The organism is Piscibacillus salipiscarius JCM 13188 (assembly GCF_001311865.1).
GTDB lineage: Bacteria > Bacillota > Bacilli > Bacillales > Alkalibacillaceae > Piscibacillus > Piscibacillus salipiscarius.
Genome location: NZ_BBCD01000007.1, coordinates 1 through 57671, shown reverse-complemented (window position 1 = coordinate 57671; position 57671 = coordinate 1). Strand labels below are relative to the sequence as shown.

The window sequence follows — 57671 nt, the reverse complement described above, 5'->3', positions numbered from 1 at the left end:
GCTGCATTCGAAGCAAGACCGAAAGATTTTAATAGTTCTTTAGCTACTTTAACTTCCTCAACTGGATCTGCACTCAATGAAATGCGTAAAGTGCTTCCAATTCCTTTACTTAAAATAGCACCTAAACCGGCAGCACTTTTAACGGTTCCTGCAAAAAGTGTACCAGACTCGGTTATACCAAGGTGTAAAGGATAAGGTATAACTTCAGCAGCTTTTTCATAAGCTTCAATGGCTAATTTAACATCGGATGCTTTTAATGAGACAACGATGTCATGAAAGTCAAGGTCTTCTAAAATTTTGATATGACCTAATGCACTTTCAACCATTGCATCAGCTGTAGGGTATCCATATTTTTCTATTAAATGACGTTCTAATGAACCAGCGTTAACACCGATTCTAATCGGAATTCCTCTTCCTTTAGCAGCTTTAACAACTTCTTCAACGCGTTCGCGTTTACCGATATTTCCTGGATTGATGCGGATTTTATCCGCACCACCTTCAATGGCTTTTAATGCATATCTATAGTTGAAGTGTATATCTACAACAAGCGGAATATTAATTCGCTTCTTAATTTCTGGAATAGCATCTGCAGCTCGATCATCCGGACAAGCAACACGAACGACCTGGCATCCAGCTTCTTCTAAGCGATGTATTTCATTTACTGTAGCTTTAACATCATGAGTTTTCGTTGTGGTCATTGATTGAATAACAACTTCGTCTTTTCCACCAATAATTAAATCCCCGACTTTTACGGGCCTTGTATCTTTGCGGTGAATAATCGTAGACATTGCTACAACTCCCCTTTTTGTCTTAAGAAAGTACTTAATATATTTCACTAACATTGATAATAACATAAAATTAATGGATTATGCTATTAGACCTAACTGTTATAATAATAAATATGTCATTAATTTTCCAAAAGAAGCTCACAAAAATGTTATGGAGGGGGAAGTACGGTGTTAGAAAGCTATTTAGGGGTTTTAATTATAACATTTTAGCCATGTTCTTTATGATAGGAGAACTATTGGTCAAGTTAAAAGGGCTTGGCATGGTTCTTGGGATCGGATTTATAACGTTTTATTTTTTAGGCCAATCACCAACCTACAACGTATGGATCATGGCGTTTGTCTTTGTAGTAGGTTTAACCTTAATTGTGTTTGATGGTAAATGGATTAATGATGGAACATTAGGAGTTATAGGCTTGGTACTTGTTTTACTATCGGTTGCCTTCGCCGCAACAAGTTTTACACATGCACTATATAGTGTAGCTGGTGTCTTATTAGGAAGCTTCTCGAGTTTATTTTTAATGAAAGCTTTACCAAGAAGAGATATGTGGTCAAAAGTCGCTTTGTTAGATCAATTAACAAGCGAGCAGGGTTATAATTCTTTGAATGAAAGCTATAAGGACTTGCTTCATAAAGAGGGAGTAGCAATTACCGTGTTAAGACCTTCTGGAACAATTAAAGTACATAACCAAGAGTATAGTGCTGTTACAAAATCAAAATGGGTTGAGAGAGGTAAGCGAGTTAAAATCACCTCAGTTGATGGTACTAAAATAGAAGTAGAAGAAGTAGAATAAAGCGTTTGTTATTTCTAATAATAAAGTCAGTGGGTTATTCTGATGAAAAACTTGTTGTCAAAATAATAGTATAACCAGTGATTAAAAATGAAATGTAAAGTTTATGTAAATTTTAGCTTAACTTTATTTACATTATCATTGGACGGGAATAGAATAGAACTCGGCTTACAAGTACTAGAACTAACGAGGTGACTTTATGAATGTACAAGAAATGATATTTTTATTTATCGGTGGATTAGGTATTTTCTTATTTGGTATTAAATATTTAGGCGAGGGTCTACAAAAATCAGCAGGCGATAAATTAAGAGACATTCTAGACAGGTTTACAACAAATCCGTTCATGGGTGTTCTAGCAGGTGCAGTCGTAACCGTATTAATTCAATCTAGTTCAAGTACACTGTGTTGACGATTGGTTTAGTTAACGCAGGTTTTATGACATTCAGACAAGCTATTGGAGTCATCATGGGTGCTAATATCGGTACTACAGTAACTGCATTCATAATAGGGATCGATATAAAAGCTTATGCATTACCAATTTTAGCACTAGGTACATTACTTATTTTCTTCTTTAAGAACAAACGAATTAATTATTTAGGTCAAACCATTTTTGGACTTGGTGCTCTCTTCTATGGATTAGAATTGATGGGTGATGGGATGAAACCTCTAAGGTCTCTAGAGACTTTCCAGGAACTAACCATTAATATGAGTGAAATTCCATTATTAGGGGTCGCCGTAGGAACAATTTTCACAGTTATTGTTCAAAGCTCTTCAGCTACAATCGGTATTTTACAGCAATTACACGCTGAGGGAGCGATCGAATCACTAAATGCGGTTTTACCAGTATTATTTGGTGATAACATTGGTACAACAGTAACAGCTTTAATTGCTGCGATTGGAGCGAGTGTTGCAGCGAAACGTGCAGCAGCTGTTCACGTGTTATTCAACTTAATTGGAGCAACGATTTTCTTAATATTATTAACACCATTTACACATTTAGTAGAATGGTTCAGAGATATGTTAATGTTGGAACCTAAAATGACAATTGCTTTTGCTCATGGGATTTTCAACTTATCTAATGTTATTATACAGTTTCCATTTATAGCATTAATAGCGGTTCTAGTGACAAAAATCATTCCTGGTAAAGATACTGTAATTGATTATAAACCTAAACATTTGGACCCTATTTTATTCAACAGTCTCCATCCGTAGCTGTTGCTCAAGCTAAAGAGGAAGCTATTCATATGGGGGGAAATTGCTGTACATGGATTAAAAGAGACTCAGCAATTTTTAAATAATAATCAGAATAAGCACGCTGAGGTTGCTTACCAATTAGAAGATGCGATTAATAACCTAGATAAGAAAATTACAAATTATTTAGTACAAGCATCAAGTTCTATTTCAGAATCTGATTCGGCAGCACACTCATCAGTTGTCGATATTGTAAGAGACATTGAACGTATAGGGGACCACTTCGAAAATATTGTAGAGTTAATTGAGTACCGTATTACAAACAAAGTGAATATGACAGAGCAGGCATATGAAGATATGAATGAGATGTTTAATCTAACCATTGAAACAGTTTCACAAGCCATAGAAGCATTTAGTGAAATGGACGAAGAAAAAGCGATGTCTGTTATTAAGCAAGAAGACCAGATCGATTCAATGGAACGTAAATTCCGTAAAAAACACATTTTACGTCTAAATGAAGGATTATGTTCAGGTTCAGCAGGGATCGTATTTGTAGATATAATTAGTAACTTAGAACGTATAGGGGACCACGCTCTTAACATTGCACAAGAAGTGGTAGGGAAGAAAGAAGATTAATAATCAATCAACCCGCACCTAATTAAAGGTGCGGGTTAATAAACATTTTAGTTAAAACTTATGATAAATAATATTGACAACATAACATTTACATGATAAATTATATCTCGTCGTCATTATTTATCGATGTACAAACTTAATATTCCAGCGTAGCTCAGTGGTAGAGCAATCGGCTGTTAACCGATCGGTCGCAGGTTCGAATCCTGCCGCTGGAGCCATGGCGGTGTAGCTCAGCTGGCGAGAGCGTACGGTTCATACCCGTGAGGTCGGGGGTTCGATCCCCTCCGCCGCCACCAAATACATATTTGACCGGAGCAAGCTTGACCGTTTGTCAATTACATATTTATTTTACGATCATGGCGGTCGTGGCGAAGTGGTTAACGCACCGGATTGTGGCTCCGGCATTCGTGGGTTCGATTCCCACCGATCGCCCCATTTAAACTGAATATCTGGACCCTTAGCTCAGCTGGTTAGAGCTATCGGCTCATAACCGATCGGTCGCAGGTTCGAGTCCTGCAGGGTCCACCATTGATTCGGAGGAGTACCCAAGTCCGGCTGAAGGGAGCGGTCTTGAAAACCGCCAGGGGCTTCACGGCCCGCGGGGGTTCGAATCCCTCCTCCTCCGCCATCATTATCCAACAGCTATAATGCTTGTTTTTTTAATGTTTAAAAACAAAAATAAGGTAATTGAACAAATAGAAACAATAAATGCTAGAAATGATGCAAAAATCTTGCATGGAATGGCTAGCATTGGTAATCTTTAATTAGTGGGGTATTTCCCCATATAAAGTTAAAGGAGGAATCTCATTATGGCTAAATTTGAACTACCAGAATTACCATACGCTTATGATGCATTAGAACCACACATTGACAAGGAAACAATGAACATTCACCACACGAAACACCACAACACTTATGTGACAAAATTAAACGCAGCACTAGAAGGCCATGCAGATCTTCAAGATAAGTCTCTAGAAGAACTTTTAGGAAACTTAGATTCACTTCCAAGCGACATTCAAACAGCAGTTCGCAATAACGGTGGTGGCCACGCTAACCACAGCTTATTCTGGACTGTTTTATCACCTAATGGTGGAGGTTCACCAACTGGTGAATTAGCAGACAAAATCAACCAAGCTTTCGGAAGCTTTGATGAATTCAAAGAGAAATTTGGTGCAGCAGCAACTGGACGTTTCGGTTCAGGCTGGGCATGGTTAGTTGTTAAAAATGGTGAATTAGAAATCACATCTACTCCTAACCAAGACACACCTATTATGGAAGGTGTAACACCTATCTTAGGACTTGATGTTTGGGAGCACGCTTATTACCTTAAATATCAAAATAAGCGCCCAGATTATGTAGCGGCATTCTGGAATGTAGTAAACTGGGATGAAGTTGCTAAACGTTATGAAGAAGCAAAATAAATAATTATAATATGTAGAAGAAGCTAGTCTTGAGGGCTAGCTTCTTCTTTTTTGTGTTTATGTAAACGTATAGACTAACTGCTTTTGTTAAAAATATAGGTTAGGAAATGAGGGATATTATGTTTTCTAACCGTTTATCTGATGTTAGTGACAATGAGAAGAAAAATCTTCGATTGTTATTAATAATTGGTTTATTATATACACTTGGAATTTACTTATCTAATATATTTGTAAACATCTTTCTTTGGAAACAAACAGAAGACTTATTACTATTAGCACTGTACAACCTTTGTATTTATTTAGCTCAAAACGCTAATATTTGTTTTAATTGGAAAGTGGGTAAAACGAATAGATCGTGTCATTATTTTGAGGGCTGGTATCTTTGTTATTTCAGTCTTTTTTATTTCTGTTTTATTATTAAGTACACAAGCTTCTGAATTATTTTATGTATTAGGAGTTCTTATTGGTACAGGATATGGGCTGTTTTGGTTAGCTTATAATATTTTAATTTTTGAAGTGACGGAGCCGTACACTAGGGATTTCTTTAATGGTATGTTCGGGGCTTTGCAATCTTTAAGTGGAATTGTGGGTCCAGTTTCTGCTGGTTGGATCATTACTTTTTTGACTGGTTATAAAGGATATCTAACCGTTTTCTTCATCTCATTTGTGTTATTTATATTAGCGATTATTTTTAGCATATTCCTGGAAAGAAGATCTGTTGAAGGAAAATATAATATTCGTTCGGTCATACGTGAAGGAAAGGAAAATAAACAATGGTTTTGGATGTTAACAGCACATTTATTTCAAGGAATGAGAGAAGGCGTATTTTTATTTCTGATCGGCTTGTGGGTTTATATGGGAACGCAAAGTGAAATGATTGTTGGAATCTATAATATGATTTATGCAATTGCTTCATTTGTGATGTACCAAGTTGTTGCAAAAATCGTCAAGCCAGACAATAGGAAAATCCTAATATTGATTGGGAGTATTTTTCTTTTCATTTCAGTGTTTTGGCTCCTTAAATCAGATGCTGCATTAGATTATTATATTTATGCAGGAATTTTAGGGGTATTTTTACCATTATTCTTCGCTCCGTATACGTCGGTTTCATATGATGTGATTGGACAAGCAAAAATGCTGGGGAGTATAGAGTAGAATACATTATATTTAGGGATATCGTATTAAATAGCGGACGAACCTTTTCACTCATATTGTTCATTTTAGGATTATATACAATTTCTGAAAGCGATTGGATGAGATATTCTGTTATTCTTTTGGAGTTGGGTATTTGATTTCTGGAATTATTGTTTTCAGAATTCATAACTTAAAGCATCACTCTTCATGAATATTTTTTGAAATGCCTTTAGCCATGTCAGGAAGGATGATATAATAATTAATAGAGATAAAATGGGGAGGAGAAGGCATTGGGAGAAAAGAAAAAGAGTAAATCACATTTACCTCTTCGTTTAAATGTGCTATTTTTCGTCATTTTTATTTTGTTTTCTGTACTAATTTTACAATTAGGGGTTGTGCAAATACTTCATGGAGAAGATGCACAAGCTGAAATAGATCGTACTGAAAATGTTACGTCTAAAACATCAGTACCAAGAGGAAAAATGTATGATCGTAACGGGGAAATTGTAGTAGATAATGAACTTAAATATGCCATTACTTACACTCCTCAGCGAAATGTTCAACCAGAAGACAATTTGAGAATTGCTGAAAAATTAATTAATTATATGTCAATGGACACAGATTCAGTAAGAGAACGAGACATGAAGGACTACTATATTCTGAAAAATAAAACTGAAGCTTATTCCAAATTATCTGATGAAGAAAAGGCACTCAGTGATAGTGAACAGTATCAATTGGTGTTAGACCGTATCACCAAGAAAGATTTAAATTCCATTAGCGATCAAGAGATGGAAGTCATCGCTATTAAGCGAGAGCTAGATCAGGCAACGCAACTTACGCCTCACGTCATAAAAAACGAAAATATCACTAAGAAAGAGTATGCTATTATTGCGGAGAACGCTCATAATATTCCAGGTATCAGTGTTTCTGTTGATTGGGAGCGGGTAAAAGTTCATCACCCCACACTTTCTAATATTATTGGTAATATTACAACTCGTGAGCAAGGATTACCACGTAGTGAAATAAATAAATATTTAGCTAACAATTATAAAATGACGACCGTGTAGGTGAAAGTGGATTGGAGCAAGAGTACGAAGCCCATTTGCAAGGTCAGAAAGAGATTCGCAGACACGTGACGAATTCAAGCGGAGAAGTAATCAAAAGTGAGTTAGTACGTGAAGGCGCACGTGGTAAAGATTTAATGCTTTCTATAGATTTGGACCTACAGAAAAAATTGGATAAAATTGTCAAGGAAGAATTAAATTATGCCATAAAGAAATTTCCTTATGAGAATAGACACTTAAATACTGCTACAGCTGTTGCACTTGATCCTAATACTGGTGAGATTCTTGCAATTTCAGGTCAGTTCTATGATCGAGAAAAGAAGGAATTTAGTAATCAACCATACAGAGTACTGTATAATCAATATTTGCCTGGTTCAACTGTTAAAGGGGCTACGGTGCTTGCTGGTTTGGATGCAGGAGTAATCAAACCAGGAACCACCTTTACTGACCAACCATTAAGGTTTGTAGGTTCAGAAGATTTTGTATCATATAAAAGTTTAGGCAATGTAAATGACATTGAAGCATTGAAGCGTTCATCTAATATCTATATGTATAGAACAGCCATGAGGCTCGGAGGGCATTGGAATTACACCCCTAACCAAAAGCTTGATTATAACGGTAAAGGTTATCAACTACTTTCCAATTATATGAAACAATTTGGTTTAGGAGCTAAAACTGGAGTAGATTATCCTTATGAAGCCATAGGTGTACGAGGCAGTGATAGTTATGACTATGTTAGAGGGTCCCAAGTAATGCATATGGCTATTGGACAATTTGAAGCTTATACAACAATGCAGTTAGGGCAATATATATCAACTATCGCTAATGACGGCTACCGTATTACACCTAGATTGGTGAAGCAACTACACAATCCTTCCGATACTGAAGAACTTGGCAGTGTTTATGAGGTTAATAAGCCAGAAGTGTTAAACAGAATAGAAATGAAAGATCAATATTTAAATCGAGTTCAAGAAGGTTTCAGGCAAGCATTTCAAGAAGTAGGGGGTACAGCTTGGCGGTTGTTCAATGACGCTCCTTATAATCCTGCGGGGAAAACTGGTACTGCAGAGGCAGTTGCAGGTAAAGAAGTGACTTATAATTTATCATTAATTGGCTATGCACCTTATGATAACCCAGAAGTAGCCTTTGCCACAATCATTCCAGATGTTGGTCAAGATTATAGTGATCATGAAGGAAATATAAATCTTAAAATTGGAAGAAGACTTTTAGACGCTTACTTTGACTTAAAGGAAAAACGACAATCAGGTGACCAAGAAGCGGACGAAAATGAAAAAGTTGAAGAAGAATAAATGACATCACTAAAAAACGAGGCTTACTAAGTGAACAGTAAGCCTCGTTTTTTAATTTAATATATCTTTTCTCAGTAATTACAGCGTCAACAGGTAAATCATATTCATCATGAGGGACGTGTTTAACAACTTGTTGTTCCATCGCGAGCGATATTTTGGATTGATGGTATTTGGATAAATACCGATCATAATAACCGCCACCATATCCAATACGATAGCCTTGATGATCAAAAAGTAAACCCGGCACAACCATTAAATCAATGTCAGAAGGTTTGACTAATTTATTGGGATCTTCTTTAGGCTCATATAGATCTAAATAAACATTTTCTAACTCATGTTGATTTGTAAAAATATAAAAATTCATTTCATGACTTTCTGGTTTGCACTTTGGCACAACTATTTGCTTACCTTGTTTCCATCCGTGTTCGATAATAGGGAGGGTGCTAAGTTCAATTTCTCTAGCAATCGTCATCGCTATTACCTCAGAATTCTTCCACCATTCTGACTCGTAAAGTTTGGTAGAGATTTGATCTAAGTAATGTTTTCGGTCTTCTTTTGAAATATGTTTTAATAAACGTTTACTAAGAACTCGAAATGTATCTTTATACATGTCATCCCTACTTTTTAGTTAATGATATAAAAAAACAGCAGGAGAAGCTCCCTACTGTTTATTTCGTTTCACGGTGAAGCGTATGTTGTTTTTCTCTTGGGCAATACTTTTTCATTTCAATACGTTCAGTGTTCGTACGTTTATTTTTAGTAGTGTAATAATTACGATCACCACATTCAGTACATGCTAAAGTTACTTGTACACGCATGTAAATCCCTCCATTTCTGCAATAACAATCATTTTCGACTACATCATCATACCAAATTGCGACAGATTATTCAAGAATGAATTGTCGTTTAAGTCTAATCATGCTTGATTCTAATTTTTGTTAAGAAATGTTAAACTAGTTAATAGGAATAGAGTAGTATAATAGAGGTGAACAACAATGATTACAGTATTCATAACACTAATCATCATTAGTCTTGTATTATTTGGTTTATCCTTTTCATGAATAATAGATTTGATGAATTAGATAAGCAAATCGAGGATCTTTCTATATCTTCCATGCAGGAAGGATACATATTAAAAAATAAAATTAAAGTTTTAGAGGAAGAGCTATTGATTGATCCGTATGCATCTTATCCCAACACAACTAATAAACAGATCAAGGGCGCTTCAAGTGTCCAAAAGGAACCAGCTGTTGTGTCTCAGGTTAGAAATTTAAGTGAACAAGGGTATTCTATAGAGAGTATAGTACAGAAAACAGGATTGCGAGAAGAAGATGTAAGAGTTATTGTTGAGCAAAATAAAAAGAATGAAGCATTTAAGTAAGGAGTCATAATCATGAAGCCACTAGTACAAGCATTTTCAATTGGCTTATTCACCGCAACAGTCATTATAGGTATTGTGTTTTTCAAATTGAAGATTCAAGTGGTCAGACAACATCTGATCAAAATGAATTGACGGAAAACCAAGCCAGACAACATCTTGAAGAAAATGGTTACGCAGTTATAGAACAAAGTGAGTATGAGAAGTTAGTGCGCGAAAGGCAGCATTTAAAAACAAAAATTGAAAATCAAAGTGACCAGACTGAATCAGGTGATAATCAGTCTAATTCTGAAAGTGTTAAAATTTATCAATTTAAAGTAAATAGCGGCATGTCGTTAAGTGAATTAGCATCACAACTTGAAGAGTTGAATATAATTGATGATGCGGAGTCATTTAGTCAATTCATGGAAAACAACAATTATAGTCGAAATGTCCAATTAGGAGAATTTGAATTACATAACCGCTTAACATATGAACAAATTGCCAATATATTAACAAAAATGATGATGAATAGACGTGCAGGTGAGGGTTTAGAGGGGTTGTTATTTTGTATGTAACTGAAAAATTCAAGTTAATGAAAATTTTAAGCCATCTGTTAGATGAAAACTATCGTCTCATTTACCAATCTAAAGATCGTGATGAATATATATTACAACGATATGATCGTAATCATAACCATATAGTAAGGTTACTTCATCGTACTTATGATTGGTCCAATCAATTAAAAAGAGACTTAGAACAGAGAATTTCCTCTATAATAAAGCAGAAAAGAATATTAAAAGGTAAGCATGTGCACCTTCACTTTATTTATATATCTGATTTAGTACCTGTTGACAATTGGGAAAGCATGAAAAGATCGATGCCAGTGCGTCACCATAAAGCGATGGATGTAACCGTCTATTATTTAGATGAACTCTCACGTGAAGAAGAGTGGTCAAGAATATCGGATCAGTTACCTGACGTTAATGACCAGTTAATGTTAAATATGCCCGATCTTGAGGAACAGGGACAGCAATCCATATATTTAGAGCAAAGCGTCCAAGCCAAACTTTTTAAAGAGAAAAAGCGTTTGAAAAAGTTTTTTTCTTATGGAAAGTCACGTTTAACGTTATTATTACTAGTAATAAATATAATCATTTTATGTTTGTTGAGAATAGCGGTGGGAGCACTAATGTAGAAAACCTGGTTAAATGGGGGGGCTAAAATTTAATCCATTCATAGCTCAAGGAGAGTATTGGCGAATCATCACATCGATGTTTCTCCATATTGGTCTGATTCATTTATTAATGAATATGATTGCGCTATATTATTTAGGTGAGGTAACAGAGAAAATTTATGGCACAAAGCGTTTTCTTGTTATATATTTTATAGCAGGAATATTCGGAAGTATTGCAAGCTTTGCAACTAATGATTCAGTCTCTGCTGGAGCATCAGGTGCAATCTTCGGATTGTTTGGAGCGCTTTTATTTTTGGGATGCATTATCGAGATATCTTTTTTAAGACAATGGGTGTTAACTTAATGGTTGTGATTGGCATTAACATCGTATTCGGTTTGTCCGTCCCTCAAATTGATAATGGGGCTCATATCGGTGGATTAGTTGGAGGCTTTATTGCATCGCAAATCGTTCATTTACCACAAAAGAAATCACCATTATTACAAGTCATTTCAGGTATTGCTGCTATTATCATAATTGGAATATTGTTTAATATGGGATTAGCAAGAGTAAAGTAGTCATAAAAGGAAGATTATTTATGAATAATATAATAGACGTAAGACATTTACTGAAAACGCTTTGGGATTTTTGTTTATATTGGCGATCGTTTGGCAGATCTAAATTTAATGGAAGATGAAATAAAAGCTTTACATGATAGTCAATTGATTAACTCTAAAGAATACACTCAGGCATTACTCATTATTAAAAATGAGAAGAAAGAACTAGAATAATTTTTAAGAAATTGCGTTATAATACTTGAATTTAAGGGTATATGAGTTAATAATATATTTTGTGAAACTTTTCTTTCTCATAATCGTCTAATATAAAGGAAAAAGAAAACTTGGAGGTTCATCTTATGGAACGCATAAAAAGAATACCATTATTTATCATTGCAGCAGTCTTAGTAGGATTAAAAACATATCTTGTATATCGCTTTTATTTCAATTTATCCATCGAGTCTATTTTTCAAGAAATCATTTTGTTTATAAATGCGTTTGCTTTTAGCTTCTTTGTGTTTTCAATTGGGGTTTGGTTTAAAGAAAGAAGACAGAAGAAGTTTATATATATTACAACAATTGCTATGACATTTATTGTGATTGCAAACTTGATGTACTATCGCAACTTTACTGATTTCATAACCTTACCTACTTTAATGCAGGTCAATAACGCTGGTGACTTAGGCGGTAGTATGTTATCGCTAGTGCACATTGAAGACATCTTTTTAATTCTCGATGTTGCGTTAATTTTTATTTCGCTAAAAAGGAAGCTTTTCCTATAGATGCATTTTCGACAATGTTTAAACGTCGAATCATTACTGTAGGCTTATCAGTTTTAGCTCTTAATTTAGTATTAGCTGAGATTGAACGCCCAATGCTATTTAAAAGAGGCTTTGACCGTGAATATTTGGTTAAGAATGTAGGGCTATTCACATTCCACGGTTATGACGCTGTCATTACAGCATCTATGCAATCAAAAAGACTTTTCGCAGATGGATCAGAGTTTAATGAAATTGAAGAATATGTTGATAATAAGGTAACAGATACTAAAAAGGCTGACCAAAAAGTAGACTTGAAAGGAATTGCAGAGGGTAAAAATATAGTATACATCGCTGTGGAATCCATGCAACAATTCGTCATTAACAGGGAAGTTAATGGAGAAGAGGTAACGCCTTTCTTAAATGATTTAATTCAAGATAGTTATTACTTTGATAATTACTATCATCAAACTGCATTAGGCAAAACATCTGACCATGAGTTCTTATTAGACAATAGTCTTTACCCATTACCTAATAGTGCAGCATTTTTACTCATGCTCAGAATGAATATTACGCATTACCTGAAATTATTAATGAAGAAAAGAATTATCAATCATATGTCTTCCACGCTAATAATGCAAGTTTCTGGAACCGAAATGTGATGTATGAACATTAGGTTATAATCAATTTTTCGATGTGGAAAGCTATGAGTTTACAAAAGAGGATAATATCGGCTGGGGCTTAAATGATAAAATGTTCTTTGAACAGTCTGTCGATATCTTAAAAGAACAACAAGATCCTTATTACGCTAAATTTATAACTTTAACAAACCATTTTCCGTTTGATATTCCTGAATCAGAGGCTTCGCTGCCACTTTATGAATCAGATTCTGTAACGCTAAACCAATACTTTCAAACGGTTCGTTATACTGATGAAGCAATTAAAGAATTTTTTGATAAAATGAAAGAAGAAGGAATGTACGAGGATACAATATTTATCCTTGGTGGAGACCACTACGGGGTTCCTTCTTATCATAATGAAGAACTAGGTGAGTATCTGGGTAAAGAGATCACTCCATATGAAGATGCTAAATTACAACGAGTACCTTTCATTATTCACATTCCTGGACATGATGGTGATCGTACGATTTCAACTCTAGTTGGGCAAATTGATTATAAACCGACTGTTCTAAATTTATTAGGAATTAATTTAAATGAAGACATTCGGTTTGGAAGTAATATGTTTAACGAGCCAAAAGATCGTAAAGACTTCATCGCATTTAGAGATGGCCGCGTAATTGGCACCGAGCATTCCTATGCCGGTGGTGTGTGTTATGATAACGAAACAGGGAAACAAGTTGAGGAAGTAAATTGTGAACCTCTTCGTGAAAAAGCATCGAAAGAATTGAATTACTCAGATGAGATTATATACGGTGACTTACTTCGTTTTTACGACTTTGAGACTGGTAAGGTTACTAAAACAGAAGAAGAGAAGTAAATAAGAATAAAAAAAAGTAGGGCTGTAACTTGAGCAGTCCTGCTTTTTTAGTATCTTAAAGTTACTGAATACATATTGGAGTGTGACGAATGAGCCAAGTCATTTATAAACTAGACAACATTTATAGACGCATCTTAACAAATATCAATATTGAAATTCATAAAGGGGACCGTGTAATGCTATTTGGTCCTTCAGGGTCAGGAAAATCAACGCTACTGCACCTATTTAATCGGCTAGACGATCCTGAACAAGGTTCGATTTTTTATAATGGTAAAAATATTAACGAACAAGATATAACGACTTTAAGAAAAAATGTGGGTTTAGTTTTACAACAACCTTATCTTTTTCCAGAAACGGTAAAAGATAACTTAATGTATGGTCCGAAATTATTTAATGATTGGAACCCTGATGAGGCGAGAACATTATTAGAATATGTCAATTTACCTGAGTCTTACTTGGATAAACCAGTAGATGAACTATCTGGAGGAGAGAAACAACGAGTCTCTTTAGCTAGGACCTTAGCTAATAAACCAGAGATTCTATTATTAGATGAACCAACAAGTGCATTAGATGACCAAAACATTGAACAAATTGAACAAGATTTAATTAATTTGATTCAACATAACGATTTGACAGTCATAATGGTTACACACAATCTCGAGCAGGCCAAACGTTTAGGAAATAGAGGAATTTATTTAGAAAATGGAAAGATTGTTGAAGAAGGATTGCTGCCAGATATGTTAGATCGACCTGAAACAGAGGCATTAAAGAATTTTACTACGAATCACTAGGAGGTACTTATGGAAAGAGATGTTTCAAATTTTTCATTACTTGTGCTAATTGTCTTTGTGATGATTCCCTTTACGATTTCTTACTTTTATCAGTTAGGTTTAAAAAAGGATATTCTTTGGTCATCAATTCGTGGCGCTATCCAGCTATTCTTAATAGGTTTAATTCTTACATATTTGTTTAATTTAAACCCTTTTATAGGTATTCCAATTATGCTTAGTGTGATGATTACTATTGCAACGTTTCATGCAAGAAAGAAAGGTAAAGAGCTTCCAAATGTATTTATAACAATTTTGGGTGGACTCATTGTCATTGAAGTATTTGTACTAGCCTTATGGTTGGGTTTTGACATGGTGTCATTTACACCTGAAGAAATCATTCCAATGAGTGGGATGGTGATTGGGAATAGCATGGTTGCAATGGGGCTATCTTTAGAGAGAATGAAATCTGAATTCAGTACGAATAGGGGGAAAATATTAGCAGCTTTGTCTTTAGGTGCAACCCCAAAACAAGCGTCACATCTATCTGTTAGGAGAACTTTAAATGCGGCATTAATACCAAATATTGATCAACTTAAAACAATCGGTTTAGTGCAATTACCGGGTATGATGACAGGCCTTATTTTAGGTGGGGTTGAACCCATAGTTGCGATCAAATATCAATTAGTCATTTCAATAAGTATTTTTTCATCTGTATCAGTTAGTGCGATTATTGTTTCATTAGTAATGTATCGCTTCTTCTATAATGAAAGGATGCAAATTGTGGATCTCGAAGAAGTGTAAAATAAAAACGGCTAACCGTTATTGTTAGCCGTACAGTTACTTTGTTAGATCATGTTCATGAATTCTGAATAAATGGTCATCACAGAGAACCAACCGAACACAGCTGCAGATGCACCTGCAAATAATAAAGCTAAAACATTACGGCGCTTTAGTTCTCTAAATACAGCAATAAAACTTAAGATCGCTACGAATAAGAAGATAATTCCTAATACCATTTGGTAGTTGCCTCCTTGGAAAACTTAGTTGTTCAATTAAACATATTCTTGATTTATAACGTATCATACTCTAGTATATTTTATACAAAAAAAAAAATCTTACTGTCGAGTGAAAACCTAAAAAATTGCTTTATAAAAAGGGGACATTTTTGTGAACATTAAACGTTTTGAATTAGGATTGTTAGGAACTAATTGTTATTTATTAGAAATGGGCCAAAAAAATTCTCGTAGTTGACCCTGGCGGGGACGCAGACGTTCTAGTTCAGTACTTTAACGAACATAGATTAAGTCCAATAGCAATTTTACTAACTCATGCTCATTTTGATCATATTGGAGCTGTAGAAGATATTAGAACTAAATATGATATTCCTGTATACATGCACTCTAGTGAGAAGGATTGGCTTACAGATTCAAGTTTAAATGGATCTAAACTATTTGGAGTGGGGGAGATATTTAGTCATAAACCTGCTGAACACTTTTTAGATGAAGGTTCTATAACAATAGAGAGCTTCAATTTAGTGTATTATACACCCCTGGACATTCACCAGGTAGCATATCGTTTTGGCTTGAAGGTGAAAAGGTATTAATCGCAGGTGACACTCTCTTTAAAGGAAGTATTGGTCGGACAGATTTACCTTTTGGCAATCATAATCAATTAATAAGTAACATTAAAGAGAAAATCTTAAGCTTACCCGATGATACACTTGTTTTTCCAGGTCATGGACCATCGACGACTGTAGGAGAAGAAAAAGAAGGCAATCCATTTTTAAACTAAAAAAGGATGGCATATTCGCCATCCTTTAATTAGTGCGCAAATCCAGGTTCTAGAAGGAATGTGACATAGTAAGTAAACCCTACCATGAAAACAGTTAAGTACGCGCCAAAGATATACATATAAAGACGTTCAGAAAGATTTAAGTATCCAATTCCTAAAAAGAAAACAGTTTGCGCTAAAAATAATAGTGATAACTGAATCATACCACCTGCGTAGAACATCGCTGTGAAAATACCTGTCCAAAACGCAATCACTCTAAACATTCGTGGCATCTCTTTTTCCTCCTTTGTGCAGGAATGTTGTCAAAACATTATATATGAATCCAAAATAAATGTAAATGAACATTTTATGTACTTTAACAACTTTTACCTTTATCTTTGTGATAACTGGGCCACCAGGATTCGAACCTGGGAATCACGAGACCAAAACCCGTTGCCTTACCGCTTGGCTATGGCCCAATTCACAATTATTATTATATCATCATTATTAGAATTTATACATTCCAAACCGTCGTATGTTTGTAAGGTTCTTGATTTGTATCTTTTAAGAAAACTTCAAGTTCAATCCTTAAGGTATTGTTAGTTAATAAATAATACGATACGTTCACTTTTCCTGTATTATAATTAAAAATTAGTTCCTGTTCTTCTTTGTTAAGATCTAATGTGTCTAAAACTAGAGAAAATTCATGTAATGAGATTTGAATGAGATTTTGAGTGCTTTCCTGTTTGTTTATTAATTGAATATGTCTCAATCGTTCTTGTTCCTCTTGCCAAGTCATCAGTATATAAGATGAGGCGAACATCATTAAAGTGAGTACATAAGGTAATATTATCCCAGACTCATTATTAGCTGTATGGCGGATGTTCTTCAAAGTTTTGCATGAAGTAAATTCTTTCAAATGTATGTTGGTCTCCTTTCGAAATTACAATCTTATACGTTTGTTCGTTAAGTTTTGATACTTTAAATTCTTTCACATTTCTTAAAATAACTTCATGCCCCGTATTATTAACCCTTCTTCTGATTTGGTCCCCGTATAGTTCATATTTAATTGTTGTACCATCTTGATTAACCAGAGATATTGAATAATCATTGTAATGTTGTTTTATGGATCTATTCACTTCATTTTGTATGAAGAAGTGAACATGTCTAATTTCTAACTCAGATTGATCGTAAGAGGATTCAACAGACTGTATAAAAGATATAAAATGAACAATCATCGGGGTAAGTAAAAATAAAACAGAGATTGATATTAATAACGATAATAATGTAAAACCTTTATTATTGATTAGGGACATAACGGCACATACTTTCTTCAATGTTATTAAAATCGATCCAAGTGATGCAGTACTCTAAGACCCGTGTATTTATCTGATTAATGTTTATAGTAAATTCTTTATCTTTATATATGATGGTATTATGGACGCTAATTTCTTCATTGGTAATCTGTTTTTTAGTATATCATTATATAAATCTTCAGCTGTTAAGTAATATTGTTGGCTATCCTGGAAATTAATTAAACTTAATGTTGAAGGCAAAATGAAAGATAAAAATATTAAAACTGCGCTAAGAGTTAAAAGTAAGTCTAACAAGATAAATCCATTACGATTCTTTAGTAACATAAAATCTTCCTTTACCAAACGGAAATGTAACGCGATAGATTGATTCTTGATAATATAGAAGTATTTCTCCAGGATTTAAGATGGTGCCATCAATATTGTATTGAATCGGCTTTTTTAAAGTGGATAAGTACACCCTTAAATCCGGGTGGTAAAATCGCTTAATCGTGGTAGGTTCGTGCGTTGGATCCTTAATAATGTAATGGTTCTCAGGTGTGTTAAAAGTTATTGAAATAGGTGTTTGATATGTGGTTGCTCTCTGCTGAAAATATAATACATCCTTGCTTAATTGTTCTAAAAATTCCTCAGGTGGTTTATTATAATCTTTATGGTGATAATTAGACATTGAAATGGCAATGAATACCATTAAAATAGTAAGGACTAAAAGGGTCTCAATTAATGTATAGCCTGCCCGGTTATTAGCGATTAAAGTTGACTTTTCCATCAACAATTTCAGCACTTTCTAAACAAGTATGGTTTGTAGAGTCAATTGAAGTAAGCTGGGTAAGGTCTGTAGGAAAGACTCCTTCGTTAATCTTATATAGCTGCACTTCACTTTGCACTAAATCTTCGTATGCATCACAGCCCTTATTTTCTACAGTATCATTGTAATCTTTAATATTAGGAATAGCTAAAATTAGTAGAAATGAAATAATCATGAGCACGATTAACATCTCAATAAGTGTAAACCCTTTTTCTGATTTGAACATGACCTTTTCTCTCCTTATATTTGTTGAATTAATTTATAAATGGGGGAAGATGGTTAGCATATAAACAGTTACAACAAGCAAACCTACAATGGCATAAAGTACAGGCTGAATGAGCATAATAGTTTGTTTAATGCGTTCTTCAAGTGATTCAAGTAATAGAAGAGAGTATTGCTGCAGATCATAACTTAAAGTACCTTGCTCATCACTACGATTAATGACCCATTTCAAGTCTTCTTGAATAAACGGAAAATCTTTTATCGAATGGTAAAGCGAAGTTCCATTGGATAACTGTTTGAGTGTGATAGTAGCGAAATATTTTAGTGTGTCGTTTTCATTTTGAGTCTTTAATAGAATCAGTGAATCTTTTATATTTTTCCGCTTTGTAGTAAAGCGTAAAGTTGGTAAGAAAATTGAATACTAATGTATGAACTATATATTGATCTGTATATTGGTATTTTTTCAATTATCATTAACCTTTTTTCTACTGGAGAATTTCTTATATACATCGCGCCTAATAAAGTGGCTAGGGCAACAATCACTAATAAAACTAATGTTATGTTAAAGATAAATACAATGGTGTTTATAACGATAACTGACTGCGTTTCACCAAAACTCTTAAACGTTTGGACCATTGATGGAAATAAGTAGAGGTTTAACCCGATAAACAACATGATGGTCATCAATATTAGAAATAGAGGATATCTAAGCGTTTTTTTAGTTTGCTTTGTAAGTTATAACGTAGTTTCATTAAATGAGTACAATGAGATAAATGATCATGTAAATGACTCGATTCCTTAGAAAAGTTGATATAAGAGATAATTAAAGGATGAAAAGATAACATCTTAAAACAATAATCAATAGAGTGTCCAGAATGAAGTAAGAGAGAAAATTTATTGGCTATATGATCTAGTTGATGGTCGAAATGCATAAACTCTAAAGCTTGCTTAATGGTGTAATGCTTACCTAATAATTTCGATAAACGTTCAATAAACTGTATTTGCGTTTGCAAATTTAATGGCCTGTCACGATGATATTTTTGTAAATCCAAGTGCATAAGCTTTATTCCTTAATGATTGAAATGTTTGATAACCAGCAAGGTGGGAAGGCGGGGTTTCGTTTATCGTTTGTATTAGGTGATCACCTGTTAAAATTTCAGCAATTGCAGCTCGTCTTAAAGCAGGATTTGATAAGGGTTGCACAACGGGTAATAGCTGTTGAGAAGCCACTCCGATTATTGTTTCCTGTAAGTCAACTTGTGACAGCCCCATGGCTTTTAATCTAGAAATAGTACCGAAAGCATCTTTAGCATGAATGGTACTCATGACTAAATGTCCGGTAAGAGCTGCTTTAAAAGCGAATTTAGCAGTATGTTCATCACGGATTTCACCGATCATAATGATATCGGGGTCATGTCGTAATGCTGCTTTTAACCCAATATCATAACTGAAACCGGACTTTTCATTGACTTGTACTTGTAATAAGTTATCGACCTGTTGTTCAACGGGATCTTCTAAAGTAATAGCTTGATAACCATACAATTCAATTGATTTTCTAAGTAATGCATACATAGTTGTAGTTTTGCCAGATCCTGTTGGACCAGTAAATAACAACATTCCTGATTGTTTTTTGATCCAGCCCAAGAGTGCTTTGGCTTGAGTAGGGAATAAAAATAATCGTTCAACAGTGGGATAAATATCTTTAGGTATTAACCTAATTGCTAAGCTTTCAGTAACTTTAGTAGGTAGAGTGGATAATCGCAAATCATACGTGTGCCATTTATTTTGATGCATGATGGTGCCGTTTTGAGGTAGTCGCTTCTCCGCAATATCCATACCTGAATTGAATTTAAAATAGCCTAGTAAGGTATGATAAGATTTAATGGAAGTGATTCAAAATACCACCGATAGCCATTTAAGCGAAAATAAATTTCGACCTCATTTTCTTTTGGGGTAAAATGAATATCAGATGCCGTTTTTTCAATTGCGCGATCTAACATAGTGTAGGCATATTTTTCGGGTAAAAACATTTTGTAATCCCCCTTATATAAAGTAGGTGTTTTAATTGAAGTCAATTGTTTTAATAGGATTTATGGGTGCAGGTAAGACAACTGTTGGCCAACAATTAGCAGCTCGTTTGAGAATTCCTTTAATAGATACAGATGAGTTGATTAAAAAAGAAACGAATCTTTCCATTCCTAAAATATTTGAATTATATGGCGAAAGTCATTTTAGGAAGTTAGAATCAGAGATGTTAAAAAGCGTTTTAAAGCAAAATCATGTGGTCAGTACCGGCGGGGGAATTGTGGAACTTAAGCAAAATCGAGATTTCTTAAAACAACATCCTTATACTTTCTTTTTAAAAACGCAATTAACAACTATTTTTAACAGACTTGATGGTGATCAAAATCGACCATTATGGAATCAACCATATATAAAACGGTTAGAGCTGTTTAACAAGAGACAGGTTTATTACGAAGAAGCATCAAATGTAACTATTGAAACGGACCAATTAACAGTTGAGGAAATTGTGCACAATATTCTTACTCACTTATGTTATAAATGAGTATAATTGTCGCGTCAAATCCCCCAAAATTCGATTTTTAACTAATTAAAAATTAAGTTATCTTCCCATTTTTTTGTTATGAAGGAACAATTTTAAGAAGAAAAATCAATTTATATATCTTTTAAATTTTTTTATTTTACTTTTATGTTAGAAATTGTAAATAGACAAAATAAGGCTTGTCGTGATTGAAAAATCGGCGACAAGCCTCGTGTTTATTATTAGGTTATATTCATCATGTTTTTTGAACGTGTTTCTGTTATATAAAATAAACCACAATTGACTAGTTTTAATTGTACTTTTGGATATAAGCGATCATAAATTTGTTTTTCAATGTTATCTTTTAATAATTCACCATCCTCTTGTGCCCTGTTTTCAAATAGTTGATTGGTCATTTCCATTTCCTTCTGATAAATCTCTTTCGATTGCTCAGCGAATGCTGAAGACTTTTGTTTAATTCTCTCATTAATTTCATGGTTAATCATCATAACGGCCCTCTTAGTAGATATAATAGGCGGAATTTTATAGCATAAATCTGGAATAATCTTTGAAAATGGTTCATCTAATAGTTCATCCATCATTTTAAACCTCATGGTTCCGTTGATGAGATAAACGCCTACACTCACCATTTCATCATGGGTATAAGCACCTTGATAACGAACCATTAAGTTGCAAACAAACCATGGATGAAGCGGCTGTCGGTCTTGGGATGGATTCTGTTCGTAGAGTTCTGTGTATTTACCTTCTTCAAAATAACCTGAAATAACTGTTCCAGCCTAGGCGAACCGTAATGAATCCATTCACCTTTTTCAGCCTTTTTGTTTTCATCGGAAATAAAAGTAACCGACATTGGGTCACCCTTATAACCTAGTTTTTTGACATACTGCCAATAAAAGGGGCGGTTCATTAATCGTTGATCTAGCTCTTCAGTGAGTTTAACTTTTAATATGCCTTGTTCGTTATATTCAATTGTGGCATTGCGCTTATAGAAAAAATTGAACTAAAAAATCATGTATTTCAGCTTGATTCATTAGCAATATCCCTTTCTACATGACTGTCACTAATGACAGAGAATAGGTGGTCAACTTTTATTGATGCTTCTTTTTCCGATTTTGAGTCTTTAACGATATCAACAATTTCATCTTCTAGGTTTGATATTCCTAGTTGACTTAGGATTTGATCAAGCTCTCCAATAACGTCTTTAAATAGATCTAATTTATTATAAAGTAAATTTAAAACACGTTCATCAATAGTATTATTTAACACCATATAATAAATATTGACGTCTTTTGTTTGACCAAAACGATGTATACGACCAATTCTTTGCTCCAATTTCATCGGATTCCACGGTAAATCGTAGTGAATCATATGGTTACAAAACTGTAAATTTAACCCTTCACCACCAGCATCTGTTGCGATTAATACTTGGGCTTTGTTTTTAAAAAGCTGTACCATCCAATCCTTTTTACTCTTTTTAAACTTGCCGTTAAATGTAACTGAAAATATCCCATTTTGATGTAATAACCACTGTAAATAAATCTGAGTAGATTTATATTCTGTGAAAATGATGCATTTATCGTTTATTGACTTCACAAATTCAACAGTCTTTAATGCTTTAGAATGATGGGGAAGTTGTTCAATTTGATCCATCAATTCTTTCTTAAAATCATGATTCCAATCTGAGTGTCTAATCGTTTCGTAGCACGCTTCACGACTTGAACAGATTTCACGTTGTAACGTAAGAGCTGTGAAGGAATGATTCACATTAAGTGATTCTAATGTATTATAAAAAGTCATCTCATCTTCAGTGAAATCTACTCGTATTGTATCGATTTCACGCTTTGTCCATTCGTTCGTCGTCTCTGATCTGCGATTTCGAATCATCGATTGTTTGACTAATGTTTGAATGGCATCGCTATCGTCTTTACGTTCTTTTTCGAACGGTTTGTTTAAAACGACTGCTTATCACCAAGTAAACCAGGCCGCACAATGGACATTAAATAATAAATCTCATCAATTTTATTTTGAATTGGTGTTGCCGTTAAAAGCAGGCAATAGGTTGATTGAATTTGTTTTACAAATTGGTAGTTGCGAGTCTTAGGATTTTTTAGTCTATGAGCTTCATCAATAATGAGCATGTCATACTCTTGCGAGAGAATCTCACTAGCATGAGGCTCTTTTTTGCAAGGTCTATAGACGAAACAACGATATCATAAGCTTGCCAAGGGTAAGAACGGTGTTTAGCTTTAGCAGGTATGTAAAACCGTTGTTGAAGTTCAATTTCCCATTGTCTAATCAAGGATGAAGGAACTAAGATTAATACTTTTTTAACTAGATTTTTAACCATTAGTTCTTTTAAAATAACCCCGGCTTCAATGGTTTTGCCCAAACCAACTTCGTCTGCAAGAATCGCACGCCCATGCATTTGGTGTAGAACTTTATTAACGGCTTCTAGTTGGTGGGGCATCAAATCCAAATCCGTTAAATACTGCATACAAGTTAAACGGTCTTTCAAGGTCATTTTCATTTGACTAATTGTGTACGCTTGTTTGAATGTATTCCAATCACTAATGGAGTATTGATTTAAATTTTCTTCAAGAGACTGTAATTCATCATCATGAATAACAATGTTCATTAATTATACTCCTCTCATTACGTAGTTTTATATTTTTAAAATTTAAAAACATCTTATCTAAATTTGTTGTAGTCGCTTACACAACTAGGAGACATATGCTATAATGTGACACAAGTATATTAATATTATGTACAAAAAATAGAATACTATTAGGCGAATGAAGACAAGGGGAGAGACCATTTTGTGGCGCCGACGGAGCAAGTACGATTGTTTCGTATGAATCTCTCAGGCAAAAAGACTCTTGTCAGACGCTACTCTGGAGAGTGCTTCATTAGAAGCCACCAAAGATGCAAGTAATGCTTATGTATTACGAAACTTTCAGGTGACAGGACAGAGAGAATTCCGAATCCTTAATTTGGTATTCTCTTTTTTAATGCTTAAAAATGGAGGGATGAATAATGGGAGAATTAAAACGTACACCTATTTTTCCAGCTTACAACACGAAAACAGTAGATTTTGGCGGCTGGGAAATGCCAGTACAGTTTATCGGTATTAAAGATGAGCACCACGCAACTCGTGAGAAAGCAGGTCTATTTGACGTATCTCACATGGGGGGAAATTTTAGTTGAGGGTTCTGATAGTGAAACGTTTTACAAAAACTACTAACCAATGATGTATCTAAAGTTTCCGTCAACCAAGCACAATATACCATTATGTGTTATGAAGATGGTGGAACTGTTGATGATCTAATTGTTTATAAATTAGACGACAATAAATATCTATTGGTTGTGAATGCTGCTAACACTAAGAAGGATTTTGAATGGATCGAAAAACATGTTGAAGGTTCAGTAGAAGTCAGTAATGTTTCGGATCAATTCGTGCAGTTAGCCCTTCAAGGACCGAAAGCTGAACCCATATTACAAGCACTAACTGATGATGACTTAAGTGAAATTAAATTCTTCCGCTTTAAGCAAGATGTAGCATTCAAAGGAGTTAATCATACAGCTATTGTATCTCGTACAGGATATACTGGTGAAGATGGTTTTGAGATCTACATAGATCAAGCAAGCGGTTTAGAGCTTTGGAATGCTATTTTAGAAGCTGGCAAGGATGATGGAGTGACACCAGTAGGATTAGGAGCTAGGGATACACTTCGTTTTGAAGCCAATCTTGCACTTTATGGTCAGGAGCTTTCGAAAGATATAACACCAATTGAAGCAGGGTTAGGTTTTGCTGTTAAGGTGAAGAAGGATTCTGACTTTAATGGTAAAGTAGTTTTAAAAGACCAAAAGGAAAATGGACCAAAACGAAAATTGGTTGGAATAGAAATGCTTGACAAAGGCATCCCTCGTCATGGTTATGAGGTATTTAAAGAAGGTGAACCTGTAGGATTTGTCACATCAGGAACACAATCTCCGACTTTAGGAAAAAAATGTCGGCTTAGCGTTAGTTAAGACTGAACTGGCAAATGAAGGTGAATTGTTAGATATTCAAGTAAGAAAACGTACCCTTCAAGCAAAAGTCGTTCCTACACCATTTTATAAAAGAAAATAAGAGAGGTGAATGATTGTGCAACATCGTTATATACCTATGACAGAAGAAGATAAACAAGCGATGCTTAAGAGGATTGGAGTAGAATCTACAGAAGAATTATTCGCTGATATTCCTGAAGAAGTACGCTTTAATGGTGACTTAAATATTAAACCAGCTAAAAATGAACATGAATTGAAGAAAGAGTTAATGCAATTAGCTGATCAAAATGTTAATTTACAGAGCCATACATCCTTTTTAGGAGCTGGTGTGTATCAACACTACATACCTTCAATTGTTGATCATGTCATATCTAGATCGGAATTTTATACGGCATATACACCATACCAACCAGAAATTTCGCAAGGTGAACTTCAGGCAATCTTTGAATTTCAGACAATGATCAGTGAACTGACTGGCATGGAAGTTTCAAACTCTTCCATGTATGACGGTGGAACGGCATTAGCTGAAGCGGTCAATCTATCTGCCGGTCAAACTAGAAAGAAAAAAGTATTAGTTTCAAAAGCAATTCATCCTGAGTCCTTAGAAGTCATTCATTCTTATGCAAAAGGACCTAACCTTGAAATTGTGGAAATCGATGTAAAAGATGGTCTCACAGATTTAGAGCAACTTGAGAATGAATTAGATGAAGACACAGCAAGTGTTGTCGTTCAGTATCCTAACTTCTTAGGACAGGTGGAACCCCTGCAGAAAGTGAATGAAATAATTTCTAAGCAGAAAAAACCATGATGTTAGTTTCTAGTAACCCGCTTGCTTTAGGTTATTTAACACCACCTGGTGAATTCGGGGCTGATATTGTCGTTGGAGATGCGCAGGTTTTCGGTATTCCAGCGCAGTATGGTGGACCTCACTGTGGATATTTCGCGACCACTAAAAAATTAATGAGAAAAGTGCCTGGACGTTTGGTTGGTCAAACGGTAGATGAAGAAGGACAACGCGGGTTTGTCTTAACTCTACAAGCTAGGGAGCAGCATATCCGTAGGGATAAAGCAACTTCAAACATTTGTTCAAACCAAGCATTAAATGCCCTTGCATCTTCAGTAGCTATGTCAGCTCTTGGCAAGCAAGGTGTTAAGGAAATGGCCGTCTTGAACATGAAAAAAGCTCGATATGCTAAAAAGAAATTTGAAGAAGCAGGTTTCGATATTGTCTATAGTGGATCATTCTTCAATGAATTTGTTGTGAAAGTGAACCATAATATTAAGCAGCTAAATCAGAAGTTAGTTGATAAAGGATATATCGGCGGCTTTGATTTAGGAAGGGTTAATAGTGAGTGGGAACAACAGCTGTTAGTTGCTGTAACTGAAATACGCACGAAAGAAGAGATCGAACAATTTGTAACAGAATTGGGTGATATGAATGGCTAATCAAAAAGATTTTCCTGTTATTTTTGAATTAAGCAAAGAAGGAAGAATAGGTTATAGCTTACCAGAACAAGACGTACCAGATGTAGATCTCGATCAAGAATTTAGTTCTGAATATATTCGAAAAGAAGAACCAGATTTACCTGAGGTGAGTGAACTTCAAATTATGCGTCACTATACAGCATTATCGAAACGTAATCACGGGGTAGATTCAGGTTTTTATCCATTAGGTTCTTGTACGATGAAATACAATCCTAAAATCAATGAAGATGTTGCTCGTATTCCAGGGCTCAGTCAAATTCACCCTTATCAAGATGAAGATACAGTACAAGGTGCATTAGCTTTAATGTATGATTTACAAACGACTCTAGCTGAAATTACAGGTATGCATGAAGTTACGTTACAACCTGCAGCAGGTGCACATGGTGAATGGACAGGACTTATGATGATCCGAGCATTCCATGAAGCAAATGGTGACTATAATCGTACTAAAGTTATAGTTCCAGACTCAGCGCATGGAACAAATCCAGCATCAGCAACTGTAGCAGGTTTTGATGCAGTAACTGTTAAGTCAAATGAACGTGGTTTAGTTGATCTTGAGGATTTAAAACGTGTAGTAGGTGATGATACAGCAGCATTGATGTTGACAAACCCTAACACACTTGGTTTATTTGAAGAAGAAATTTTAGAAATGGCTAAAATTGTGCACGATGCTGGTGGGCGTCTTTACTATGATGGTGCAAACTTAAATGCCATTATGGGATATACAAGACCTGGAGATATGGGCTTTGATGTGGTGCATTTAAACCTTCATAAAACATTCACAGGTCCTCATGGTGGAGGTGGCCCAGGTTCAGGTCCAGTTGGTGTTTCAAAAGAGCTTGCTAAATATTTACCAAAGCCAGTTTTAACAACTAATGGTGAAAAGTATTATTTCAATCATGACCGACCTGATTCCATTGGACGAGTGAAGCCATATTACGGGAACTTTGGCATCAACGTTAGAGCTTATACGTATATTCGTTCTATGGGACCTGATGGATTGAAACAAGTAAGTGAGAATGCTGTCCTTAACGCGAATTACATGATGCGCCGCCTGCAAGATGAATATGAATTACCATTTAAACAACATTGTAAACACGAATTTGTATTGTCGGGTAAACATCAAAAGAAATTAGGTGTACGGACCCTAGATATCGCTAAAAGGTTATTAGATTTTGGCTATCACCCACCAACAATTTACTTCCCATTAAATGTGGAAGAAGCATTAATGGTAGAGCCAACAGAAACAGAGTCCAAAGAAACATTGGATGAGTTCATTGATGCTATGATCCAAATTTCTAATGAGGCAAAAGATGACCCAGAAGTTGTTCAAGAAGCTCCACATACAACTGTTATTAGCCGGTTAGATGAAACACAAGCAGCTAGAAAACCAGTGCTAAGATATTATAGAGATGAAGCATAAAATCTCTATATAATAAAAAAGATTCCAGCCTAAGCTGGAATCTTTTTTAATATCCTTTCTTCTTAACCTTTACTTTACCTGACCATTTACGAAAACCACCTTTTAGATGGTTGAGATCTTGATATCCCTTTTTCTTCAATACAGTTGCTGCACGTAGAGAACGTTGCCCACTTTGGCAGTATAGATAAACAGGTTTATCTGGGCGAATTTCTTGAAGGCGTTGTTTTAGCTGAGACATTGGGATGTTTCTAGCTCCTAAAATATGTCCTCTCTCAAACTCATTAGGTTCTCTTACATCAATTAATTGTGCTTTACGATAACCTTCTTTGAACTGAGATTCAGTTAATGTGTTTAAAAATTTATTAGTTCTAATATAACGTATAACACCAATTAAAATAAACGCTGCTATTACGAGCAATATAGATAAGATAATCTCCATGTCGATTCCCTCTCTTTTTTCTCTTTCTCTATTATATTATATAGGGCATAACTAGAATATTCAAAGGTAAAAAATCAAAAGTATTTAATTAATCTTTCTTTTATTTATAAATTCGACAATTTTTTAGTTGACTTTATAAATTATTTGTGCATCAAATACCATATATAGTGTTAAAATAAAACTTAATACAATATATTGATTTGTTTTTGTTGTTCTGTTATGTTTAATTCAACAAATCTAATTAAACATTAGATTTGTCGAAGAGGAGGAAGATTCATGCAAGGTGTAAAAAGCAGGGGCTACCAAATTGATGTGGAGCGTTTAAATGAAGACATTAAACAATTTCCACAAGTTCACCCCATTACTTCCGAGATGAACACAACGCATAAAGGCGTATCACGATTAGTGATGCTGGACCGATATGCTTTTAAAGACACAGAAAAGAAAACATTAAAAGACGGGGATTTTGTTGTCCTAACTGTTAAAGATGACCCTAAATTTCCAGCTAGAGGTACAGGATTTATTGTATCAATTAATGATGAAACTAAAAAGGCAAAAATTAAAGTTGAAGAAGATTTTATTCATGTACTGGATAAAGTAGAAGAACAACAAACAGGAATTGTTGAGCGACCAATAAGTGCCATTGATAAACCTTTAGAAGTTTATTATGAACAAATCGCAAGACGTAATGCGACAGGACTTGCTGAGGTGGAACGCTCACCTGAAAAAAGACAAGAATGGTATGAGAAATTTAACGAAGAATTATCCAATTTAAACTTCATCCCAGCAGGACGAGTTCTTTATGGCGCAGGGTCAAACACAGACGTTACTTATTTTAACTGTTATGTAATGCCTTTCGTGAAAGACTCTAGAGAAGGAATTAGTGATCACCGAAAACAAGTTATGGAAATTATGTCGCGTGGTGGCGGTGTAGGAACGAACGGCTCTACATTAAGACCTAGAAATGCCTTAGCTAGAGGCGTAAATGGTAAATCATCTGGTTCGGTATCTTGGTTAGATGATATAGCGAAGCTAACACATTTAGTTGAGCAGGGCGGTTCAAGACGCGGAGCCCAAATGATTATGCTTAATGACTGGCATCCAGATATCATTGAATTTATTATTTCTAAGATGCAAAATCCTAGAATTTTAAGATACTTAATAGAAAATATAGAAGATGAAACGATTCAGCAATTAGCTAAAGACAAGCTGAAATTTACGCCGTTAACAACAAATGAAGAGCATATGTACCAGGGAATCGTTAACTACAAACATATTCCAGGACAAGGTGGTTTCTCAGATGAAAATATTAGAGAAGCAGAAGCCAAGTTAAGAGACGGCGGAACATACAGTGTTCATAACTCTGAATTTTTAACAGGTGCCAATATTTCTGTTTGTATCACGGATGAATTTATGGAAGCCGTAGAAAATGATGGTGAGTATGAACTTCGTTTTCCTGACGTAGAAAATTATTCAGATGAAGAAATGCACTATTACAATGAGCATTGGCATGAATATGGTGATGTAAGAGAGTGGGAAAACTTAGGTTACGGAATTAGAGTTTATAAACGCATTAAAGCAAAAGAGCTTTGGGATCTAATTAACATTTGTGCTACGTACTCTGCTGAACCTGGTATTTTCTTTATTGATAATGCGAATAAAGAAACAAACGCTAAAGCTTATGGCCAGAAAGTAGTGGCAACAAATCCTTGTGGTGAGCAACCCCTCGCACCATTTTCTGTCTGCAATTTAGCAGCGGTGAACTTGGCGAATATAGCTGATAAACAATTAAAACAACCTGATTTCAACAAACTGAAGAAGACAGTTGAAGTTGGAGTTAGAATGCAAGATAACGTCATTGATGCAACACCTTATTTCTTAGATGAAAATCGCAAGCAAGCATTAGGTGAGCGCCGTGTCGGCTTAGGTGTTATGGGACTTCATGATTTATTGATCTATTGCGAGACTGAATATGGATCTGAAGAAGGAAATCAAATGGTCGATCAAATCTTTGAAACCATTGCAACAACGGCTTACCGTACATCGATCGAGCTCGCTAAAGAAAAAGGAAGTTTCCCTTTCTTAATTGGAGAAACAGAACAAGAAACACAAATGCTACGTGAAAGATTCATTAGTACAGGTTATATGGATAAAATGCCTGAAGATGTAAAAGAAGGTATTCTAAAATACGGCATAAGAAATTCACATTTACTAACGGTTGCGCCAACTGGTTCGACAGGAACTATGGTAGGTGTATCTACTGGTCTTGAACCATACTTCTCTTTTACTTATTACCGTAGCGGACGGTTAGGTAAATTTATTGAAGTAAAAGCGGACATAGCTGAAGAGTATTATAAAGAGCATCCTGAAGCATCTAAAGACGAGCTTCCTAAATGGTTTGTTACAGCAATGGAATTATCACCTGAAGCACATGCTGACACACAGTGTGTCATTCAGCGCTGGGTCGATAGTTCAATTTCAAAAACGGTTAATGCTCCAAAAGGTTACCGCGTTGATCAAGTTGAGAAAGTGTATCGTCGCCTGTATAAAGGTGGAGCCAAAGGTGGTACAGTCTATGTAGATGGCAGTCGTGATACACAAGTCTTAACGCTAAAAGCTGAGGAAAATGATTTCTCTGAGCAACAAGAATTATTCGAAGAAGAAGAGAAGAAGTCGTTTTAATGGAGACAGTACAAGAGTTAGATAAAACGAATGTTAACATAGGTTCTGAAATTGGTGATACTTGCCCTGTGTGTCGTAAGGGTAGTGTAGAAGATGTTGGTGGTTGTAACACTTGTACTAATTGCGGCGCACAGTTGAAATGTGGGTTATAAGCTTAAAGTGTCTGGTTATACCAGGCACTTTTTTTGGCTAGAATTGTATAAAATTTTAAACTTTTTAGGCTCTACAATATTTGTTGGGGTTTAGCATTATCTAGTTATAAATAATACAATCCACTCATATAATGATATGTGCATGAATGGGTGGAGGGATCGCAATGGAAGTGGATGGCGTTTTTTCCGGTGGCGGTATCAAAGCATTCGCATTTTTGGGGGCTTTAGATGAGTGTGAACGACAAGACATCCGTTTCAAACGGATTGTGGGTGCTTCCTCAGGTGCATTAATTGCTGCACTTATTACTGCTGGGTATAAACCTGGTGAATTAAAAACAATTATTGATCAAATTGATACTGAGAAGTTTTTAGATCCTCATCCAATTGCAAAACATATCCCACTCGTGAAATGGCTATGGTTATATTTTAGATTAGGGTTATATCAAGGGGATTATATAGAAAATTGGATTGAAGACTTATTAAAAGCTAAAGGGGTCCATACTTTCGCAGATCTTAATGATAACTTATACATAGTCGGAGCGGATATCACAAATGGAAGAATTGCTATATTTCCAGATGATTTGGAAAACATATATGGGATTGACTCTAGTATGTTTTCAGTTGCTAAAGCTGTTAGAATTAGTATAAGCATTCCATATTTCTTTCAGCCCATAAATTTGAAGACGAATCACGTTAATAAGTGCGTCTTTGTAGACGGTGGGACATTGAGTAATTTTCCATATTGGGTATTTAAGCAAGAAAAGTTAAAGAACAATCGGCCGTCATTGGGAATTAAACTAAGCTCAAATGATCCGGTAGTACCGGGCCAAAAAATTAAAACAGCATTTGATATGTTACCCGCAATTGTTTCAACTATGATTCATGCACATGATACTAAATACATATCTAATAAAGAAGCGGAAAATATTATGTTTATCCCTATTAATGATGAAGTTAATGCAACTGATTTTGATTTAAGCCAAGAGAAGAAAGATTACCTTTACAATATCGGTAAGGAGAGCGCCAAGAAGCATTTCAGTTCATGGGATGTCATAAAAAATAGCTGAACCTTAATAGGCTCAGCTATTTTTTATTCCCTTTAATAACAGTTAGATGAGAAGCTTTTTATTTGTCCGTTGAATTTTGCTTGGTCCGTTACGTTTTGTAAAAGGTACCGTATTTTGAGAATATTTCTTTTTGGATTGTTTGACTGCCTTACGATAATTACGATCTTGGCCACCTTTATGTCTACCGATTAAAAAGTAATAAATGATGAAGCCAAATAGAACAGCAAAACCTAGCATCATTAGTATACTTTTAAAAAAACTTACGGGATTAACTATTAAATTATAAATGAGTCCAAAAATGGCTAAACCAATTATACTATAAACGATGTATTTTGCACTTTGCCCCATGATAGACTCCTTTCGCATAACTGTTCTATTATTAATTATCTTACCAATTTATTCAAGTAATATACGGCATTATAATAATATTTTACTAAAATTTTCGTCAAACGTACATAGCAATGTCATGTGGTATGATTCGGCCTTAAACGTGCACACTATTTGACATGGAGGGATGAATATGTCGAATCAACAAGATGAAAGCAACGTCTGTATTCTTAAAAGTCTATTTTGCGGAGTGGTGGGCTTTTATATGGGGAATAGTCGGAACTATATCATATTTTTTCGCTTTTTCTGAGGTTTCTCATGCTTCATTTATTTTAAGGTCCTTTTTCGCGGGGAGTTGGACTGAAGGAATCACAGGTGAATTAATTAGCCTTGGCATTTTAACCTTATTAGGTGCTGTGCCAGCGTTAGTTTACTATTTATTTATGAAAAAACTTCATGGGATGATGCCTGGTATTATGTTCGGGATTGGATTGTGGGTACTTGTATTCATCATTATGAACCCTCTATTTTATTTTGTTCCTACATTTTATGAGTTATCTAGTGATACAATTGTGACGACAATCTGTTTATTTATATTATACGGTGTCTTTGTGGGTTATACGATTTCTTATGAATATCATGATCGTCGAATTGAAACGAATGATGTCCAAAAAGAAGCATAATTATGATAAACTAATAAATAGACAGAATATTGAGGGGAATGGCTATGAAACCAGTATTATTACTGAATGGACCAAACTTGAACCTTTTAGGTCAACGAGACCCATTTTATTATGGTGATCATTCACTAGATGATATTGTATTGAACGTAAGAGAGTTTTTTGAGTCACACTCAATTGAACTGGAATCGTATCAATCTAATCATGAAGGAGACTTAATTGATCAATTGCATAGGGCGCATGAAAGTTATTCAGGAGTCTTGTTTAACCCCGGAGCTTATACTCATACGAGTGTAGCACTTCGAGATGCAGTAGAAGCAATTGCTCCTCCTGTTATTGAAGTGCATATCTCTAATGTACATAACCGAGAGAAGTTCCGAGAGAAATCATTCATTGCACCTGTATCTGCTGGCCAAATTGTAGGGTTTGGAGTGGAAAGTTATTTGGTTGCAGCTTTTGCTATGACAAAAATATTAAAAAAAGAGAGGGAGAGTATTAATGACAGCTAAATTAAAACAATTAAGAGGGAAATTGAAGGAAAATAATCTGGATGGTTTATTAGTTACAAACGGGAAGAACAGACGTTACTTAACAGGCTTTACGGGAACAGCTGGAGTAGTAATTGTGACAGCGGATCAGGCATTATTCATTACAGATTTCCGTTATACTGTTCAAGCTAATGAAGAAGTTAAGGGCTTTGAAGTTATTGAACACAAAGGACCAATTCATGAGGAAGTAGCGAGACAAGTTGAAGATTTAAACATTAAACGCTTAGGTTTTGAAAAAGAAACTATGACTTATTCTACATATGAAACTTATCGCGATCACTTGAAGGCAGAATTTGAACCTGTATCAGGTCTTATTGAAGATTTAAGATTGATAAAGTCCAAAGATGAACTGCAAGTTCTTAAGGAAGCTGCTAAAATAGCGGATGACGCATTTGAACATATTTTGTCTTACATAAAACCAGGTGTTAAAGAAATCGATGTTTCAAATGAATTAGAGTTCTTTATGCGCCGCCAAGGAGCAACGTCGTCTTCATTCGATATTATTGTAGCATCTGGTTATCGTTCTGCTCTTCCGCACGGTGTTGCTTCTGAAAAAGAAATTCAATCAGGAGAGTTAGTTACCTTAGATTTCGGAGCCTTATACAAGGGTTATTGTTCTGACATTACAAGAACAGTTGCGGTTGGAGAAATTGACGACAAGCTAAAAGAAATATATGATGTAGTATTGGAAGCACAAAAACGTGGCATGAAGCATACGAAGGCTGGAATGACAGGAATTGAAGCTGATGCGTTAACACGTGATTATATTAAAGAAAAAGGTTATGGTGACTATTTTGGACACTCAACGGGTCATGGGCTAGGTATGGATGTACATGAAGGTCCGGGATTATCTTATCGCTCAAATACAGTCCTCAAACCAGGGATGGTTGTTACAGTTGAACCTGGTATTTACGTGCCAGATGTAGGTGGATGTCGTATTGAAGATGATACGGTTATTACTGAGGATGGAAATGAAACCTTAACATTTTCTAAGAAGGAACTTATAATCTTATAATAATTGAGGAGGCAAACTAATGATTTCTGTAAATGACTTTAAAACTGGACTAACGATTGAACTCGATAACTCAATTTGGCAAGTAATCGAATTCCAACATGTAAAACCAGGTAAGGGAGCGGCATTTGTTCGTTCTAAACTTAGAAATTTAGAAAATGGTAGCATACAGGAAAAAACATTTAGAGCTGGTGAAAAAGTTAACAAAGCTCACTTAGAACGTCGTAAAATGCAGTATTTATATGCAGATGGTAATAATCACGCGTTTATGGATACTGAAACATTCGAACAAATTGAAATCCCTACTAAAACAATTGAATCTGAACTTAACTTTATGAAAGAAAATATGGAAGTGACCGTTTTAATGTATGATGGTGACACCTTAGGAATTGAATTGCCTAATAATGTGGAACTAGAAGTAGTTGATACTGAACCAGGCGTAAAAGGTGATACTGCAAGCGGCGGTACAAAACCTGCAACTTTAGAAACTGGTTACACGGTTCAAGTTCCATTCTTTGTTAATAAAGGAGATATGTTAGTGGTTAGCACCACTGACGGAAAATACGTGTCACGCGCAAACTAAATAACTAACATTAATGCACTCTGAAGGTTAGATTTATTTCTAACTTTCAGGGTGTTTTTTATTTTATTTGCAAAAAATGATTAAGTAAACATATGACCAAAAAATGTTTTATATATAACTTTTAATAGATTAACTATACTATTTTTTCATATTCAAGAGATAGCATTCATAGAATAGTGATATCAAATAGGAGGACAGGCAATGAATGAAATTTTAAATATGTTACCCGTTGAGCTTAAACAAATCATCACTCAGTATGATGATTTTAAATTGAAGAAATTGGAAGAAATCAGGCTAAGAATTAATAAACCGATTGAGTTTGTCTTTCATAATCACACAGATTTCAATAAACAATTTATTTTCACTGAAAATGAAGCCAAGGAATTTTTGGGCAAAATTAGCCAACATTCGGTCTATCGCATGGAAGAAGAATTAAGAAATGGCTATATTACAATTCGCGGGGGACATCGTATTGGTATTGCCGGTAAGGTTTCTTTATCAAATGGAAAAGTTCAGGCTATTACGCACATCTCATCCTTTAATATAAGGGTTGCTAAAGAGCATAAAGGATCCGGAAAATCAATCATATCTGCTATCTATAATCAAAGTTCGAGAAAAATATTTAACACCATGTTAATTGGTGCACCCAAAACAGGTAAAACGACACTATTACGTGATGTAGTTAGGTTAATAAGTGATGGGACTAAGAACCAAAAAGGATTGAGAGTCTCGTTAATTGACGAGCGTTCAGAAATTGCTGCACCTTACGAAGGAGTTCCTCAACATGATGTTGGTATTCGAACGGACGTGATGGCAGACTGTCCTAAAGCAGAAGGATGATGATGATGATCCGCTCAATGTCACCAGAAGTTTTGGCAGTTGATGAAATAGGAGATGAACTGGATGTTAAAAGTATTCAGGAAGCTGTCTTCGCAGGAGTACAGGTAATTTGTAGTATTCATGGATATACATTAGATGATATAAGAAGGCGCCCTTCTTTAAATCCGTTATTTCAAGAGCAAGTCTTTGATCGATATATTTATTAGATTACGAGAATGAACCTGGACAAGTAAAGCATATCTATAATAATGATTTCAATATCATTAATTTTGACATAAGGGGAAATCGCAATGAAATGGATTGGAGCCATCTTGATACTGTTCACGTGCACGTGGGTCGGAATCGATATCGCTAGAAATTATTCTAAACGCCCTAAACAAATTCGCGAACTGTTACATGCTCTACAAATCATGGAAGCTGAGATGGTTTACGGACAAGAACCCATTCACCAAGTTTTATATAAAATTTCAAAGCAATTGACGCCTCCGCTAGGCTATATTTTTATGATATATCTGAAATTGTCGTTAATAGCCATGAGTCATTACACACCATTTGGGAGCAAACATTGAATAAAAAATGGCACCATACTGCCATGAAAGAACGAGAAAAAGAAATTATTATTCAGTTTGGTCAAACACTAGGTATTCACAATTTGGAACAACAACAAAAACAGATTCAACTGGCTAAAGCCCATCTTCAAAGAGAGTTAGGTGATGCATCAGAAGAGGAGAAGCGATTTTCTAATATGTTTCGCGCACTAGGAGTATTGTTCGGATTATTACTAACCTTGATCTTTATATAACAAATGGGAGGTTAAGATAGATGACCGATGTATATTTATTATTTCAAGTAGCTGGAATTGGAATTGTCGTTGCTATGATTCACACAATCTTAAAACAAATGGGTAAAGAAGATATTGCACATTGGGCAACTTTAATTGGATTTGTCATCGTACTCGTCATTGTTGTCGATCATCTATCGAGATTATTCCAACAGATTAAATCCGTATTTCTATTACAGATTATTAGAGGTTTATTTATGTAATGCAAATACTTCAGTTGTTATCCGTTGTGATAGTAGCAGCGATGTTAATTATTCTAGTGCGTGAGAAACATGAGACGTTGGATTTTTATTAATTGTAATTACTGGTGTAATTGTATTCATTTTTATATTGGACAAGGTATCTCAGTTGTTTGATGTCATACAGCAAATTGTTTCTCGGTTCAATGTATCCTTACTTCATCTAGACACCATTTTTAAAGTAATTGGGATTGCATATATAACAGAATTCACAGCTCAGTTATTAAAAGATGCAGATTTAGAAGCTATTGCCATTAAGGTTGAACTTGTTGGAAAAATATTCATATTATTGTTTGCACTTCCAATATTCATCGCAGTTCTCGAGACGTTAATGAATTTTATACCTGGTTAGAAGGGATCGTCTTATGAAGAAAATATCGTTCACCGTCATTTGCGCTGTATTCATCGTTATGATTTTTGCATCAAACGCTTCAGCAACTGAACAACAAGAGCAACTTTTTAAAGTGCCTGAAGAGTGGGCAGAAAGTGAAGAAATGCAAGCTCAATGGCAGCAAATACTTGCTAACTACAGAGAATATCTACCTTTTTCAGACCAAGATCATTGGCTTGACTCGGTTCAAGATGGATCTGTCTTTTCAATTAAGTACTGGTTCTCGGGAATTATTAAATTCTTCGTTGATGAGTGGATTGTTAACGGAAAATTATTAGGGATGTTGATTTTTTTAACGTTATTAAGTGTCTTTTTAAAGTTATTAATCGGCTCTTTTGAAAATAAAACGGTATCAAAAGTTAGTTATCTAGTTATTTTGGTGTTTTATTAACGATTGCAGTTACTAGCTTTTATAATGCCGTTCAATATACAACTGGTGCTATCGACGGAATGGGTAATTTCATGCTAGCTCTGTTGCCTTTAATGTTAAGTCTTATGGCAGCGTTCGGTAATGTGGCCTCAGTGGCATTTTTTCTCCAGTTATTCTAACTTTTGTGCAGGTTAGTGGAATTTTAATTGGCAAAGTTGTTTTACCTTTATTTTTCCTATCAGCTATTTTAAACATTGCTAGCACAATCAACAACGAATATAACGTGACAAAATTAGCAGACCTTATTAAACAGGTTGCATTCATTATATTAGGTGTGTTCTTGACCCTGTTTATCTCAATTATGTCTCTTCAAGGGGTTAATGCAGCAGTAGCAGACGGGGTTGCAATTAGGGCTGCAAAATTTGTAACGAGCAACTTTATTCCAGTCATTGGGAGAATGTTCACGGATGCAACAGACACAGTTTTATCAGCATCCGTTCTATTAAAAAACTCTATCGGAATAGCTGGGGTTGTTTTGATATTAATTATTACGCTATTTCCGGTATTAAAAGTTTTTGTTCTAGGATTAATTTTTAGATTATCAGCAGCTTTATTACAACCAGTTGCAGATGGACCAATTACAGATGCAATCGAAACGATGGGAAAACATATTTTTTATATATTGGCAGCTTTGTTAGCAGTATCAATCATGTTCTTTTTTGCACTAGTCATGCTCATAATAGTCGGTAATTTAACTTTGATGGTTCGATAAGAGGTGATCATTTGTCGTTTATATCAAATTGGGTTTCGCAAATTGTATTTTTATTTTTCTAGCAACTATTATTTCTCTTCTCATACCATCAACTAAACATGACCAAGCTATCAGACTAGTTTTTGGATTAGTTATATTCTTGTTATTCCTACATCCATTAACACAATTGTTTAATATAAACCCTAACCAATACGTAGATTCTTGGGAGTCGAAGGTAAGTGAAATGATGGATGAGGATTTAGAAAATGAAATAAATTCTAAAAAAAGTGAAATACAAGCATCACAACATGCATATATATTAGAACAGTTACAACTGGAAATAAGAGAGTTGGTTGAGAAAGACTTACAAGAGCAATTCAACCTTGACTTACAAACAGTTGAGATTAGTTTGGATGATTCAAATAAACTTGAAGATGTTAACGTCGATCAGATCAAAACTATCAAATTTATGTCACAAAAAGATGGACAACCAGATTCAAGATATAGAGATTGTCCGGATTCCAACTAAAGAAGAACAACAACAGGACGGAGCGTTAGAACAAAAAGTGAAAAAGATGGTGGCATCAAAGTTAAATCTTTCAATTAGCCAAATTCAACTTATTTGGGAAGGGGAGTAAGTATGTTCCAAACTCTAAAAAGGTTTCTAAAAATGAAAGACGAAAGTAACCGACCCACCAAAAGATCATACATTATTCTTATTGGTCTGTTGGGTTTACTATTTCTAATTGTTTCAAGTGTTTTCTCGAATAATTCTGATCAGCAAGAACCAGCTCCCATCACAAATGAGGAGGAGGTCTTTCTTGATAAAAATGAGGAAAGTCAAACGAGTTCAGGTGATGATGTTGCAAGTGAATTAAGGAATCAGATGCAAGGTGAGTTAGCAACAGCTTTAGAAGCTTTACAAGGCGTTTCAAATGTACAAGTTATGCTCCAATTAGAAGCTTCATCACTCAAAGTTTATGAAAAAACACTATAAAAGGTAGCCAGCGGACGAGTGAGACAGATCAAAATGGTGGTACAAGAGAAGTTGAAGATGAAACAGTAGAAAATCAAACTGTCATTCTTAGAAAAAATAATTCTGAAGAACCACTACTAATTCAACAGAAATATCCGTCCGTTAGAGGTGTCCTAATTATTGCGGAGGGGGTTGATAATCCACAGAAGAAACAAGTGGTTGTTGAAGCAGTATCAAGATTATTAGATGTTTCAACGCACCGAATTTCAGTTTTGCCAAAAGATAAGGAGGAATAATTTATGGTATTGAAAAAACAAACTGTATGGTTAATTACAATGTTGAGTCTATTAATTGTATTAAGTGTCTTTTATATGACGTCACCTAATGATGTTGAAGTGGTTGGTACGGATGATGATGAACAAACGGAAGAAAATCAAAATGGAGAAGACAACAATAAAGAAGAAGGCAATGAAAATGAAGGCAATGAAAATGAAGGCAATGAAAATGAAGGTAATAAAGAAGAAGGTAATGGTGAAGGCGAAGGTGAAAATGGAGATAGCAACCTTGATGTATCAGGTATGAGTGTAGATGATCTATTTGCTACAACACGCTTAGAAAAACAAGATACTAGAGAACAATTAATTGAACAGTGGGAATCAGTTTTAGCATCATCTAATTCATCACCAGAAGAAGTTAATGAGGCGATGGAAGAGATTCAAGATATTCGTACTGTTGCTCAGAAAGAGACAATTTTGGAAAATACGATTCGTTATGAAAAAGACTACCGAGATGTATTAGTACAAAAAGAAGAAGACTCAGTTAAAATTACAGTTATTTCAGAGGAATTATCTAAGACAGATGCGAATCAATTAATGCAAATGGCTAGAGATGAATTTGGAGTTATGAACGTTATAGTGAGCTTACAAGAAGATGATGTATAAAATATAATGATATTTTAGAAGTCCCATATCGAAACGGTATGGGATTTATTGTTTATAATAGATTAATCGATTAATGAATTTAAAAATTCAAAAGATAAGTTGAAGTTTTTAAGCAATTTATCGTACAATAATTAGTAGGAATTATTAGTACCTGTTAATAAAAGTAAAAGGAGTGCCAATATTATGCTAAAAGTACAAGAAGTTCGAGAATTAATCAAATTGATCGATGAATCTTCTATTTCAGATTTTACTTATGAATCAAATGGTACCACGATTACATTAAAAAAGAGCAATGGTGAAGTTGTAACTGTTAATCAACCACATACTGAACAAAAGTAGTAGAACAGCCAAAAGCAGTTAGTGCTGAACCAAAGGCTGAAGTTACAGAAGAGCCTAAAGAAGAAGTTAAATCAGAGAAAACTGAAGAAAAACCAGCTTCTCAAACGGATTTTGACCATGAAATTGTATCACCAATGGTCGGTACATTTTATGAATCACCGTCTCCTGATGATGACCCATATGTGAAAGAAGGAGACATAGTGGAGTCAAATTCTGTTGTCTGTATTGTTGAAGCAATGAAATTATTTAACGAGATTGAAGCGGAAGTCAAAGGTGAAATCGTTGAAAGACTAGTAGATAACGGAGAACTAGTTGAATACGGACAACCACTATTTAGAGTGAAGAAAAAATAAGGGAGGGATTGTCCGTGATTCAAAAAGTATTAGTTGCAAACAGAGGAGAAATAGCAGTTCGCGTTATTCGTGCTTGTAAAGAGTTAGGAATCGAGACTGTCGCAATTTATTCAGAGGCAGACCAAGATGCACTTCATGTGCAATTAGCGGATGAAGCTTATTGTGTAGGTCCTACGCTAAGTAAAGACAGCTATCTTAATAAAACGAATATCATGAGTTTGGCAAAACTGACCAATTCAGATGCCATTCACCCTGGTTATGGGTTTTTATCTGAAAACGCTGATTTTGCTGAGATGTGTGAAGAGTGTAATGTTACCTTTATTGGTCCAAGTGCTGATGCCATCTCGAGAATGGGGACAAAAGACGTTGCCCGTGAGACTATGCGTAACGCAAATGTACCAATAGTCCCTGGTTCAGAGGGAATCATTCAGAATGCCGAAGAGGGCAAGAAAATTGCTGAGGAAATTGGTTATCCTGTGATTATAAAAGCAACTGCTGGCGGTGGTGGTAAAGGTATTCGCGTCGCTAGAGATGAAGAAGAGCTAGTTAAAGGGATTCGTTTAACACAAAACGAAGCAGAAACAGCTTTTGGTAATCCTGGCGTATATCTTGAGAAATTTATTGAAGATTTTCGCCACGTTGAAATTCAAGTGCTGGCTGACAAACACGGAAACACAGTACATTTAGGTGAACGTGATTGTACAATTCAGCGTCGTTTACAAAAATTAATCGAAGAGACACCTTCTCCGGCCATTGATGAAAAGACACGTCAAGAAATGGGAAATGCTGCTGTTAAAGCAGCAGAAGCAGTTAATTATGTAGGTGCTGGTACGATTGAGTTTATCTATGATCGTAAACGAGGTACTTTTATTTCATGGAAATGAACACTAGAATTCAAGTGGAACACCCTGTTACTGAAATGGTCACAGGCAAAGACTTGATTAAAGAGCAAATTAAAGTTGCCAATGGAGAAAAACTTTCCTTCAAGCAAGAAGATATTAAGTTTGAGGGCTGGGCAATAGAATGCCGTATTAATGCGGAAGACCCTTTCCGTAATTTTATGCCTTCAGCAGGAAAAGTTGAAATGTATCTTTCACCAGGCGGCTTAGGCGTTCGAGTAGATTCTGCTGCTTATTCTGGGTGGAATATTCCGCCTTTCTACGATTCGATGATTGCAAAATTAATCACTTATGGTAATACTAGAGAAGAAGCAGTAAAAAGAATGAATCGTGCTCTTGATGAATTTATCATTGAAGGAATTCATTCCACCATTCCATTCCACAAACGTATGATGAATCACCCTGTATTTGTTGGTGGGGAATTTAACACTAAATTCCTAGAAGAGTATGATGTATTATCTGAAGAATCGTCTGAAGAGGTGAACTAAATGGAAGATAAGCAACTACTTAACGTAAGTGACGATCAGCTAGGAAAAGTTGAAATTGCACCTGAAGTTATTGAAGTGATAGCTGGTATTGCTGCTAATGAAGTGTCTGGCGTTGCAAATATGCGTGGCAATTTAGCATCCAACGTAACTGAACGCTTCGGTAAGAAAAAGCACGGTAAAGGTGTAAGAGTGGATTTATCTGAACAAGGTATTGTCATTGATGTTTTTACTGTATTGGATTATGGCATCTCAATACCAACTGTAGCACAAAAGATTCAGGACAGTATTCGTTCAACATTAAAAAATATGACAGCACTAGAAATTCTGGAAATAAACGTTCATGTTGTTGGTGTTCAAATTGAGGATAAACAAGATGAATTAAATCAAGAAACAAAGTCATAATGTATGATCATCTAACTTGCTGGGGAATCCCTAGCAAGTTTTTTCAATTATTGAGATGTTTATAGGCGTATAATCGCTACTTCGTTCATTTTCCTTAGTACCTAATAACTTTTATGTAAACTAAGTTCTTTAACGTCTTTTGGAATTGTTACTAACACATAAAAATCATGGTAAACTAATATTGAACGTGGTAGGATATAAAAGGATATTTGACACCTAAAGGAGAAGTAATTATGAAAGAAAGAACTTTTGCTCGAGAAAAAGCTATTCAAGCATTATACCAAATAGATATCAATAAAGATGTTTCAATAGATCATATTAGTGAAACATTAGAAGATTTAAATGATTACAGTAAAAAAACTGATAACAGGCGTGTTAGAACACTTAAGTGAAATAGATCAAGCTATTTCGGATAAACTCGAAAAATGGTCGTTTAATCGTATTGCAACGGTTGAAAAGACGGTACTTAGAATCGCTGTTTATGAAATGCTTTATGTTGACGATGTACCTAGAGAAGTTACAATCAACGAAGCTGTGGAGTTAGCGAAACGATTTAATGAAGATCAGTCAGGTAAGTTTATAAACGGCGTTCTGTCTAAATTTATGTAAGAGAGAGTAGGTGAAAAAGATGCCTGCAACAATTATGTACGGAAATGTCCTCGCAAATGAAATGCGAGAAAATATAAAAGAGGATGTTAATGTATTAATAGATAGCGACATTCACCCTAAATTAACTGTGTTAATTATCGGTGAAAACCCCGCATCAAAAACATACGTTAGAATGAAGCAAAAAGCGTGTCATAAGGTAGGAATAGCATCACAAGTCATCGAATTGAATGAAAATATTTCTGAAGATGAACTACTTGAACAGATCAATAAATTGAATGAAGACAATACAGTACATGGTATTTTAGTTCAACTACCTCTTCCTAATCATATTAATGAAAAACGAGTGCTTGAATATATTGACCCTGTTAAAGATGTAGATGGATTTCACCCAATTAATATTGGAAGAATGCAAATTGGTCATGATTCATTAGTACCCTGTACACCACTAGGGATTATGAAACTGTTAGAATACTATCAAGTTGATTTATCAGGGAAACATGCAGTTGTTGTAGGAAGAAGTAACATTGTCGGAAAACCAGTAGGGCAGTTACTCTTAAATCAAGATGCAACGGTAACGTACTGTCATTCTAAGACTGAACAATTATCTAAAATTACAAGGCAAGCTGACCTTCTAATAGTTGCAACAGGTAAAGCAGCTACCATTAAGGCACAAGACGTTAAAGAAGGAGCAGTCGTCATTGATGTTGGAAATACATTTTTAGATGATGGTAGGGTAGTTGGTGATGTTGATTTTGAAGCGGTTAAAGATAAAGTACAGAAAATTACCCCCGTTCCAAAAGGTGTCGGCCCAATGACAATTACAATGCTTTTACATAATACTGTTAAAGTTGCAAAAAGCTTCATATAAAAGGGAGTTTTACGAGTGGAGAAACAATATTTGACTGTTACAGCTTTGACCAAATATATTAAAACGTAAATTTGATACGGATTCACATCTGAAAAAATGTTTGGCTTCAAGCGGAGATCTCAAACTTTAACCATCACTCAAGAGGACATATGTATTTTACACTAAAAGATCAAAATGCAAGAATCTCAGCAGTGATGTTTGCCTCACAAAACCGTTATTTAAAATTTAAACCTGAAAATGGAATGAAAGTGTTAGTCAGAGGCGATTTATCTGTTTATGAACCTCAAGGGCAGTATCAAATATATGTTCAGAGTATGCAGCCAGATGGAATTGGCGCATTATTTTAGCTTACGAAGAATTGAAAAAGAAATTGGAATTCGAAGGACTATTCAATCAAGAACGAAAGAGACCAATACCTAAATTCCCAAATCGGATAGCAATCATCACATCTCCTACAGGGGCTGCCGTTCGTGATATTATAACCACTTTAAAAAGGCGATATCCAAATGCTAGACGGACCATTTTCCCTGTATCTGTTCAAGGTGAACAAGCTGCACCTTCCATTGTTCGTGCGATTCAGTTTGCTAATAAAATAAATCAATTTGATACGATTATTGTCGGTCGAGGTGGAGGCTCAATTGAGGAGTTATGGGCATTTAACGAAGAGGTTGTAGCAAGAGCAATTGCTTCATCTAAATTCCAGTTATTTCAGCCGTGGGACACGAAACAGACTTCACAGTTAGTGACTTTGTTGCAGATTTAAGAGCGCCAACTCCAACTGCAGCTGCTGAATTAGCTGTACCTTCAATTTTAGATCTTAAAAAGCAGTTGTTAACAGACACTAACAGGCTGCAACAAACCTTACAGTATCGTTTAAATTCATATAAAGACAGGTTAAGGTCCCTAAATCAGGCATATGCATTTAAATATCCAATTCATTTAACAAGGCAAAAGGAACAGGATTTAGATCGGCATGTACAAAGACTTAATCGAACAATCAAAACTTATTTTAGACAAAAACAAACAGAACTAAATCAGTCACAAAAGCGGCTTTTTACGTTTAAACCAATGTCAATGGTACTTCAGCAGAGCCAAGAATTATCCTATAAGAAAAATCGTTTAAATCAAGCAATAAAAAAGAAATAACCAATCAAAACAGTCAATTCCAAAATCAATTAAACAAATTATCCATATTAAATCCATTAGAAACGATGAAGAGGGGATATTCCATCACGTTTAAAGGCGATGAGATTATTAAGTCAACAAGGCAGGTAGCCGAAGGTGACGCGTTAAAATCTCAATAAAGGATGGATTGATTGACTGTCAAGTTTCTGGAATTGAAACAAAGGAGGAGAATAGCTATGACTGATGATAACCAAAAACAAGAATTGACGTTTGAGCAAGCGATGCAAAAGCTTGAAGGTATTGTTGAGAAGTTAGAAGAAGGTGATGTTCCGCTTGAACAAGCTATAGAATACTATAAAGAAGGTATGAAGTTGTCGAATTATTGTAATCAAAAATTACAATCAGTTGAAGAAGAAATCACTGAAGTTATGAAAGAGTCAGGTGAAGCTGTACCATATCAAATGGAGGAAGAATCTAATCGTGATTGAACAATATATTAAAGACCAGCAACTTAATCTTAATTCCATACTAATCGATAGGTTAAATCAATTAAACATCCCAGATGATTTCAAACAGGCTGTGTTTTATTCCATTGAAGCGGGGGGGAAAAGGCTAAGACCAATCTTAATGATGGTGACTTATGAAGCTTTCAAAAATAATACAGATAAGATTGTTGATCCTGCAATAGCGTTAGAAATGATTCATACATATTCATTAATCCATGATGATTTGCCAGCTATGGATGATGATGATTTTCGCAGAGGGCAAGCAACCTTACACCGCAGATTTGATGAAGCAACTGCTATATTAGTTGGTGATGGACTTTTAACTTACGCATTAATGTCGTTTCCACGTCCTCGCAATTGGAAGCAGAAGAAAAATTATACGATCCAACAGTTAAGTCAATCTGCTGGTTATGAAGGAATGATTGCTGGCCAACATTTAGATTTAAAAGCAGAAGACAGGCAATTAGAAGAAACTGAGTTAAATGACATACATCAGCTCAAAACAGGGGCCATTATTAGAGCAGCAATTAAAATTGGAGCATATTTAGGCGGGGCAACACCTCCCCAAATAGAAGCTTTAGATGAATTGGTAAATATTTAGGGTTAGTTTTTCAAATACAAGATGATATTTTAGATGTTGAGGGTGATATAGCTGTTATTGGTAAACCTGTTGGCAGCGATGAAGAACGTAATAAAAGCACATATCCTCAAATTTTAGGTTTAGATGAAGCAATGAAAATAAAAGAGAAATATATGGGATTAGCTAAGGAGAAGTATGGTGAGTCAGGTATTGATCAGCCTTTATTGTTAGAACTATTAGATGTCTTTGGTAATCGTCATTCTTAACCCCAAATAATTGTTACAATCGCCCGAATATGGTAAAATAGTCATTGCAATAGGGGTGGTGCAGTATTCTAGTCGGTCCTCCACTTCTGAAGGCGGGCCTAAAAATCCGCCAAAGGGCACATCGATGAAGTTCCTGGTGTTGGCTTGAGGCGCCCAGCCTTGGGTCAATGCTGGGAGTTAAGGTTGTAGGGCGATCCACAAAGGCATGTGGGCGTTGACCCTACTTCCGCGGAGGCCCATTATTGTGCCCCATTAATCGCGCTTAATGGGGTACGAAATGGGGTATGAACCTGCACTATAAGGTTAGGATCCTTATTTGCAGCGTAGCCTGCCTTGAGTGGTGTTTAGGGGATTACAATTAAAAGCATTGAATCGGATGGCCACCGAGGACGTGCTGTTGACATTGTATGAAATAAACACTGCAAAAGAGGCTAGGAAGTGGTTAAAGACTGTCGAGGAAAACTCCTAGACTGTTCTCGGGACACTTAAAAGGGATTGTAGTGTGGACTAAGTGGTAGTCCAGTCTAGCTGTGGTGACGCAGTTAAGTTCGGTTTAAAGGGGAACCACCGATGTGGCAACACACGGCACCGGATTGGGAAAACCTACTGGACCTAAGCCGCAATATTTACCTTTTAAGTGACCATCCCTATCTACATATAAAGTGTTTGTTTTTAATTTGTACAACTACGAGGTATTTATGAATAGAAAAACTTTAAAAAGATCACTAAATTTAGTATAAGTATCGCCGTTATCACTTTCGTGTTAGCGGCCATTTTTCAATTGTATCTAATGTCGCTTTAGACGGGACAATATGGACAATTGGATTAATTATTGTATTTATTATTGTTTTTATAGGCGTTGTGTTTGATATGATGGGAATAGCAGCAGCTGCTGCGACTGAACAACCTTTTCATGCCATGGCAGCCGAAAAAGTGACAGGTGCAAAAGAATCAATTGTTATTGTCAGAAATGCTGACCGTTTTGCATCGTTTTGTAACGATGTAATTGGTGATATTGCTGGTATTGTTAGTGGTACAGCTGCGGCATTAGTGGTAACACAATTAGTTGATGTATTTAATACAGGGAGACCAACCCTTTCAATTGTGTTAACTAGCATTGTAGCAGCACTTACTGTTGGTGGTAAGGCTTTTGGAAAAACATTAGCAATGACGAAATCCACACAAATTATATTGTTTGCAGGTAAATTAGCATTTTTTGTAGAAAATAAACTGAATATACGAATTTTTACCTTCATTAAAAAAGAAAAATAATAAGCAAGAAATATAGTATAAAGGTGAGTGGTCCACTTGGATCTTAAAGAAATTAAACATCCTTCAGATATTAAAGCATTATCAATTGAAGAACTTAAAGGTTTAAGTGAAAAATTAGACAGTTCCTAATACAAGAACTGTCTGTTACTGGAGGACATTTAGGACCTAATTTAGGTGTAGTAGAATTAACATTAGCGTTGCATCATGCCTTTGATAGCCCTAAAGATAAATTTATTTGGGATGTAGGACATCAATCTTATGTTCATAAAATGTTAACAGGTAGAACTGATCAATTTTCAACATTAAGACAATACAAAGGTCTATGTGGTTTCCCGAAAATGAATGAGAGCGAACATGATATTTGGGAAACAGGGCATAGTTCAACTTCTTTATCTGCTGCAATGGGTATGGCAATTGCTAGGGATATTAAAGGAGAGGACCATTCTGTTGTGCCAGTTATAGGTGATGGTGCCTTAACTGGTGGCATGGCTTTAGAAGCTTTAAACCATATTGGAAGTGAAAAGAAGAATATAATTGTAATTTTAAATGATAATGAAATGTCGATTGCTCCAAACGTTGGTGCGCTCCACAATATACTAGGTAGATTAAGAAGCGGGCAAAAATACAATTGGGTTAAAGATGAGCTTGAATGGCTTATGAAAAAAGTACCGGCTGTTGGCGGTCGTTTAGCCACTGCTGCTGAACGTGTTAAAGACAGTATGAAGTATTTAGTTGTGCCAGGCATGTTTTTTGAAGAAATGGGATTCACTTATTATGGACCTGTTGATGGGCATGATTTTGATGATTTATTTAATTCCATTCAATATGCTAAAAAGACAGAAGGACCAATACTCGTTCATGTCATAACCAAAAAGGTAAGGGATACCAACCAGCTGAATCCGATAAAATTGGAACATGGCATGGCGTTGGCCCTTATAAAATTGAATCAGGAGAAAGTATGAAAAAAGCGTCTAATGGTCCTGGTTGGAGTAAAATTGTAAGCGATACACTTATGAAAGTTGCCGACAAAGACCGAGATGTAGTGGCTATAACTCCTGCGATGACAGTTGGTTCAAAACTTGAAGATTTTAAAAAGAAATTTCCGGACAGGCTTTTTGATGTAGGAATTGCTGAACAGCATGCAACGACATTAGCTGGTGGTGTAGCAACTCAAGGGCTAAAACCATTCTTGTCGATTTATTCCACATTCTTGCAAAGAGGTTTTGACCAAGTTGTGCATGATATTTGCCGTCAAAACTTAAATGTAGCATTTGGAATTGATCGTGCAGGATTAGTCGGTGCAGATGGTGAGACACACCAAGGCGTATTTGATATATCCTTCCTTAGAGATTTACCAAATATATCGATTATGATGCCTAAAGATGCAGATGAATGCCAGGATATGGTTTACACAGCATTAGAGCATCAAAGTGGACCAATAGCCGTTAGATATCCACGAGGTAACGCCAAATCGGCACCTGAGGAGAGACCACTTCAAAAACTACCAATTGGAAAGTGGGAAGTTCTCAAAGAAGGTGAGGATGCGGTTATTTTAACCTTTGGCACGATGATTGATTTAGCGTTAGATGCTGCTAATGAACTTGAAAAAGAAGATTATTCCATTAAAGTAGTCAATGCAAGGTTTATTAAACCACTCGATTCCAAACTGCTTAAAGAGTTATATAAGAGTCAAATCCCAATGTTGACCTTAGAGGAACATGCTCTTAAAGGTGGGTTTGGTAGTGCAGTGCTTGAATTTTTTGAACAAGAAAATAAACCAATGCCTTATGTAAAAAGAATGGGTATTCCTGACCGCTTTATTGAGCACGGTAGCGTAAATGAATTGCTTGAAGAAGTTGGTCTTACAAAGAGCGGAGTAATGGATCAGTTAAAAGAGATGGTCCCAACAAAAGAGAAAAGAGCTTAGAGTATGAGTAAGAAAGTTCGTTTAGATACATTTTTAGTTGAAAAAGGTTTTTTGATTCAAGAGAAAAAGCAAAGCGTTCAATTATGGCTGGTTTGGTATTTCATCATACAGAACGTTTAGATAAACCAGGATTGAAAATAGATCCTGCTATAGACGTAACGGTAAAAGGTAAAGCTATTCCATATGTTAGCAGAGGTGGTCTTAAACTTGAGAAAGCGTTAAAGGTTTTTAAGATCTCATTAAATGACCGTCTAGTCATGGATATCGGCTCATCAACTGGTGGATTTACGGATTGTTCTTTGCAAAATGGCGCGAAAGAGGTATATGCCATAGATGTTGGTTATAATCAATTAGATTGGAAATTAAGAAATGACCCTAGAGTACATGTTATGGAAAGAACAAACTTTCGTTATGTTACACTAGATGATTTAAATCATGGCCTTCCAAATATGGCTGTGACAGATGTTTCGTTCATATCATTAAAATTAATTTTTCCTGTATTAAAGCATTTATTATTAGACCAATCTGATATTGTCGCTCTAATAAAACCCCAATTTGAAGCTGGACGAGAACAAGTTGGTAAAAGGTATCATTAGAGATCCAAAAATTCATGAAGAAGTTATTCGAACCATTACGAATTTTGTTTATGATGAAGGTTTTGATTTACTTGGATTAGATTACTCACCAATTACAGGTGGAGATGGAAATATTGAGTTTTTACTGCATGCAAGATGGACGGGTGACGTACCACAAACAGATATAAACTCATCTCGCATTAGTGAAGTGGTTCAATTAGCACACCAAGACTTTAGCCAAAAGAAAAAATCGAATAATTAAGTTGGTGGTATTTAAGTGAAAAAAGCACAGCGATTGATGAAAATTCGTGAATTAATATCTAAAGAGACGATTGAAACTCAAGATGAAATGGTAAAGCGGTTCCATGAATTAGGTTATCCTGTTACACAAGCAACGATCTCAAGGGATATTAAAGAACTGCAATTAGTAAAAGTACCTAATCATGATGGGACTTATAAATATAGTTTGCCTCAGGATCAACGTTATGATCCTGTTCAAAAATTAAGAAGAATGTTAACAGATAGTTTTGTATCAATAGATCGAGCAGATCATTTTATTGTGTTAAAAACAATTCCTGGGAATGCTCAAGCAGTCGGAGCGCTTTTAGACCAATTAGATTGGAATGGAATAATGGGTACACTATGTGGTGATGATACATGTATGATCATCTGCCGTTCTCCAGAACAATGCGTTGAAGTATATGACAGTTTTAATGATATGTTGAATTAAATTGAGGTGGCTAACGTGTTAGCAGAAATTAATATTAAAAACTTTGCTATAATTGATGAAATTTCTTTAAGTTTTAAAGACGGTTTAACCGTTTTAACAGGTGAAACAGGAGCTGGTAAATCCATTATTATTGATGCTATTCAGTTGTTAGCTGGAGCAAGAGCTTCTGTTGAATTTGTTAGACATGAAGCTGATCGTGCAAACTTAGAAGGAATTTTCTTTATCGAAGATGATCAACATCAGGTATATAACGTTATAAGGCAGTTTGATATTCCTTTAGATGATGAAGGAAGTATAATTTTGCAGAGGCAAATTACATCTAAAGGTAAGAGCATTTGCAAGGTTAATGGCAAGCTAATTACGTTAGGGATACTTAAAGAAGTTGGCCAAGCACTTATAGACATACATAGTCAGCATGAAACTCAATCACTAATGCAACCTGAGCAACATATTAAGTTGTTAGATGAATATCAACATGAGAAGTTAACGCAAGTGAAGGAATCTTATTTAATCTTGTTTAACGATTATGAACGGTTATTAAGGCGATACAAAGATTTATCCGAAAATGAACAAGAAATTGCACAAAGAATTGATTTAATTAAATTTCAGTATAATGAATTAACTGAAGCAGAACTAGAAATTGATGAAGACTCACAACTTGAAGATGAACGTCAGCAGTTAGCCAATTTTGAACGGGTTTTTGAAAATTTGCAAACAACGTATTATGCCTTATATGGTGAGAATAAGGGTTTAGATTTTCTTAGTCATGCGATGACCTCACTTGAGCAACTAGAGGATGTTAGCGAATCATTTAAAAACCTTTCAGAACATCTAAAAAATCATTATTATGCTATTGAAGAATTGTCATTTGACCTCAGAAATCAGCTAGATCAACTGGAATTTCAACCTGAGCGATTAAATGAAATTGAAAAAAGATTGCATGAAATTAATCGTTTGAAGAGAAAATATGGTAAAGACGTTAATGAATTATTGGAATTAATGGCTAAAATGGAAGAAGAATTAGAACAACTAGAGAATAAAGATACTCATCTACATTCGCTAGAACAACAAATAAATGAGGTTGAAAAAGACACACTTATAGAAGCAGAACAGTTACATGAAGTTCGAAAGCAAATAAGTGAAAATCTTAAACAAGCAATTCATGCTGAATTAAAGGATTTATATTTAGATAAAGCTCAATTTGATGTTCAATTCAATACGATTGAAGGGCATATAAATTGGAGAGGTCAAACAATAAAGTTATCTAAAAATGGTTTAGACCAAATCCAGTTTATGATAAGTACAAATCCAGGTGAACCGCTTAAACCAATGCAAAAAGTAGCATCTGGTGGTGAAATATCGAGGATTATGTTAGCACTTAAAAGTATTTTTGCAGAACATCAAAACATGACAAGTGTTATTTTTGATGAAGTTGATACAGGTGTTAGTGGGCGAGTGGCACAATCCATTGCAGAAAAATTCATCAAATATCAAATGACTCTCAAGTGTTATGTATTACCCATTTACCACAAGTTGCAGCCATGGCAGATCAACATTTACTTATTGAAAAGGATCAAAATGACCATCGTACAACGACAGCAGTCAAAGAGTTAGACCGTAAAGAAGCTGTTCTTGAAATAAGCCGCATGATGTCAGGTGCTGAAATTACAGATACAACGTTACAACATGCTGAAGAATTAATTAAGCAGGCAAGAAATAGCGTTAAAGCATAGGATGCGCCTTAAAGTGTAAACTCTAAGGCGCTTTTTCTTATTAAAATCCACCTATACTTTTATTCACATCAATAATACACAAAGTAGGAAATCTTAAACTGTTTTACATGTGTTTTAATCGTTTAAAAAGCATGCGAAATGCTCAAATTAAGCATACAGCTTAATCAAGAAATGAGGAGTGTCAACATGAAAAAGTCTCGCCAAATCATACAATTAATTCTCCTTGTTTCGTTTTTAATTCCATTCTCGCATGTTTCCGCTGAAACTGTTAGTGAAGTCATTCCTGGCGGTCAATCCGTCGGTGTTAAATTACACACAACTGGTGTGATTGTTGTAGGTTTTAGTCCTGTTCAAACTGATGATGGTAAAGTCTCAACAGCTGAACAAGCTGGTGTTAAAACTGGTGATATTATTCTTCAATTAAACGGTGAAAAAATTGAAAACATGAATGCGTTTATCCAAGAGATGAAGAAACTTGAAGAGAGTAAGAAGCCAGTAGAACTACTCTTAAAACGAAAAGAGCACATCTTTCCTTTGTCCATTAATCCAATATATGATGTAAAAGATGAGGCTTATCGTTTAGGCTTATTTATCAGAGATGCAACTGCAGGTATTGGGACACTTACTTTTTATCATCCAGATACTAAGAAGTATGGTGCATTAGGTCACATTATCATGGATCATCAAACGAAAAACCAATTGACATATATAATGGTAAAATTGTAACTTCTGACATTACGTCAATTAATAAAGGTAAAAATGGTACCCCCGGTGAAAAGAAAGCACGCTTTTCTATGGATGACGATAGTTTAGGTACCATTTCAATCAATAGTGATTACGGTATTTTTGGTAAATTAAATAATGAGTCAATTTTAAAAAACCATAATGATCCAATTCCTGTTGCAAAATCTAATGAAGTTAAGGAAGGTAAAGCTAAAATTTTAACCGTTGTTGAAGATGATGAGGTTAAATCATTTGATATTGAAATAATTAGCAGTGTACCAAGTAAGAATCCTGAGACTAAAGGGATGGTTATTAAGATAACTGACCCTGAATTGCTAAAGAAAACAGGTGGCATCGTACAAGGTATGAGTGGAAGCCCAATTATTCAAGATGGAAAATTAGTTGGGGCAGTAACACATGTTTTCTTAAATGATCCGACAAGCGGCTATGGTGTACATGTAGAATGGATGTTAAATGAAGCAGGGTTACAAATAGAGTCAGATGAAGAATTAAATAAAGCCAGCTAAAACGTTTAAAGCATCAATCGATATGATTGGTGCTTTATTTTTGTATATTTAATATAATCGACAAAGAATTTTAAAAAAGCTCAAAAATTGTCGTAAAAAGAAGAAATTATTAGAATTTAAATAAAAATATAAATAATTTAAATTTTTTCGGATAAAAGAAGGATTTTTCAGGATTACATGGAATAAAGTTAAGTGAAGACAGAAGAAAAATCTGGGAGGTTTACATTAATGGAAAAAGTACGTTTAGGGATTGCAGATGACAACAGGGACTTAGTCACCATGTTAGAGAATTATTTTGGTGAGGAGGAATTGGTCGAAGTAGTGGGAACAGCGTATAATGGTAGAGAATGCTTAACATTAATTGAAGACACCAATCCAGACGTACTCATCTTAGACATTATTATGCCACATCTTGACGGTTTAGCTGTTCTAGAAAAATGCGTGAATTAGAAGTCGATGAACTTCCTAATGTAATTATGTTAACTGCGTTTGGCCATGAATCTGTTACTAAGAAAGCTGTTGAGTTAGGTGCTACATACTATATGTTGAAACCGTTTGATTTGGACTTGCTCAAAGAGCAGGTTTTACAAGCTGCAGGTGCCATTCAACAAAAACCAATGTCCACTCAGCCAGGCCAGTCAGCAGTTAAACCCGCAAAGAAAATTGACTTAGACGCTAATATTACTTCCATCATCCATGAAGTAGGAGTTCCCGCTCATATTAAAGGTTACATGTATTTACGAGAAGCCATTTCAATGGTTTATCATGATATCGAGCTTTTAGGTTCAATCACAAAAGTTTTATATCCAGATATTGCGAAAAAATATAATACAACGGCATCACGTGTAGAAAGAGCGATTCGTCACGCAATAGAAGTTGCCTGGAATCGAGGTAATATTGATTCGTTATCATCTATATTTGGTTATACTGTAAGCGTTTCTAAAGCAAAACCAACTAATTCTGAATTCATTGCTATGATTGCCGATAAATTACGATTAGAACATAAAGTTAGCTAAAGAATCCTAACCTCCTCTTAACTTTGTTAAAAGAGGAGGTTAATTAATGAAAATGAGATTTATGTTAACAAATGGTTGGTACTTCTCTTCAGAAATTAAACATAAATAACAGTAAAATCTTGATTAAAAGGCACCTCATTTAATGAGGTGTTATTTTTATTCTTAAAAGTTTGTGTAAACTTATTATGCTTTAAAATATTGCGTGATTCTTCAGAGTTCTCTACAATTTCAAGTTTCATTAATGACATACATAATGATAAAATGTAAAAAATGTATTACATATTCGGAAGGGGATCATACATGAAAGTTGCTAAATTTGGTGGCAGTTCAGTTGCGAGCGCTAAGATGTTACAAAAAGTTGCTAATATTATTAAAGAAGACGAAAAGCGTAAATTTATCGTCGTTTCTGCACCAGGGAAACGATATGATGAAGATATAAAAGTAACTGATTTATTTATTAAGCTTGGAGAACAGCACATCAGTGGACAAGATACGAGCCAAACATTAAATCAAATTGTGGACCGTTTTTTATCTATTACTCAAGAATTGGGCTTGTCTGATGACGTTGTAGGTCGCGTTAAAAAAGAAACAACCTATGTTATAAATGAAACAAATAATACTGCGCATCTAAAAGACGCACTTAAAGCGATGGGTGAAGATTCATTAGCAAGAGTGTTGAGTGCTTATTTAAACAAAATTGGTTTAAACGCTACTTATGTCAATCCAAAAGATGCAGGAATTATTGTGAGTGATCAGCCAGGGGATGCGCAAGTACTGGATTCCAGTTATGAAAAAATTAATCAACTTAGGGACAAAGATGGAATAATTGTTATTCCAGGATTTTTGGCTACACAGAAAAAGGAGTTTTAACCACATTCCCAAGAGGCGGTTCGGACATTACTGGCTCGATTGTAGCTGCAGGTGTTGAGGCTGAGCTATATGAGAATTTTACAGATGTAAGTTCTGTATATTGTGTTAATCCAAATATTGTTGAACGTCCAAAAGAAATCAAAGCTTTAACTTATAAAGAAATGCGTGAGTTGTCATATTCTGGTTTCTCTGTATTTCATGATGAAGCATTAATCCCGGCATTTAATAAGAACATTCCTGTTTGCATTAAAAACACTAACGAGCCAGCTGCTCCAGGTACAATGATTGTAGCTGAAAAAGAGGAACATAATGGACCAGTGGTAGGTATTGCAAGTGATAAAGGCTTCTCAAGCATATATGTTGGTAAATACTTAATGAACAGGGAACTAGGGTTTGGTCGAAACCTTTTAAATATTTTAGTTGAAGAAGGTGTTTCATTCGAGCATGCACCTTCAGGGATAGACAGTATGTCTGTTATTGTCCGATCAGATCAATTAACAGAAAAGAAAGAAGAACGCTTACTTAGACGAATTAAACAAGAACTAAATGTAGATAACATTGATATTAATCACAATTTAGGAATGGTTGTGATCGTCGGTGAAGGAATGAGTCGGAGAGTAAATGTTGCTGCTATTGCTACGACTGCAATTGCTAAAGCAGGTGTCAATATTCAAATGATTAACCAAGGTTCATCAGATGTATCGATGATGTTTGGAATTCGTGAGGAAGATATTGATCAGACGGTTCATTCACTATACCAGGACTTTTTGAGTCGTCTATGCCAGTTAGATAAAAACAAAAAAGCGGTTGGGACAAAATATGTATTAATCTAGAAGAAGACGAATATTAGAGGAGAGATCAATCCCTAATATTCGTCTTCATTTTTAGCTGCGTCAAAATGCTTCGCTTTCCGTAGGCACGGCGCGGGCTTCCCCAAACTCACTACT

General features: G+C 35.1%; 47 protein-coding genes, 6 tRNA genes, 24 pseudogenes and 1 riboswitch (1 of these 78 running past the window's edge). Of the genes and pseudogenes, 58 read left to right on the top strand and 19 right to left on the bottom strand.

What is annotated here, in order from left to right; all coding sequences use genetic code 11:
• A protein-coding gene (ispG, locus tag JCM13188_RS06630; RefSeq protein ID WP_054752981.1) for a flavodoxin-dependent (E)-4-hydroxy-3-methylbut-2-enyl-diphosphate synthase crosses the window boundary here: on the bottom strand, nucleotides 1-788 show its 5' portion. The gene continues 319 nt to the left of window position 1, outside the view; only the first 788 of its 1107 coding nucleotides appear in the window; the start codon lies at nucleotides 786-788; the stop codon falls past the left edge of the window.
• A gap of 236 nt (nucleotides 789-1024) precedes the next feature.
• On the opposite strand from ispG, the gene JCM13188_RS06625 reads away from it, so the two are divergent.
• From JCM13188_RS06625 to JCM13188_RS18310, 11 genes and pseudogenes are all read left to right on the top strand, one after another.
• A complete protein-coding gene (locus JCM13188_RS06625; protein ID WP_279401499.1) occupies nucleotides 1025-1579 on the top strand; it encodes an NfeD family protein in 555 nt (184 codons plus the stop codon).
• Nucleotides 1580-1775: 196 nt separating this feature from the next.
• Nucleotides 1776-3403 (top strand): annotated as a pseudogene (locus JCM13188_RS06620) (Na/Pi cotransporter family protein).
• A gap of 143 nt (nucleotides 3404-3546) precedes the next feature.
• Nucleotides 3547-3621: transfer RNA gene (locus JCM13188_RS06615), tRNA-Asn, on the top strand.
• Between the two features lies 1 nt (nucleotide 3622).
• Nucleotides 3623-3699, top strand: a tRNA-Met gene (locus tag JCM13188_RS06610).
• A gap of 63 nt (nucleotides 3700-3762) precedes the next feature.
• Nucleotides 3763-3838: transfer RNA gene (locus tag JCM13188_RS06605), tRNA-His, on the top strand.
• A gap of 16 nt (nucleotides 3839-3854) precedes the next feature.
• A tRNA-Ile gene (locus JCM13188_RS06600) sits at nucleotides 3855-3931 on the top strand.
• Nucleotides 3932-3938: 7 nt separating this feature from the next.
• Nucleotides 3939-4031 (top strand) — tRNA-Ser (locus tag JCM13188_RS06595).
• 181 nt (nucleotides 4032-4212) lie between these two features.
• Nucleotides 4213-4824 (top strand): superoxide dismutase, encoded by a 612-nt coding sequence (locus JCM13188_RS06590; RefSeq protein ID WP_054752980.1) that lies wholly within the window; start codon nucleotides 4213-4215, stop codon nucleotides 4822-4824.
• A gap of 366 nt (nucleotides 4825-5190) precedes the next feature.
• On the top strand, nucleotides 5191-5979 hold the full coding sequence (locus tag JCM13188_RS06585) for an MFS transporter (RefSeq protein WP_054752978.1): 789 nt from the start codon (nucleotides 5191-5193) through the stop codon (nucleotides 5977-5979).
• Nucleotides 5980-6440: 461 nt separating this feature from the next.
• Nucleotides 6441-7105 (top strand): annotated as a pseudogene (locus JCM13188_RS18315) (penicillin-binding protein 2); the annotation flags it as partial.
• Nucleotides 7106-7159: 54 nt separating this feature from the next.
• Nucleotides 7160-8332 carry a penicillin-binding transpeptidase domain-containing protein gene (locus tag JCM13188_RS18310; RefSeq protein WP_279401520.1) on the top strand — a complete coding sequence of 391 codons (1173 nt, stop codon included), beginning with the start codon at nucleotides 7160-7162 and terminating at the stop codon, nucleotides 8330-8332.
• On the opposite strand, the gene JCM13188_RS06575 is transcribed toward JCM13188_RS18310, so the two are convergent.
• Nucleotides 8229-8942 (bottom strand): 5-formyltetrahydrofolate cyclo-ligase, encoded by a 714-nt coding sequence (locus tag JCM13188_RS06575; RefSeq protein ID WP_054752976.1) that lies wholly within the window; start codon nucleotides 8940-8942, stop codon nucleotides 8229-8231. The two genes, JCM13188_RS18310 and JCM13188_RS06575, sit on opposite strands and share 104 nt — an antisense overlap.
• A gap of 58 nt (nucleotides 8943-9000) precedes the next feature.
• Nucleotides 9001-9150: a 50S ribosomal protein L33 gene (gene rpmG, locus JCM13188_RS06570; protein WP_054752974.1), complete on the bottom strand. Its 150-nt coding sequence runs from the start codon at nucleotides 9148-9150 to the stop codon at nucleotides 9001-9003.
• 239 nt (nucleotides 9151-9389) lie between these two features.
• On the opposite strand from rpmG, the gene JCM13188_RS06565 reads away from it, so the two are divergent.
• The 10 genes and pseudogenes from JCM13188_RS06565 (at nucleotide 9390) to JCM13188_RS06530 (ending at nucleotide 15247) form a co-directional block, all read left to right on the top strand.
• Complete coding sequence (locus tag JCM13188_RS06565; protein WP_054752972.1) at nucleotides 9390-9713, top strand: hypothetical protein; 324 nt, start codon at nucleotides 9390-9392, stop codon at nucleotides 9711-9713.
• 128 nt (nucleotides 9714-9841) lie between these two features.
• Entirely contained in the window at nucleotides 9842-10267 is a 426-nt protein-coding gene (locus JCM13188_RS06560) for an endolytic transglycosylase MltG (protein WP_054752970.1), read from the top strand.
• A complete protein-coding gene (locus tag JCM13188_RS06555) occupies nucleotides 10258-10887 on the top strand; it encodes a hypothetical protein (protein ID WP_054752969.1) in 630 nt (209 codons plus the stop codon). The genes JCM13188_RS06560 and JCM13188_RS06555 overlap by 10 nt, the downstream gene beginning before the upstream one ends.
• A 13-nt stretch (nucleotides 10888-10900) precedes the next feature.
• A pseudogene (locus JCM13188_RS20580) lies at nucleotides 10901-11442 on the top strand (rhomboid family intramembrane serine protease).
• A 90-nt stretch (nucleotides 11443-11532) separates the two neighbouring features.
• On the top strand, nucleotides 11533-11655 hold the full coding sequence (locus JCM13188_RS20575; protein ID WP_369404863.1) for a YqgQ family protein: 123 nt from the start codon (nucleotides 11533-11535) through the stop codon (nucleotides 11653-11655).
• Nucleotides 11656-11780: 125 nt separating this feature from the next.
• A complete protein-coding gene (locus JCM13188_RS20570; protein WP_369404862.1) occupies nucleotides 11781-12203 on the top strand; it encodes an LTA synthase family protein in 423 nt (140 codons plus the stop codon).
• A gap of 14 nt (nucleotides 12204-12217) precedes the next feature.
• Nucleotides 12218-12841 carry an LTA synthase family protein gene (locus JCM13188_RS20565; protein ID WP_369404861.1) on the top strand — a complete coding sequence of 208 codons (624 nt, stop codon included), beginning with the start codon at nucleotides 12218-12220 and terminating at the stop codon, nucleotides 12839-12841.
• A 25-nt stretch (nucleotides 12842-12866) separates the two neighbouring features.
• A pseudogene (locus JCM13188_RS20560) lies at nucleotides 12867-13676 on the top strand (LTA synthase family protein); the annotation flags it as partial.
• Between the two features lie 89 nt (nucleotides 13677-13765).
• Entirely contained in the window at nucleotides 13766-14467 is a 702-nt protein-coding gene (locus tag JCM13188_RS06535) for an ABC transporter ATP-binding protein (RefSeq protein WP_054752966.1), read from the top strand.
• Nucleotides 14468-14476: 9 nt separating this feature from the next.
• Nucleotides 14477-15247 (top strand): ABC transporter permease, encoded by a 771-nt coding sequence (locus tag JCM13188_RS06530; RefSeq protein WP_054752964.1) that lies wholly within the window; start codon nucleotides 14477-14479, stop codon nucleotides 15245-15247.
• A 44-nt stretch (nucleotides 15248-15291) separates the two neighbouring features.
• Here the strand turns inward: JCM13188_RS06530 and JCM13188_RS18300 are convergent, their stop codons facing one another.
• Nucleotides 15292-15462 carry a DUF2759 domain-containing protein gene (locus JCM13188_RS18300; protein ID WP_279401498.1) on the bottom strand — a complete coding sequence of 57 codons (171 nt, stop codon included), beginning with the start codon at nucleotides 15460-15462 and terminating at the stop codon, nucleotides 15292-15294.
• Nucleotides 15463-15670: 208 nt separating this feature from the next.
• On the opposite strand from JCM13188_RS18300, the pseudogene JCM13188_RS06525 reads away from it, so the two are divergent.
• Nucleotides 15671-16237, top strand: a pseudogene (locus JCM13188_RS06525) (MBL fold metallo-hydrolase).
• A 29-nt stretch (nucleotides 16238-16266) separates the two neighbouring features.
• On the opposite strand, the gene JCM13188_RS06520 reads toward JCM13188_RS06525, so the two are convergent.
• The 9 genes from JCM13188_RS06520 to JCM13188_RS20555 form a co-directional block, all read right to left on the bottom strand.
• Complete coding sequence (locus JCM13188_RS06520; RefSeq protein WP_054752962.1) at nucleotides 16267-16509, bottom strand: DUF2626 domain-containing protein; 243 nt, start codon at nucleotides 16507-16509, stop codon at nucleotides 16267-16269.
• Nucleotides 16510-16623: 114 nt separating this feature from the next.
• A tRNA-Gln gene (locus JCM13188_RS06515) sits at nucleotides 16624-16695 on the bottom strand.
• Between the two features lie 35 nt (nucleotides 16696-16730).
• Nucleotides 16731-17042, bottom strand: a complete 312-nt coding sequence (locus JCM13188_RS06510) for a hypothetical protein (RefSeq protein WP_279401497.1) — start codon at nucleotides 17040-17042, stop codon at nucleotides 16731-16733.
• Between the two features lie 40 nt (nucleotides 17043-17082).
• Nucleotides 17083-17553, bottom strand: coding sequence for a competence type IV pilus minor pilin ComGF (locus JCM13188_RS06505; protein WP_279401496.1), 471 nt, complete (start codon nucleotides 17551-17553; stop codon nucleotides 17083-17085).
• 283 nt (nucleotides 17554-17836) lie between these two features.
• Complete coding sequence (comGD, locus tag JCM13188_RS06495; RefSeq protein ID WP_054752954.1) at nucleotides 17837-18298, bottom strand: competence type IV pilus minor pilin ComGD; 462 nt, start codon at nucleotides 18296-18298, stop codon at nucleotides 17837-17839.
• Nucleotides 18273-18563 carry a competence type IV pilus major pilin ComGC gene (comGC, locus tag JCM13188_RS06490; protein WP_054752952.1) on the bottom strand — a complete coding sequence of 97 codons (291 nt, stop codon included), beginning with the start codon at nucleotides 18561-18563 and terminating at the stop codon, nucleotides 18273-18275. The genes comGD and comGC overlap by 26 nt, the downstream gene beginning before the upstream one ends.
• A gap of 33 nt (nucleotides 18564-18596) precedes the next feature.
• Nucleotides 18597-18932 (bottom strand): type II secretion system F family protein, encoded by a 336-nt coding sequence (locus JCM13188_RS18295; RefSeq protein WP_279401519.1) that lies wholly within the window; start codon nucleotides 18930-18932, stop codon nucleotides 18597-18599.
• Between the two features lie 653 nt (nucleotides 18933-19585).
• The gene (locus JCM13188_RS06470; RefSeq protein ID WP_369404860.1) at nucleotides 19586-20395 is read right to left on the bottom strand and encodes an ATPase, T2SS/T4P/T4SS family; all 810 of its coding nucleotides are present in this window, start codon (nucleotides 20393-20395) and stop codon (nucleotides 19586-19588) included.
• 23 nt (nucleotides 20396-20418) lie between these two features.
• Nucleotides 20419-20589 carry a hypothetical protein gene (locus JCM13188_RS20555; protein WP_369404859.1) on the bottom strand — a complete coding sequence of 57 codons (171 nt, stop codon included), beginning with the start codon at nucleotides 20587-20589 and terminating at the stop codon, nucleotides 20419-20421.
• Between the two features lie 35 nt (nucleotides 20590-20624).
• Here JCM13188_RS20555 and JCM13188_RS06465 point away from each other — a divergent pair, with 35 nt between their 5' ends.
• Nucleotides 20625-21125 (top strand): shikimate kinase, encoded by a 501-nt coding sequence (locus JCM13188_RS06465; protein ID WP_054752944.1) that lies wholly within the window; start codon nucleotides 20625-20627, stop codon nucleotides 21123-21125.
• A 218-nt stretch (nucleotides 21126-21343) separates the two neighbouring features.
• Here the strand turns inward: JCM13188_RS06465 and JCM13188_RS18290 are convergent.
• The 4 genes and pseudogenes from JCM13188_RS18290 to JCM13188_RS18275 form a co-directional block, all read right to left on the bottom strand.
• Nucleotides 21344-22071, bottom strand: a pseudogene (locus JCM13188_RS18290) (YqhG family protein).
• Nucleotides 22072-22139: 68 nt separating this feature from the next.
• Complete coding sequence (locus JCM13188_RS18285) at nucleotides 22140-23006, bottom strand: DEAD/DEAH box helicase (protein WP_279401495.1); 867 nt, start codon at nucleotides 23004-23006, stop codon at nucleotides 22140-22142.
• Between the two features lie 65 nt (nucleotides 23007-23071).
• Nucleotides 23072-23260: an SNF2-related protein gene (locus tag JCM13188_RS18280; RefSeq protein WP_279401494.1), complete on the bottom strand. Its 189-nt coding sequence runs from the start codon at nucleotides 23258-23260 to the stop codon at nucleotides 23072-23074.
• The gene (locus JCM13188_RS18275) at nucleotides 23230-23757 is read right to left on the bottom strand and encodes an SNF2-related protein (RefSeq protein WP_279401493.1); all 528 of its coding nucleotides are present in this window, start codon (nucleotides 23755-23757) and stop codon (nucleotides 23230-23232) included. Before JCM13188_RS18275 ends, JCM13188_RS18280 begins: the two co-directional genes overlap by 31 nt.
• Nucleotides 23758-23914: 157 nt before the next feature.
• A riboswitch (glycine riboswitch) is annotated at nucleotides 23915-24008 on the top strand.
• A 147-nt stretch (nucleotides 24009-24155) separates the two neighbouring features.
• Here JCM13188_RS18275 and gcvT point away from each other — a divergent pair.
• From gcvT to gcvPB, 4 genes and pseudogenes are all read left to right on the top strand, one after another.
• A pseudogene (gene gcvT / locus JCM13188_RS06445) lies at nucleotides 24156-25151 on the top strand (glycine cleavage system aminomethyltransferase GcvT).
• Nucleotides 25152-25176: 25 nt separating this feature from the next.
• The gene (locus JCM13188_RS21750; RefSeq protein ID WP_439646618.1) at nucleotides 25177-25251 is read left to right on the top strand and encodes a hypothetical protein; all 75 of its coding nucleotides are present in this window, start codon (nucleotides 25177-25179) and stop codon (nucleotides 25249-25251) included.
• A 15-nt stretch (nucleotides 25252-25266) separates the two neighbouring features.
• Nucleotides 25267-26615: pseudogene (gene gcvPA, locus JCM13188_RS06440) on the top strand (aminomethyl-transferring glycine dehydrogenase subunit GcvPA).
• On the top strand, nucleotides 26608-28077 hold the full coding sequence (gene gcvPB, locus JCM13188_RS06435; RefSeq protein ID WP_054752937.1) for an aminomethyl-transferring glycine dehydrogenase subunit GcvPB: 1470 nt from the start codon (nucleotides 26608-26610) through the stop codon (nucleotides 28075-28077). The pseudogene gcvPA and the gene gcvPB overlap by 8 nt, the downstream one beginning before the upstream one ends.
• 46 nt (nucleotides 28078-28123) lie before the next feature.
• Here the strand turns inward: gcvPB and JCM13188_RS06430 are convergent, their stop codons facing one another.
• Nucleotides 28124-28516 (bottom strand): rhodanese-like domain-containing protein, encoded by a 393-nt coding sequence (locus JCM13188_RS06430; protein WP_054752936.1) that lies wholly within the window; start codon nucleotides 28514-28516, stop codon nucleotides 28124-28126.
• Nucleotides 28517-28792: 276 nt separating this feature from the next.
• On the opposite strand from JCM13188_RS06430, the pseudogene JCM13188_RS06425 reads away from it, so the two are divergent.
• Both JCM13188_RS06425 and JCM13188_RS06420 read left to right on the top strand, forming a co-directional pair.
• Nucleotides 28793-31350: pseudogene (locus tag JCM13188_RS06425) on the top strand (vitamin B12-dependent ribonucleotide reductase).
• A 164-nt stretch (nucleotides 31351-31514) separates the two neighbouring features.
• Nucleotides 31515-32417 (top strand): patatin-like phospholipase family protein, encoded by a 903-nt coding sequence (locus JCM13188_RS06420; RefSeq protein ID WP_054752934.1) that lies wholly within the window; start codon nucleotides 31515-31517, stop codon nucleotides 32415-32417.
• A 42-nt stretch (nucleotides 32418-32459) separates the two neighbouring features.
• On the opposite strand, the gene JCM13188_RS06415 is transcribed toward JCM13188_RS06420, so the two are convergent.
• Nucleotides 32460-32765, bottom strand: coding sequence for an SA1362 family protein (locus JCM13188_RS06415; RefSeq protein WP_054752932.1), 306 nt, complete (start codon nucleotides 32763-32765; stop codon nucleotides 32460-32462).
• 188 nt (nucleotides 32766-32953) lie between these two features.
• Between JCM13188_RS06415 and JCM13188_RS06410 the strand changes: the two genes are divergently transcribed.
• The 29 genes and pseudogenes from JCM13188_RS06410 to JCM13188_RS21740 all read left to right on the top strand — a co-directional run bounded on the left by JCM13188_RS06410 (nucleotide 32954) and on the right by JCM13188_RS21740 (nucleotide 57557).
• Entirely contained in the window at nucleotides 32954-33427 is a 474-nt protein-coding gene (locus JCM13188_RS06410; protein ID WP_054752930.1) for a YqhR family membrane protein, read from the top strand.
• Between the two features lie 44 nt (nucleotides 33428-33471).
• Complete coding sequence (gene aroQ, locus JCM13188_RS06405; protein ID WP_054752928.1) at nucleotides 33472-33933, top strand: type II 3-dehydroquinate dehydratase; 462 nt, start codon at nucleotides 33472-33474, stop codon at nucleotides 33931-33933.
• The gene (locus tag JCM13188_RS06400) at nucleotides 33923-34987 is read left to right on the top strand and encodes a M24 family metallopeptidase (protein WP_054752926.1); all 1065 of its coding nucleotides are present in this window, start codon (nucleotides 33923-33925) and stop codon (nucleotides 34985-34987) included. Before aroQ ends, JCM13188_RS06400 begins: the two co-directional genes overlap by 11 nt.
• A 19-nt stretch (nucleotides 34988-35006) precedes the next feature.
• Complete coding sequence (efp, locus tag JCM13188_RS06395; RefSeq protein ID WP_054752925.1) at nucleotides 35007-35567, top strand: elongation factor P; 561 nt, start codon at nucleotides 35007-35009, stop codon at nucleotides 35565-35567.
• Nucleotides 35568-35768: 201 nt separating this feature from the next.
• Nucleotides 35769-36613, top strand: a pseudogene (gene spoIIIAA / locus JCM13188_RS06390) (stage III sporulation protein AA).
• An 84-nt stretch (nucleotides 36614-36697) separates the two neighbouring features.
• Nucleotides 36698-37209 (top strand): annotated as a pseudogene (gene spoIIIAB, locus JCM13188_RS20550) (stage III sporulation protein SpoIIIAB).
• Between the two features lie 20 nt (nucleotides 37210-37229).
• Complete coding sequence (gene spoIIIAC, locus JCM13188_RS06370; protein WP_054752917.1) at nucleotides 37230-37451, top strand: stage III sporulation protein AC; 222 nt, start codon at nucleotides 37230-37232, stop codon at nucleotides 37449-37451.
• 127 nt (nucleotides 37452-37578) lie between these two features.
• A complete protein-coding gene (gene spoIIIAD, locus JCM13188_RS06365) occupies nucleotides 37579-37839 on the top strand; it encodes a stage III sporulation protein AD (protein WP_279401492.1) in 261 nt (86 codons plus the stop codon).
• Nucleotides 37840-37852: 13 nt separating this feature from the next.
• Nucleotides 37853-39020, top strand: a pseudogene (gene spoIIIAE / locus JCM13188_RS20545) (stage III sporulation protein AE).
• 28 nt (nucleotides 39021-39048) lie between these two features.
• A complete protein-coding gene (spoIIIAF, locus tag JCM13188_RS06350; protein WP_054752908.1) occupies nucleotides 39049-39528 on the top strand; it encodes a stage III sporulation protein AF in 480 nt (159 codons plus the stop codon).
• Nucleotides 39529-39639: 111 nt separating this feature from the next.
• Nucleotides 39640-40271: pseudogene (gene spoIIIAG, locus JCM13188_RS21930) on the top strand (stage III sporulation protein AG).
• Nucleotides 40272-40274: 3 nt separating this feature from the next.
• Complete coding sequence (locus tag JCM13188_RS06340) at nucleotides 40275-40916, top strand: SpoIIIAH-like family protein (protein ID WP_054752904.1); 642 nt, start codon at nucleotides 40275-40277, stop codon at nucleotides 40914-40916.
• 183 nt (nucleotides 40917-41099) lie between these two features.
• Nucleotides 41100-41608: pseudogene (gene accB / locus JCM13188_RS06335) on the top strand (acetyl-CoA carboxylase biotin carboxyl carrier protein).
• 14 nt (nucleotides 41609-41622) lie between these two features.
• Nucleotides 41623-42995: pseudogene (accC, locus tag JCM13188_RS06330) on the top strand (acetyl-CoA carboxylase biotin carboxylase subunit).
• On the top strand, nucleotides 42996-43397 hold the full coding sequence (locus JCM13188_RS06325; protein ID WP_054752902.1) for an Asp23/Gls24 family envelope stress response protein: 402 nt from the start codon (nucleotides 42996-42998) through the stop codon (nucleotides 43395-43397).
• A 233-nt stretch (nucleotides 43398-43630) separates the two neighbouring features.
• Nucleotides 43631-44006 (top strand): annotated as a pseudogene (nusB, locus tag JCM13188_RS06320) (transcription antitermination factor NusB).
• A 19-nt stretch (nucleotides 44007-44025) separates the two neighbouring features.
• Nucleotides 44026-44874, top strand: a complete 849-nt coding sequence (locus JCM13188_RS06315) for a bifunctional 5,10-methylenetetrahydrofolate dehydrogenase/5,10-methenyltetrahydrofolate cyclohydrolase (protein WP_054752897.1) — start codon at nucleotides 44026-44028, stop codon at nucleotides 44872-44874.
• 15 nt (nucleotides 44875-44889) lie between these two features.
• Nucleotides 44890-46243, top strand: a pseudogene (xseA, locus tag JCM13188_RS06310) (exodeoxyribonuclease VII large subunit).
• Nucleotides 46236-46487: an exodeoxyribonuclease VII small subunit gene (gene xseB / locus JCM13188_RS06305; protein WP_054752895.1), complete on the top strand. Its 252-nt coding sequence runs from the start codon at nucleotides 46236-46238 to the stop codon at nucleotides 46485-46487. The pseudogene xseA and the gene xseB overlap by 8 nt, the downstream one beginning before the upstream one ends.
• 139 nt (nucleotides 46488-46626) lie before the next feature.
• Nucleotides 46627-47192: pseudogene (locus JCM13188_RS06300) on the top strand (polyprenyl synthetase family protein); the annotation flags it as partial.
• A 1020-nt stretch (nucleotides 47193-48212) separates the two neighbouring features.
• Nucleotides 48213-48623, top strand: a complete 411-nt coding sequence (locus JCM13188_RS06295) for a hypothetical protein (protein ID WP_369404858.1) — start codon at nucleotides 48213-48215, stop codon at nucleotides 48621-48623.
• A 36-nt stretch (nucleotides 48624-48659) separates the two neighbouring features.
• Nucleotides 48660-50550, top strand: a pseudogene (dxs, locus tag JCM13188_RS06290) (1-deoxy-D-xylulose-5-phosphate synthase).
• Between the two features lie 3 nt (nucleotides 50551-50553).
• Nucleotides 50554-51387, top strand: a pseudogene (locus JCM13188_RS06285) (TlyA family RNA methyltransferase).
• 15 nt (nucleotides 51388-51402) lie between these two features.
• Complete coding sequence (gene ahrC / locus JCM13188_RS06280) at nucleotides 51403-51855, top strand: transcriptional regulator AhrC/ArgR (protein WP_054752893.1); 453 nt, start codon at nucleotides 51403-51405, stop codon at nucleotides 51853-51855.
• Between the two features lie 15 nt (nucleotides 51856-51870).
• Nucleotides 51871-53588, top strand: a pseudogene (recN, locus tag JCM13188_RS06275) (DNA repair protein RecN).
• Between the two features lie 138 nt (nucleotides 53589-53726).
• Nucleotides 53727-54838: pseudogene (spoIVB, locus tag JCM13188_RS20540) on the top strand (SpoIVB peptidase).
• 228 nt (nucleotides 54839-55066) lie between these two features.
• Nucleotides 55067-55854 (top strand): annotated as a pseudogene (gene spo0A, locus JCM13188_RS06260) (sporulation transcription factor Spo0A).
• 270 nt (nucleotides 55855-56124) lie between these two features.
• Nucleotides 56125-56918 (top strand): annotated as a pseudogene (locus JCM13188_RS21745) (amino acid kinase family protein); the annotation flags it as partial.
• A gap of 87 nt (nucleotides 56919-57005) precedes the next feature.
• Entirely contained in the window at nucleotides 57006-57557 is a 552-nt protein-coding gene (locus JCM13188_RS21740; RefSeq protein ID WP_439646617.1) for an ACT domain-containing protein, read from the top strand.
• Nucleotides 57558-57671: the final 114 nt, after the last annotated feature.

Bases quoted from the DNA above. Each gene is read 5' to 3' on its own strand.
- JCM13188_RS06575 (WP_054752976.1), bottom strand. From the start codon at position 8,942: ATGTATAAAGATACATTTCGAGTTCTTAGTAAACGTTTATTAAAACAT.
- JCM13188_RS06470 (WP_369404860.1), bottom strand. From the start codon at position 20,395: ATGGATATTGCGGAGAAGCGACTACCTCAAAACGGCACCATCATGCAT.
- JCM13188_RS18285 (WP_279401495.1), bottom strand. From the start codon at position 23,006: ATGATTCGAAATCGCAGATCAGAGACGACGAACGAATGGACAAAGCGT.
- JCM13188_RS18280 (WP_279401494.1), bottom strand. From the start codon at position 23,260: ATGCTCATTATTGATGAAGCTCATAGACTAAAAAATCCTAAGACTCGC.
- JCM13188_RS06565 (WP_054752972.1), top strand. From the start codon at position 9,390: ATGAATAATAGATTTGATGAATTAGATAAGCAAATCGAGGATCTTTCT.
- JCM13188_RS06410 (WP_054752930.1), top strand. From the start codon at position 32,954: ATGAAAGCAACGTCTGTATTCTTAAAAGTCTATTTTGCGGAGTGGTGG.
- JCM13188_RS06315 (WP_054752897.1), top strand. From the start codon at position 44,026: ATGCCTGCAACAATTATGTACGGAAATGTCCTCGCAAATGAAATGCGA.
- comGD (WP_054752954.1), bottom strand. From the start codon at position 18,298: ATGGAAAAGTCAACTTTAATCGCTAATAACCGGGCAGGCTATACATTA.
- JCM13188_RS06510 (WP_279401497.1), bottom strand. From the start codon at position 17,042: ATGATGTTCGCCTCATCTTATATACTGATGACTTGGCAAGAGGAACAA.
- JCM13188_RS21740 (WP_439646617.1), top strand. From the start codon at position 57,006: ATGATTGTAGCTGAAAAAGAGGAACATAATGGACCAGTGGTAGGTATT.
- JCM13188_RS18275 (WP_279401493.1), bottom strand. From the start codon at position 23,757: ATGAACATTGTTATTCATGATGATGAATTACAGTCTCTTGAAGAAAAT.
- JCM13188_RS20565 (WP_369404861.1), top strand. From the start codon at position 12,218: ATGTTTAAACGTCGAATCATTACTGTAGGCTTATCAGTTTTAGCTCTT.
- JCM13188_RS06530 (WP_054752964.1), top strand. From the start codon at position 14,477: ATGGAAAGAGATGTTTCAAATTTTTCATTACTTGTGCTAATTGTCTTT.
- JCM13188_RS20570 (WP_369404862.1), top strand. From the start codon at position 11,781: ATGGAACGCATAAAAAGAATACCATTATTTATCATTGCAGCAGTCTTA.
- gcvPB (WP_054752937.1), top strand. From the start codon at position 26,608: ATGGCTAATCAAAAAGATTTTCCTGTTATTTTTGAATTAAGCAAAGAA.
- JCM13188_RS06535 (WP_054752966.1), top strand. From the start codon at position 13,766: ATGAGCCAAGTCATTTATAAACTAGACAACATTTATAGACGCATCTTA.
- JCM13188_RS06325 (WP_054752902.1), top strand. From the start codon at position 42,996: ATGGAAGATAAGCAACTACTTAACGTAAGTGACGATCAGCTAGGAAAA.
- xseB (WP_054752895.1), top strand. From the start codon at position 46,236: ATGACTGATGATAACCAAAAACAAGAATTGACGTTTGAGCAAGCGATG.
- JCM13188_RS06520 (WP_054752962.1), bottom strand. From the start codon at position 16,509: ATGCCACGAATGTTTAGAGTGATTGCGTTTTGGACAGGTATTTTCACA.
- JCM13188_RS06340 (WP_054752904.1), top strand. From the start codon at position 40,275: ATGGTATTGAAAAAACAAACTGTATGGTTAATTACAATGTTGAGTCTA.
- JCM13188_RS18310 (WP_279401520.1), top strand. From the start codon at position 7,160: ATGCTTTCTATAGATTTGGACCTACAGAAAAAATTGGATAAAATTGTC.
- JCM13188_RS06415 (WP_054752932.1), bottom strand. From the start codon at position 32,765: ATGGGGCAAAGTGCAAAATACATCGTTTATAGTATAATTGGTTTAGCC.
- JCM13188_RS06400 (WP_054752926.1), top strand. From the start codon at position 33,923: ATGACAGCTAAATTAAAACAATTAAGAGGGAAATTGAAGGAAAATAAT.
- JCM13188_RS18300 (WP_279401498.1), bottom strand. From the start codon at position 15,462: ATGGTATTAGGAATTATCTTCTTATTCGTAGCGATCTTAAGTTTTATT.
- JCM13188_RS06430 (WP_054752936.1), bottom strand. From the start codon at position 28,516: ATGGAGATTATCTTATCTATATTGCTCGTAATAGCAGCGTTTATTTTA.
- JCM13188_RS06420 (WP_054752934.1), top strand. From the start codon at position 31,515: ATGGAAGTGGATGGCGTTTTTTCCGGTGGCGGTATCAAAGCATTCGCA.
- efp (WP_054752925.1), top strand. From the start codon at position 35,007: ATGATTTCTGTAAATGACTTTAAAACTGGACTAACGATTGAACTCGAT.
- spoIIIAC (WP_054752917.1), top strand. From the start codon at position 37,230: ATGACCGATGTATATTTATTATTTCAAGTAGCTGGAATTGGAATTGTC.
- comGC (WP_054752952.1), bottom strand. From the start codon at position 18,563: ATGTTCAAATCAGAAAAAGGGTTTACACTTATTGAGATGTTAATCGTG.
- JCM13188_RS20555 (WP_369404859.1), bottom strand. From the start codon at position 20,589: ATGTTTTTACCCGAAAAATATGCCTACACTATGTTAGATCGCGCAATT.
- aroQ (WP_054752928.1), top strand. From the start codon at position 33,472: ATGAAACCAGTATTATTACTGAATGGACCAAACTTGAACCTTTTAGGT.
- JCM13188_RS06590 (WP_054752980.1), top strand. From the start codon at position 4,213: ATGGCTAAATTTGAACTACCAGAATTACCATACGCTTATGATGCATTA.
- rpmG (WP_054752974.1), bottom strand. From the start codon at position 9,150: ATGCGTGTACAAGTAACTTTAGCATGTACTGAATGTGGTGATCGTAAT.